Source organism: Rhizobium sp. LCM 4573 (assembly GCF_001854865.1).
In the GTDB taxonomy this organism is placed as follows: domain Bacteria; phylum Pseudomonadota; class Alphaproteobacteria; order Rhizobiales; family Rhizobiaceae; genus Neorhizobium.
In genome coordinates this window covers 403,581-460,694 of sequence record NZ_MDDW01000026.1, presented here as the reverse complement: position 1 = coordinate 460,694, position 57,114 = coordinate 403,581, and the positions used below count along the sequence as shown (strand labels likewise).

At 59.7% G+C, this 57,114-nt stretch carries 57 protein-coding genes and 5 pseudogenes (1 of these 62 cut by a window edge); 42 read left to right on the top strand and 20 right to left on the bottom strand.

Annotated elements, in window-relative coordinates; genetic code table 11:
• Positions 1–122: 122 nt before the first annotated feature.
• On the top strand, positions 123–350 hold the full coding sequence (locus tag LCM4573_RS21265; protein WP_131819003.1) for a hypothetical protein: 228 nt from the start codon (positions 123–125) through the stop codon (positions 348–350).
• 119 nt (positions 351–469) lie between these two features.
• On the opposite strand, the gene LCM4573_RS21260 is transcribed toward LCM4573_RS21265, so the two are convergent.
• Entirely contained in the window at positions 470–679 is a 210-nt protein-coding gene (locus LCM4573_RS21260; protein WP_071008369.1) for a hypothetical protein, read from the bottom strand.
• Between the two features lie 129 nt (positions 680–808).
• Here LCM4573_RS21260 and LCM4573_RS21255 point away from each other — a divergent pair, with 129 nt between their 5' ends.
• From LCM4573_RS21255 to LCM4573_RS21245, 3 genes are all read left to right on the top strand, one after another.
• On the top strand, positions 809–1,120 hold the full coding sequence (locus tag LCM4573_RS21255; RefSeq protein WP_071008367.1) for a PadR family transcriptional regulator: 312 nt from the start codon (positions 809–811) through the stop codon (positions 1,118–1,120).
• A complete protein-coding gene (gene chrA / locus LCM4573_RS21250; protein WP_071008365.1) occupies positions 1,092–2,324 on the top strand; it encodes a chromate efflux transporter in 1,233 nt (410 codons plus the stop codon). The genes LCM4573_RS21255 and chrA overlap by 29 nt, the downstream gene beginning before the upstream one ends.
• A 785-nt stretch (positions 2,325–3,109) precedes the next feature.
• On the top strand, positions 3,110–5,164 hold the full coding sequence (locus LCM4573_RS21245) for an autotransporter outer membrane beta-barrel domain-containing protein (protein ID WP_206744584.1): 2,055 nt from the start codon (positions 3,110–3,112) through the stop codon (positions 5,162–5,164).
• 646 nt (positions 5,165–5,810) lie between these two features.
• Here the strand turns inward: LCM4573_RS21245 and LCM4573_RS21240 are convergent.
• Positions 5,811–6,722, bottom strand: coding sequence for a nucleotidyltransferase and HEPN domain-containing protein (locus tag LCM4573_RS21240; protein WP_071008362.1), 912 nt, complete (start codon positions 6,720–6,722; stop codon positions 5,811–5,813).
• A gap of 146 nt (positions 6,723–6,868) precedes the next feature.
• Between LCM4573_RS21240 and LCM4573_RS21235 the strand changes: the two genes are divergently transcribed.
• Complete coding sequence (locus LCM4573_RS21235) at positions 6,869–7,828, top strand: LysR family transcriptional regulator (protein ID WP_071008360.1); 960 nt, start codon at positions 6,869–6,871, stop codon at positions 7,826–7,828.
• Positions 7,829–8,036: 208 nt separating this feature from the next.
• Entirely contained in the window at positions 8,037–8,741 is a 705-nt protein-coding gene (locus LCM4573_RS21230) for an autoinducer binding domain-containing protein (RefSeq protein ID WP_071008358.1), read from the top strand.
• 124 nt (positions 8,742–8,865) lie between these two features.
• Here LCM4573_RS21230 and LCM4573_RS21225 read toward each other — a convergent pair whose 3' ends face one another.
• The 5 genes from LCM4573_RS21225 to hemN all read right to left on the bottom strand — a co-directional run bounded on the left by LCM4573_RS21225 (position 8,866) and on the right by hemN (position 12,773).
• Positions 8,866–10,008 (bottom strand): site-specific integrase, encoded by a 1,143-nt coding sequence (locus LCM4573_RS21225; RefSeq protein ID WP_071008357.1) that lies wholly within the window; start codon positions 10,006–10,008, stop codon positions 8,866–8,868.
• Complete coding sequence (locus LCM4573_RS21220; RefSeq protein WP_071008356.1) at positions 10,005–10,253, bottom strand: prevent-host-death family protein; 249 nt, start codon at positions 10,251–10,253, stop codon at positions 10,005–10,007. Before LCM4573_RS21220 ends, LCM4573_RS21225 begins: the two co-directional genes overlap by 4 nt.
• A 12-nt stretch (positions 10,254–10,265) precedes the next feature.
• On the bottom strand, positions 10,266–10,643 hold the full coding sequence (locus LCM4573_RS21215) for a type II toxin-antitoxin system VapC family toxin (protein ID WP_071008354.1): 378 nt from the start codon (positions 10,641–10,643) through the stop codon (positions 10,266–10,268).
• Entirely contained in the window at positions 10,640–10,933 is a 294-nt protein-coding gene (locus LCM4573_RS21210; RefSeq protein ID WP_071008352.1) for a type II toxin-antitoxin system Phd/YefM family antitoxin, read from the bottom strand. Before LCM4573_RS21210 ends, LCM4573_RS21215 begins: the two co-directional genes overlap by 4 nt.
• Before the next feature lie 487 nt (positions 10,934–11,420).
• Positions 11,421–12,773: an oxygen-independent coproporphyrinogen III oxidase gene (gene hemN / locus LCM4573_RS21205; RefSeq protein WP_071008351.1), complete on the bottom strand. Its 1,353-nt coding sequence runs from the start codon at positions 12,771–12,773 to the stop codon at positions 11,421–11,423.
• Positions 12,774–13,044: 271 nt separating this feature from the next.
• On the opposite strand from hemN, the gene ccoN reads away from it, so the two are divergent.
• The 9 genes from ccoN to LCM4573_RS21160 all read left to right on the top strand — a co-directional run bounded on the left by ccoN (position 13,045) and on the right by LCM4573_RS21160 (position 21,944).
• The gene (gene ccoN / locus LCM4573_RS21200) at positions 13,045–14,664 is read left to right on the top strand and encodes a cytochrome-c oxidase, cbb3-type subunit I (protein WP_071008349.1); all 1,620 of its coding nucleotides are present in this window, start codon (positions 13,045–13,047) and stop codon (positions 14,662–14,664) included.
• 12 nt (positions 14,665–14,676) lie between these two features.
• Positions 14,677–15,408 carry a cytochrome-c oxidase, cbb3-type subunit II gene (gene ccoO, locus LCM4573_RS21195; RefSeq protein ID WP_071008347.1) on the top strand — a complete coding sequence of 244 codons (732 nt, stop codon included), beginning with the start codon at positions 14,677–14,679 and terminating at the stop codon, positions 15,406–15,408.
• 13 nt (positions 15,409–15,421) lie between these two features.
• On the top strand, positions 15,422–15,574 hold the full coding sequence (locus tag LCM4573_RS21190) for a CcoQ/FixQ family Cbb3-type cytochrome c oxidase assembly chaperone (protein WP_071008345.1): 153 nt from the start codon (positions 15,422–15,424) through the stop codon (positions 15,572–15,574).
• Positions 15,575–15,576: 2 nt separating this feature from the next.
• Positions 15,577–16,440, top strand: coding sequence for a cytochrome-c oxidase, cbb3-type subunit III (gene ccoP / locus LCM4573_RS21185; RefSeq protein WP_071008344.1), 864 nt, complete (start codon positions 15,577–15,579; stop codon positions 16,438–16,440).
• Between the two features lie 224 nt (positions 16,441–16,664).
• Positions 16,665–18,233 (top strand): cytochrome c oxidase accessory protein CcoG, encoded by a 1,569-nt coding sequence (ccoG, locus tag LCM4573_RS21180; RefSeq protein ID WP_071008343.1) that lies wholly within the window; start codon positions 16,665–16,667, stop codon positions 18,231–18,233.
• An 8-nt stretch (positions 18,234–18,241) separates the two neighbouring features.
• Positions 18,242–18,736, top strand: coding sequence for a FixH family protein (locus tag LCM4573_RS21175; RefSeq protein WP_071008342.1), 495 nt, complete (start codon positions 18,242–18,244; stop codon positions 18,734–18,736).
• Positions 18,733–21,012, top strand: coding sequence for a cation-translocating P-type ATPase (locus LCM4573_RS21170; RefSeq protein WP_071008340.1), 2,280 nt, complete (start codon positions 18,733–18,735; stop codon positions 21,010–21,012). The genes LCM4573_RS21175 and LCM4573_RS21170 overlap by 4 nt, the downstream gene beginning before the upstream one ends.
• Complete coding sequence (gene ccoS / locus LCM4573_RS21165) at positions 21,009–21,164, top strand: cbb3-type cytochrome oxidase assembly protein CcoS (RefSeq protein ID WP_071008339.1); 156 nt, start codon at positions 21,009–21,011, stop codon at positions 21,162–21,164. The genes LCM4573_RS21170 and ccoS overlap by 4 nt, the downstream gene beginning before the upstream one ends.
• A 99-nt stretch (positions 21,165–21,263) precedes the next feature.
• Entirely contained in the window at positions 21,264–21,944 is a 681-nt protein-coding gene (locus LCM4573_RS21160) for a Crp/Fnr family transcriptional regulator (RefSeq protein ID WP_071008337.1), read from the top strand.
• A 519-nt stretch (positions 21,945–22,463) separates the two neighbouring features.
• Here the strand turns inward: LCM4573_RS21160 and LCM4573_RS21155 are convergent.
• Positions 22,464–23,390 (bottom strand): AraC family transcriptional regulator, encoded by a 927-nt coding sequence (locus LCM4573_RS21155; protein WP_071008335.1) that lies wholly within the window; start codon positions 23,388–23,390, stop codon positions 22,464–22,466.
• Between the two features lie 240 nt (positions 23,391–23,630).
• Between LCM4573_RS21155 and LCM4573_RS21150 the strand changes: the two genes are divergently transcribed.
• From LCM4573_RS21150 to LCM4573_RS21105, 10 genes are all read left to right on the top strand, one after another.
• Entirely contained in the window at positions 23,631–25,061 is a 1,431-nt protein-coding gene (locus LCM4573_RS21150) for an extracellular solute-binding protein (RefSeq protein WP_071008334.1), read from the top strand.
• A 135-nt stretch (positions 25,062–25,196) separates the two neighbouring features.
• Positions 25,197–26,075: a carbohydrate ABC transporter permease gene (locus tag LCM4573_RS21145; protein ID WP_071008333.1), complete on the top strand. Its 879-nt coding sequence runs from the start codon at positions 25,197–25,199 to the stop codon at positions 26,073–26,075.
• Positions 26,072–26,905 carry a carbohydrate ABC transporter permease gene (locus LCM4573_RS21140; protein WP_071008332.1) on the top strand — a complete coding sequence of 278 codons (834 nt, stop codon included), beginning with the start codon at positions 26,072–26,074 and terminating at the stop codon, positions 26,903–26,905. The genes LCM4573_RS21145 and LCM4573_RS21140 overlap by 4 nt, the downstream gene beginning before the upstream one ends.
• Before the next feature lie 4 nt (positions 26,906–26,909).
• Positions 26,910–27,113: a DUF2160 family membrane protein gene (locus tag LCM4573_RS21135; protein WP_071008537.1), complete on the top strand. Its 204-nt coding sequence runs from the start codon at positions 26,910–26,912 to the stop codon at positions 27,111–27,113.
• Between the two features lie 4 nt (positions 27,114–27,117).
• Positions 27,118–28,158 carry an NAD(P)-dependent alcohol dehydrogenase gene (locus tag LCM4573_RS21130; protein WP_071008331.1) on the top strand — a complete coding sequence of 347 codons (1,041 nt, stop codon included), beginning with the start codon at positions 27,118–27,120 and terminating at the stop codon, positions 28,156–28,158.
• Position 28,159: 1 nt separating this feature from the next.
• Entirely contained in the window at positions 28,160–28,930 is a 771-nt protein-coding gene (locus LCM4573_RS21125; RefSeq protein WP_071008330.1) for an SDR family NAD(P)-dependent oxidoreductase, read from the top strand.
• Positions 28,931–28,996: 66 nt separating this feature from the next.
• Positions 28,997–30,067 carry an ABC transporter ATP-binding protein gene (locus LCM4573_RS21120; protein WP_071008329.1) on the top strand — a complete coding sequence of 357 codons (1,071 nt, stop codon included), beginning with the start codon at positions 28,997–28,999 and terminating at the stop codon, positions 30,065–30,067.
• 28 nt (positions 30,068–30,095) lie between these two features.
• The gene (locus LCM4573_RS21115; RefSeq protein ID WP_071008536.1) at positions 30,096–30,821 is read left to right on the top strand and encodes an SDR family oxidoreductase; all 726 of its coding nucleotides are present in this window, start codon (positions 30,096–30,098) and stop codon (positions 30,819–30,821) included.
• Positions 30,822–30,843: 22 nt separating this feature from the next.
• Complete coding sequence (locus tag LCM4573_RS21110; RefSeq protein ID WP_071008328.1) at positions 30,844–31,572, top strand: SDR family oxidoreductase; 729 nt, start codon at positions 30,844–30,846, stop codon at positions 31,570–31,572.
• Positions 31,573–32,201: 629 nt separating this feature from the next.
• Complete coding sequence (locus LCM4573_RS21105) at positions 32,202–37,691, top strand: autotransporter domain-containing protein (RefSeq protein WP_071008327.1); 5,490 nt, start codon at positions 32,202–32,204, stop codon at positions 37,689–37,691.
• Positions 37,692–37,904: 213 nt separating this feature from the next.
• Here LCM4573_RS21105 and LCM4573_RS21100 read toward each other — a convergent pair whose 3' ends face one another.
• A complete protein-coding gene (locus tag LCM4573_RS21100; protein ID WP_071008326.1) occupies positions 37,905–38,765 on the bottom strand; it encodes an NAD(P)H-binding protein in 861 nt (286 codons plus the stop codon).
• Positions 38,766–38,873: 108 nt separating this feature from the next.
• Here LCM4573_RS21100 and LCM4573_RS28715 point away from each other — a divergent pair.
• Positions 38,874–39,059, top strand: a pseudogene (locus LCM4573_RS28715) (LysR family transcriptional regulator); the annotation flags it as partial.
• Between the two features lie 39 nt (positions 39,060–39,098).
• Complete coding sequence (locus LCM4573_RS21095) at positions 39,099–39,779, top strand: LysR substrate-binding domain-containing protein (RefSeq protein ID WP_244505394.1); 681 nt, start codon at positions 39,099–39,101, stop codon at positions 39,777–39,779.
• A gap of 119 nt (positions 39,780–39,898) precedes the next feature.
• Here LCM4573_RS21095 and LCM4573_RS21090 read toward each other — a convergent pair whose 3' ends face one another.
• A complete protein-coding gene (locus LCM4573_RS21090) occupies positions 39,899–40,291 on the bottom strand; it encodes a helix-turn-helix domain-containing protein (protein WP_071008324.1) in 393 nt (130 codons plus the stop codon).
• An 81-nt stretch (positions 40,292–40,372) separates the two neighbouring features.
• On the opposite strand from LCM4573_RS21090, the gene LCM4573_RS21085 reads away from it, so the two are divergent.
• Positions 40,373–41,104, top strand: a complete 732-nt coding sequence (locus LCM4573_RS21085) for an SDR family NAD(P)-dependent oxidoreductase (RefSeq protein ID WP_071008323.1) — start codon at positions 40,373–40,375, stop codon at positions 41,102–41,104.
• A 124-nt stretch (positions 41,105–41,228) separates the two neighbouring features.
• Positions 41,229–41,570, top strand: a pseudogene (locus tag LCM4573_RS21080) (transposase); the annotation flags it as partial.
• Positions 41,571–41,613: 43 nt separating this feature from the next.
• On the opposite strand, the gene LCM4573_RS21075 reads toward LCM4573_RS21080, so the two are convergent.
• On the bottom strand, positions 41,614–42,579 hold the full coding sequence (locus tag LCM4573_RS21075; RefSeq protein ID WP_071008321.1) for an AraC family transcriptional regulator: 966 nt from the start codon (positions 42,577–42,579) through the stop codon (positions 41,614–41,616).
• A gap of 95 nt (positions 42,580–42,674) precedes the next feature.
• On the opposite strand from LCM4573_RS21075, the gene LCM4573_RS21070 reads away from it, so the two are divergent.
• Positions 42,675–43,424, top strand: a complete 750-nt coding sequence (locus LCM4573_RS21070) for an SDR family oxidoreductase (protein ID WP_071008320.1) — start codon at positions 42,675–42,677, stop codon at positions 43,422–43,424.
• Between the two features lie 240 nt (positions 43,425–43,664).
• On the opposite strand, the gene LCM4573_RS21065 is transcribed toward LCM4573_RS21070, so the two are convergent.
• Both LCM4573_RS21065 and LCM4573_RS21060 read right to left on the bottom strand, forming a co-directional pair.
• On the bottom strand, positions 43,665–43,955 hold the full coding sequence (locus LCM4573_RS21065) for a hypothetical protein (protein WP_071008319.1): 291 nt from the start codon (positions 43,953–43,955) through the stop codon (positions 43,665–43,667).
• A gap of 96 nt (positions 43,956–44,051) precedes the next feature.
• On the bottom strand, positions 44,052–44,324 hold the full coding sequence (locus LCM4573_RS21060) for an usg protein (protein ID WP_071008318.1): 273 nt from the start codon (positions 44,322–44,324) through the stop codon (positions 44,052–44,054).
• Between the two features lie 282 nt (positions 44,325–44,606).
• On the opposite strand from LCM4573_RS21060, the gene groES reads away from it, so the two are divergent.
• The 5 genes from groES (at position 44,607) to LCM4573_RS21035 (ending at position 50,534) form a co-directional block, all read left to right on the top strand.
• Complete coding sequence (groES, locus tag LCM4573_RS21055) at positions 44,607–44,921, top strand: co-chaperone GroES (RefSeq protein ID WP_071008317.1); 315 nt, start codon at positions 44,607–44,609, stop codon at positions 44,919–44,921.
• A 60-nt stretch (positions 44,922–44,981) separates the two neighbouring features.
• Positions 44,982–46,610 carry a chaperonin GroEL gene (gene groL, locus LCM4573_RS21050; protein ID WP_071008316.1) on the top strand — a complete coding sequence of 543 codons (1,629 nt, stop codon included), beginning with the start codon at positions 44,982–44,984 and terminating at the stop codon, positions 46,608–46,610.
• Positions 46,611–46,709: 99 nt separating this feature from the next.
• Positions 46,710–47,132, top strand: a complete 423-nt coding sequence (locus tag LCM4573_RS21045) for a hypothetical protein (protein WP_071008315.1) — start codon at positions 46,710–46,712, stop codon at positions 47,130–47,132.
• 89 nt (positions 47,133–47,221) lie between these two features.
• A complete protein-coding gene (locus LCM4573_RS21040; RefSeq protein WP_071008314.1) occupies positions 47,222–48,316 on the top strand; it encodes a glycosyltransferase family 4 protein in 1,095 nt (364 codons plus the stop codon).
• 16 nt (positions 48,317–48,332) lie between these two features.
• A complete protein-coding gene (locus tag LCM4573_RS21035; protein WP_071008313.1) occupies positions 48,333–50,534 on the top strand; it encodes an amylo-alpha-1,6-glucosidase in 2,202 nt (733 codons plus the stop codon).
• Between the two features lie 37 nt (positions 50,535–50,571).
• Here LCM4573_RS21035 and LCM4573_RS28710 read toward each other — a convergent pair.
• From LCM4573_RS28710 to LCM4573_RS28700, 4 genes and pseudogenes are all read right to left on the bottom strand, one after another.
• Positions 50,572–50,785, bottom strand: a pseudogene (locus LCM4573_RS28710) (hypothetical protein).
• Between the two features lie 48 nt (positions 50,786–50,833).
• Positions 50,834–50,995: pseudogene (locus LCM4573_RS28965) on the bottom strand (hypothetical protein); the annotation flags it as partial.
• A 278-nt stretch (positions 50,996–51,273) separates the two neighbouring features.
• Positions 51,274–51,651: a hypothetical protein gene (locus LCM4573_RS28705; RefSeq protein WP_244505379.1), complete on the bottom strand. Its 378-nt coding sequence runs from the start codon at positions 51,649–51,651 to the stop codon at positions 51,274–51,276.
• A 45-nt stretch (positions 51,652–51,696) separates the two neighbouring features.
• Positions 51,697–51,747, bottom strand: a pseudogene (locus tag LCM4573_RS28700) (hypothetical protein); the annotation flags it as partial.
• Between LCM4573_RS28700 and LCM4573_RS28695 the strand changes: the two are divergent.
• A complete protein-coding gene (locus LCM4573_RS28695) occupies positions 51,742–51,894 on the top strand; it encodes a hypothetical protein (protein ID WP_244505378.1) in 153 nt (50 codons plus the stop codon). The pseudogene LCM4573_RS28700 and the gene LCM4573_RS28695 overlap by 6 nt on opposite strands.
• Before the next feature lie 218 nt (positions 51,895–52,112).
• Complete coding sequence (locus LCM4573_RS21020) at positions 52,113–52,367, top strand: hypothetical protein (RefSeq protein WP_071008310.1); 255 nt, start codon at positions 52,113–52,115, stop codon at positions 52,365–52,367.
• A gap of 253 nt (positions 52,368–52,620) precedes the next feature.
• On the opposite strand, the gene LCM4573_RS28360 is transcribed toward LCM4573_RS21020, so the two are convergent.
• From LCM4573_RS28360 to LCM4573_RS21010, 3 genes are all read right to left on the bottom strand, one after another.
• Entirely contained in the window at positions 52,621–52,782 is a 162-nt protein-coding gene (locus tag LCM4573_RS28360; RefSeq protein WP_198539767.1) for a hypothetical protein, read from the bottom strand.
• 595 nt (positions 52,783–53,377) lie between these two features.
• Positions 53,378–53,866 (bottom strand): AAA family ATPase, encoded by a 489-nt coding sequence (locus LCM4573_RS21015; protein WP_071008309.1) that lies wholly within the window; start codon positions 53,864–53,866, stop codon positions 53,378–53,380.
• Positions 53,867–53,920: 54 nt separating this feature from the next.
• Positions 53,921–54,289 (bottom strand): MarR family transcriptional regulator, encoded by a 369-nt coding sequence (locus tag LCM4573_RS21010; RefSeq protein ID WP_071008308.1) that lies wholly within the window; start codon positions 54,287–54,289, stop codon positions 53,921–53,923.
• A gap of 96 nt (positions 54,290–54,385) precedes the next feature.
• On the opposite strand from LCM4573_RS21010, the gene LCM4573_RS27500 reads away from it, so the two are divergent.
• The 5 genes in view from LCM4573_RS27500 to LCM4573_RS20990 are tightly spaced (at most 4 nt apart) and all read left to right on the top strand, a layout consistent with a single transcriptional unit that may run on beyond the window.
• Positions 54,386–54,904 carry a hypothetical protein gene (locus LCM4573_RS27500; protein WP_083347596.1) on the top strand — a complete coding sequence of 173 codons (519 nt, stop codon included), beginning with the start codon at positions 54,386–54,388 and terminating at the stop codon, positions 54,902–54,904.
• A gap of 3 nt (positions 54,905–54,907) precedes the next feature.
• Positions 54,908–55,567: a transglycosylase SLT domain-containing protein gene (locus LCM4573_RS21005; protein WP_071008307.1), complete on the top strand. Its 660-nt coding sequence runs from the start codon at positions 54,908–54,910 to the stop codon at positions 55,565–55,567.
• Positions 55,564–55,863 (top strand): TrbC/VirB2 family protein, encoded by a 300-nt coding sequence (locus tag LCM4573_RS21000; RefSeq protein WP_071008306.1) that lies wholly within the window; start codon positions 55,564–55,566, stop codon positions 55,861–55,863. The genes LCM4573_RS21005 and LCM4573_RS21000 overlap by 4 nt, the downstream gene beginning before the upstream one ends.
• Before the next feature lie 4 nt (positions 55,864–55,867).
• Positions 55,868–56,209 (top strand): type IV secretion system protein VirB3, encoded by a 342-nt coding sequence (locus LCM4573_RS20995; RefSeq protein WP_071008305.1) that lies wholly within the window; start codon positions 55,868–55,870, stop codon positions 56,207–56,209.
• Positions 56,184–57,114, top strand: the 5' end (the start) of a protein-coding gene (locus tag LCM4573_RS20990; RefSeq protein WP_071008304.1) for a VirB4 family type IV secretion/conjugal transfer ATPase. 1,472 nt of this gene lie beyond the right edge of the window; only the first 931 of its 2,403 coding nucleotides appear in the window; the start codon lies at positions 56,184–56,186; the stop codon falls past the right edge of the window. The genes LCM4573_RS20995 and LCM4573_RS20990 overlap by 26 nt, the downstream gene beginning before the upstream one ends.

Genomic DNA, 57,114 nt, shown 5'->3' with positions numbered 1-57,114 from the left:
AAGCCGTTCAAGATATGTTCATCTCGCAAATGGTCAATTTGAGAATGTCGCGTCATTGCGGCGGAGGTCTGGGCGAGTGAACGAGGACGGTCGCCCGGACCTCGCTTAGATAGGAGCCAGGCGTGGGATTTGACAATTGGATAACCACACGGTTGCTGCGCCGGTTGAAGCGTCGGAACGACGACTTTGCGACCGACAGTGTTGATCCCTGGATCTCGGAAGCCATTTCGAATTTCGAACGGGAGATGGACAGGGTTCCGACCACAGAGAAGCGTGGCTATCGAAATCAGGATGCCGGTAACACCCGAACAGCTGGTGGCGACAATTCCCCGATCACCCATTGCATGTAGAAGGTCATCCACGGCTATGGACCGCGGCAACCGGTCCAAAAGGGTGCTGAGCAGGTTCGCCAGGTCCGTACATTAGCGTAATTGCTCATGCATGCCAGCACTCCTGCTGTCGAGGCGGATTATCGCCATGCCGCCTCGTTCTTCTTCTCGTAGTCGCCGAACGCCTTCTTCAAGCCGCCCAGCACCTCGGCTGCGGTTTCGAACATGGCCTTCAGTTGCGGCTCGTCGACCTTCTCGATGTCTTCTCGCAGGTGGTCCATGGTCTCCTGCAGGCGTGTCTGCATCTTTTGCGTATGATGGCGCGGATCACGATCGGCTTCACTGACCATCGGTATTCTCCTATGGTTCGTGCTTCGATGAACCGCCAATCCGTTTGACGGTTGCAAGCCAAACTCTTTGCCTCTAGTCTCGGTTCCCGATATCGTTTTTCGAGAGTGAGGTTTATTTTATGGTGATAAATGGAACACCAGGACCTTCTTTCCGGCTTTATCCGACTTCACGTCCTGCATCACGCGGCCGAAGGGGATCTCCACGGTCTCTGGATGATCGAGGAACTGGCGCACCATGGATACAGGGTCTCCGCCGGGACCCTGTATCCGATGCTGCACTCAATGGAGAAGAAGGGGTATCTCACCTCCCGAACAGAACGGGTAGGCCGCACACATCGCAGAATCTACAATGCCACGCCCTACGGCGTTGCCGCTCTAGAGTTGGCAAGGGAAAAGGCCAAGGAGCTGTTTCGTGAGGTCGTCGGCGGAAACGGTTCGTGAAGAAGCAATCGGTCATCCGCAGGGCACAGCCGGCGAAGTTTTTCTAGCCTTCCTGAAGCTTGGCCTGACATCCTTCGGCGGTCCGATCGCCCATCTTGGCTATTTTCGTGATGAACTTGTGGTCCGTCGCAAGTGGATCGATGAAGTAGGTTACGCCGATCTTATGGCGCTGTGCCAATTCCTTCCCGGTCCCGCCTCAAGCCAGGTCGGGTTTGCGCTCGGCCTGCTACGCGGCGGCCCGCTAGGAGCACTTGCAGCCTGGGTCGCGTTCACGTTGCCATCTGCGATCCTGCTGGTCGTCTTTGCGATGGCGGCAAGCGCATTCGGTGGCCCGATTGGCGCCGGCCTCTTGCATGGGTTGAAGATCGTGGCCGTTGCAGTCGTGGCTCAGGCGGTGTGGGGGATGGCGAAGACACTCACCCCCGACCGGGAGCGGGCGAGTATTGCACTCGCCGCGGTTCTTATTGTCGTGTTTGCAGCCGGTGCGATCGGGCAGGTCGCGGCGATCTTGGCCGGCGCACTCGCAGGCCTCGTGCTGTGCCGAAACGGTCCTGCCAGCGGGACGGCGCATTTGTCCTTCGGGATTTCTCCGATTATTGGAATGGTGAGCCTAATGGCATTTTTCCTGCTGCTGGCGGGATTGCCGATTATTGCTTCCTTGGTCGAATCCCAAGGTCTCAACCTGTTCGACTCCTTCTATCGTTCGGGTTCCCTGGTCTTCGGCGGCGGTCATGTCGTGTTGCCCTTGTTGCAGACCGAGGTGATCAATCCCGGCTGGCTGACGAATGATGCCTTCCTGGCCGGCTATGGAGCCGCACAGGCTGTTCCGGGACCACTGTTCACGTTCGCCGCCTATCTCGGTGCCGTCATGGGGCCTTACCCGAACGGCATTCTCGGCGCAGCCAWTTGCCTCGTCGCGATCTTTCTGCCGGGCTTCCTGTTGCTGATCGGAGCACTGCCCTTTTGGGACAGTTTTCGGAAACGACCAATGGCCCAAGCGGCTATGCGCGGCGCTAACGCAGCCGTCGTGGGAATCCTCGGGGCGGCTCTCTACAGTCCGGTCTGGACCAGCGCCGTCCTCAATCCATACGATTTCGTGCTTGCTCTGACAGGCTTCATCCTGTTGGTTGTCTGGAAAATGCCCCCATGGATTGTTGTCGTGCTAATGGCGGCAGGCGGGGCCTCAATGCTCAGTTTAACCTGACCTAGCTTGCGCCGTTGCTAGAGAACTTGCACGAGCGGCTTTGTTGGTGGTCGTCGAGAATCTCGACTGGGCGGCGTTCATTGATCGGTAGACGGATCAGAAACGCTCCTCTATCTCGATCCGCCCTATTCGGAATAGAAGCCGATTACGGGAAAGCAATGTTCAGTCGCGGTGAGTCTGCTTGCATCGCTGGTCGCTTGGCCCAGTTCCGAAGGCCGCTTCATCCTCCTATCAAAGATGTCCCTGAGATCAGAGAACCTTTGCGGCGGAAAGGAAGCTTTTGCTTCCGAATTGATTGATATCGATTCCCGAGTTTTGYTGAGAACTCCTCCTCACGGTTGTGTCCTTAAATTCAATCAGTTCCATTTTGGAACTAATTTTGGGTTACATCGGAAGGGCGAGGCTTTAAAGAGCAGTTCGMTAAAGTTGCATTCCGCAACGAATGATGTTTCCCTGCTCATGCTTGGCGTGAGCATACCRAATCATCGTCTTTCCAAATTATGGGGTTAGATCGAATGTATGCCTTCAGTGGCCGCGGCACAAAGCTGGCCGCACTTACGTCCGTGCTTATTGCAACAAGCAGTCAAATTGGGCTTGCAGGCGAGTTGGACGGCGCAGTTCACACAGTCCGCCCTGGCGATGCCGCCGAGGATTGGACACTGCGAAATCAATCAATGCTGACCGTAACCGAAGGCGCTGTAACCGGGCGAATTCAAAGTATTCACTCTATCGTCAGGCTTAACGGTGCGACGGTTAGCTCTGCACCTGGGAGTACTAGGCCCGCATTGGACCTAAGAAACGGCAGCACGGCGCTCGTCACTGAGTCCACCCTTGTAAGCCCGGAACATTACGCGCTGGTCATGAGCGATGTCGATAATAACCCCGGCATCGCTTTTCCGCAAAAAGCCGACATCTATGGTAGCGAACTCCTTGGGGGCATTGGCGGTGCTCTTGTAAGGCGGAATAGTGAGCTGAATCTTTATGGATCGTCGGTTACGGCGACCAGTGCTCTTTCAAATGGTATCAATCTTAATACAGGAACGGTGAGGCTTTACGGATCGCGCGTAACCGGCCAAGTAGCAGGCATCTCGATTATCAACGGCGACACCCCTGACTATCCGAGCTACGGCCGCCATCTGACTGTGGACGGGTCTCATCTCGCAGGAATAAATGGAGCGGCAATTTCGGTCAGTGGGACCCCTGCTCTGCCGACCGATGTAGATATCGCTATTGCCAATGGCTCGACGCTCATCGGTGGCAATGGCAACATTCTGGAAGTCGACCAGTTCAGCACTGTTGACTTCACGGTCGATAACTCCGCACTCGAAGGAAACATCGCGGTTGAAGGAGGCGGTGCTGCCGACATAACCCTTCAAAACAATGCAAGTCTGGAAGGGCAGATTACCGGCGTCGAAAATCTGGCGCTGAACTCTGGCGGCAGTTGGAAGATGATCGCCGATGGYGGCGTAACCAATCTCTTCATGGCTGGCGGTGGGGTTGAGATCAGCGATGGATCGGGCTCTTCATTCAACACGCTGACCGTTGACACTCTTTCGGGCAATGGCACTTTCGATATGGCAACCGATATCGCCGGCGGTGTTGGCGACAAACTGGTTGTCACCGAGACCGACGGCGCCCAGGGTGACCACGTGCTGCGTGTGAAGAACTCCGGTGTTGACCCGACAAGCGATAACGAACTGACGATCGTTGACACTAACGGGGGCAATGCGAGCTTCAGCCTTCTTGGTAGAGCGGTTGACCTGGGTGTTTACAAGTACCGCCTCTACAAGGTCGGTGACGATTGGAAGCTGATTGGTCCCGACACTCCACCGATCTGCACGCCAGGCGTTGATTGCCCTGTCGATCCCGATCCTGGTCCCGGCCCTGGTCCTGGTCCTGGTCCTGACCCCGTCGATCCGCCGAGAGATCTATCCGAAAGCGCCAAGACCGTCATCGGCCTGCATGCGGCATCCGCCAACGTCTGGTACGGCGAGACCGGAACCCTGCGGAGCCGCATGGACGATGTCCGCATGGGCAAGGGCGAGAACGGCATCTGGGGCCGTACCTATGGCCGCGATTTCAACGGCAACGGTGCTGCCGGCGTCGAATTCGACCAGTCGCTCTGGGGCCTGCAGGTGGGTGCGGAAACCGAAGTCAATCTCGGCGGCCTGCCGGTGATCCTCGGCGTCTTCGGCGGCTATTCGAACTCCGCCGTCAAGTTCGACGCCGGCTCCAGGGGCGATATCGACAGCGGCTATGGCGGCATCTACGCCACCTGGCTTGGCAATGACGGGCTCTATGTCGACGGTCTCTTCAAGGTGAACCGCTTCTCCAACGACGCCCGCGTGGTGATGAGCGACGGCAGCCCGGCGCGCGGCGATTACAGCGCCACCGGCATCGGCGGCCAGATCGAGGTCGGCAAGACCTACGATCTCGGCAACGGCTGGTATGCGGAGCCCTTCGCCCAGCTTGCGGCGTTGCGCGTCGGCTCGTTCGACTATGGCCTCGACAACGGCATGACCGCCCATGGCGATGCCTATGGCTCGGTACAGGGCCGTATCGGCGCCACGATCGGCATCAACCACAAGCTCGAGAACGGCGGCGTCTTCCAGCCCTATGTCCGCTTCGCGGTGGCGCAGGAATTCGTCGACAGCAACAAGCTGAGGATCAACACCGTCGAGTTCAACAACGCCTTCGACGGAACGCGCGGCGAAGTGGGCGCGGGCTTTGCCTACCAGATCAGCGACAAGCTCCAGGTCCATGCCGATATCGACTTCTCGGCCGGCAAGGACATAGACAGCAATTGGGGCGGAAATCTCGGATTGAGCTACAGGTTCTGAGGCGTCGGCATCAGGTTCGGCAATGGCCAGACCTGATGCATTCTCTCACACCCTTGGGATCACCGAGGAGCCTTATAGAGCCAGAATGCGCTTGTGCCCTTCTTCTCGCAACATGTGCAGAAGAGGCGCGGTGTGAGGCTTCTGATATAGGTAGTTTTCCCCAGCGTCTCGCCAGCTCGTAGCGGTCGACGTATCTCATGGCCTCGCAGGTGCAGCCGGCGTATAGCTCAAACCATTGTGGGAGACTTGCGAAGGTCTCCCATTCGAACTCGGGACACTCTAGGCGGATAAATCGCCGCTGAGCGGCGGCGGTTAGTCCTATGCCTCTTCGATGCTTCATAGTTATGCGCTCTCGCTATTACGAGACCGGCCGCATCGGTCGTGTGGTAGCTGTCACGTCCGCCGCTTTCAGACAGAGAGGATTTGGCTTAGCTATCAATTGCCGTCAAGAAGACAGTTCGTTTTGGTGTGCCATAGCTAGTGCTGATTTGTGCCAAAGGCAGCGCCGCGCCACATCAGGATAAATAAGCCGCGAACGGAGCACAGACGATTTTAAGGCCTCGATTTAAGATAAAAGGCAAAACAGCATTACGGGCGATAGGAAGGAGAACTGTCGATAGCATCGTCGTCAGATGCGCCGCAGACGTCAGCTCACGCCCGCTTTTCGCTCCAATTCCACCAACTGCTCCTTACAGATCGTCTCGACGAGGCGGTGGAGATGTTCCGTCCGCTCGAGAAGCCAGGCGAGGGCTTCCTCGGTGATCTCGAAGTGTTTCGAATAGCGGGCCTTCACATAGGCCTCGTTGAGGATGTTGTACCAGGCGGTGAAGCGGTGCTGGTCGCGCGGCCAAGCTTCGATGAGCCGGCGGTCGTGATCCTCGGCAAGACCACGCAGGAATTTGAGGTTATGAGATGGCGGGCTGTAATTGGTGAGCGTCAGAAGAAGGCAGGCATAGGCGGTCTCGACGGCCTGATGGAGGAGAAAAGCCGCCCTATTCCTCCAATCATTTTGAATGGCGTACTGAGCTAGCTGCCGAAACTCAGCAGCACTCTGGCTCTGCCTTTCGAAATGCTCCTTCGCCACCCTGAGCGCATCGGCGGGAGAAAGCCGCTTTGGTTCGGCCAGCGGCCGGTCATCGAGTTCGTAGAGCACGATGCCCTCGCGCAGGATGTCGACGAAGAAATATTGCCCGTCGGCCAGGAAGTTGTTCACCTCCCGGGCGCCATGCACGATCAGCCCCACCGGCGTTGAGACACCCTTGTCCCATAGCAGCCGGTCGGTTGTTTTGTCCCAGTACTGCGGCTCGGCCAGTTTCTTGGAGCTGACGATGACCAGGATATCGTAATCGGAGCGGTAGCCTTTCATCGTATGCGGCTCGTCGACAAAGGTGCCGCGGGCATAGGAGCCGAAGAGAATGATCTTCAGGATCCGCCCACGCGTCTTGAAGGCGGCCGAGCTTCCCGCGAGTGTATCGGCAAACTCCTCGTGGATGATCTCGACGACGCGGGCAAGCTCGCGCTGCTTCTTCTCGGGCAGATGTTCGAGGCTCGATTTCATATCCCATCGATAGGGCAAAGGCGATTCGCCGTCTACTATTGGAATTTATGGGTTCTGGTTTATCAAAAAATAACATATTGATCCAAGGTGGCGATTAATAGATGATCTGCACCTGGCGGAAAGGCCTAGGTAGATGGAGATAGAGAATGGAAGTCCGTCAGATGAGATGCTTTGCGGCGCTGGCCGAGGAACTTCATTTCGGCCGCGCTGCGGCGACGCTATCCATGGCGCAACCCGCCCTCAGCGTGCAGATCCAGACGCTGGAAAAGCAGCTCGGCGTGCAGCTTCTCACCCGCTCCACCCGTCGCGTTCAATTGACCAAGGCCGGCGAAGTTTTCTACGAACGGTGTATCCGTGTTCTCAAGGAGATCGAAAACAGCTCCGCTGTCGTACGTGCCGTTGCGGGCAAGAATGTCGACCGGATCACGATCGGAACCATATACCCGGCAACCTTCGGTGTCCTGCCGCTCTTTCTAAGCAAGCTAGGCAAGAGGTTTCCGGATATCCAGATTCACATCAGCAGCGGCTCCACCGATGCGATCATCCGCGATCTGGAAAAGGGCCGCATCAATCTCGGTTTCATCCGGCCGGTCGAAAACATCGGATCGCTGCGCTGGCAGAGCATCGCCAATGAACGCTATCTTCTGGCAGTGCCCACTGAAAGTCCGCTGGCGACGGCGCAAACAATTACGATGAGCGATCTGAAACGAGAGCGGATCATCTCCTTTTCCCGCTCAAACCTATCTTATACGGAAAAGTATTTCTTCGAGCAGTTTAGAAAACACGGCCTTGTCGATCACGTCGCCTACAGCTGCGATGACACCCTCTCTATGGTTTCGCTCGTTGCCGCCGGAATTGGCGTCGGTTTCGTTCCCGAATGGACGCAGGATCTGCCTCATCGATCGTTTCTCCTTCGGGACGTGGAGGRAGTGGATTTTACGATCGGCATGGGACTCGCCTGGAACAAGGAAGACCCCACCGCGAACCGCGACGAGATTGTGGAAATCGCTCGTTCGCTCGCATCTGCTTCACGACCGCGTAAGCTTGCCGGCGAGCATTCTGAAGGGACCAGCAAGAAGCGCCGCCGATCAGCGCATGGAGAGTAGGTCGTTGAAGTGGGAGGTGGAGAGATGAGCCTGGCGTTCTCGGCACGTTTCCTAGAATCGATGCCTGATGGTTCTGTCAGATTCGGGGGCTCGAGCCCTGCAGGGCCGTTGGCGCTGCCGCTCATTGAAAGGAGCCGCCGACTAGACGTCCTGGTCTTGTTTGGGACGGGCAACAGTGAGGTGGGATAGAACAAAAGGGGGATTACAGGTGAAGTTTTGGTTTCAGAAGCTAATCGATGTTACCACGGTCGCGCGCACCCGGGAGATGTTCAACGAAGCGCTCACCGAACTCACGGGGGAACTGGGCTTCGAATATTACGCCTACCTCCATATTCAGCCGGTCGGAACATTCGCTGTATCGAACTATCCTCCCGAATGGCAGGATCGGTATCTCTCCAAGAGCTTCGTCGAGATTGATCCCGTGGTCTTATTCGCCAGGTCGACGATGAGGGCGTTCACTTGGTCTTCGGAAATTACGCGGAAGGCCAAATCAAGACGTGTTCGGCAGTTCTATTTGGATGCTGCCGGTTTCGGCATCCGATCGGGCATCACAATTCCGGTGGCGACTGCATTCCGACGCACGGCGATGCTGACCATTGCCTCGAACAAGCCATCTCTTTCGCTGAAGCGAGATATCGACCCGGTCACAGCCGCGACGGCCGTCGCTCAGCTTCACGCGCGGGTTGAACAAGCGGAAGTGGAACCCACGGCAAAACCGAGCATCCGTATGACTGCCAAGCAGGCGCTTATGCTGAAGTGGTCCTCCGAAGGCAAATCCATGAGAGAGATCGCGATGATCGAGAACATGACTTACGCGAATGTGAATTTCCATATGAACAACGCCCGCAAAAAGCTCAATGCCGACACGCAGGCGCAGGCGACGGCATTGGCGACAAAGCTCAAGCTCATTTGAGGCGAACCGAAAATTCGTTGGCTAAGGATGATGCCGCGCCGTCGTGCAATGACGCTAGCTCAGGCTGCTGAATCATATCACCCTTCAGAGCGACTTCGTTCGCTGTGGTTGGAGTTCTGGCCAATCACACGATCAACCGCGCTGCCTCGCCGCGCTTCCGGTCTTGCTCGTTATAATAGGACGCAGCCTGCGCGACCGATTTGTGCTGCGACTGCTGCATCGCCTCCTGAAGAGGGATGCCGCGATTGGCGGCTTCGGTGAGATATCCGGAGCGTAGACCATGCGCGGAAAACTTCACCGGATCGAGCCCGGCTTTTGCGCAACGGGATTTCAGGATCAGGTTGATCGATTGCGGGGTGAGGGGGCGGTGATCGACATTGCCCCATTGGTCGATCGGCCGGAACACTGGCCCGCTGGTGATCTTTGCCTCCCCCAGCCATTGTTTCAGCGCAGTGACCGGGCGGCCGATGATCAGCGATTGCGCGTTGTCCTCGGCTACAGTCGTCTTGGTGCGGCCGAGCCGGATCGCAAGGCAGGGAAGGACAGGGGAGGCCGCGTCCTGCGGATCGGCCCGCACCGGTTCCTCGTCGACGAGATCTTCGACCCGCAGATTGGCGAGTTCCGAGCGGCGGCGGCCGCCGGAGGCGAAGGCGGTCAGCAGGATCGCGCGATCGCGGATCTCGGCCAGACCGGAACCAGCGCAGCTGGCCAGCAGCCTCGCCAGCACATCGCCGGTGACCGCCGCCTTGCTCTTGCGCTGCCGCGGCCGGCCGGTGGCCCGCACAGCCATCCGAAGCGCGCTTTTCAGGGCCGGTTCGGAAAAGAACCCGGCCAGGCCGCGCCAGCGGGTGAGGATCGACCAGGAGGTGAGGCGGCGCCGTACCGTGGACGGCGCATGCGGCCCGGCGGCCTTCAACAGGCCTTGCGATCGCAGGCTGCTCTCGACCTCGGGCGGCATGCCATGCGTCGGGTCGTCCTGCCGCTTGACCGGATCCCACAGATGATGAGCCACGAACTTCAGGAGCAGCGACACCGGCGCTGGCCAGGGGAGGGGGCTGCCGGTCGCCAACCGGCACCAGGCCTGCAGATAGGCGAGGTCGGAGGTCAGCGCCCGCAATGTATTGGCGCCCATGCCCTCATTGACAAGATGGCGCAGCGTCTCGATGTCCTGGTCGGTGAGGAGCTCGGCTAGTTCGTCCCGCCGCTCGATCGGCAGGACCGCAGCGATGGTGTCGAGCTCCTGGGCGCGGCGATCGACGACACTCATTTCGGCAGGCCGTGCTCGTCGTAAAGATCGTCGTGTGCGGAGGTGGTGCCGGCCGGTACGCTGACCCGGCCCTCAGCCGCGAGTTTCAGGAACTCCTCCATCGCTCCTGCCTTTTTTGCGATAAAGGTCAAGGTTGCTATCGGCCTCTCATCGCCACAGATGATGATTTGGTCGCCGCGAGCTGCGAACTCGATCAACTCCTCAAGCCGCTCCGCCGCCTCGGCTATCTCTACTAAAATCCTCATTTGCAGCGCCCTTCACCAGACACGCTCATGGAGGACCGCATCGAACACCACATCCGTCGAGATGAAGGTGCAATGCTCGAGCCGCGCTTGGGCTGCCAAAATCCGATCCCACGGATCCCGGTGCTCCCATTCGAAGGCGGCGGCCAGTTCGGCATGCAGATCGCTGATGGCGAGTGTCTGCAGCCCGCTGGCGGTCACCGCCGCGCGCAATTCCTGCGGTTTCAGGTCGAGCTTCTTCAGCCGCATCTTGTTATCCAGTTCGTAGAAGGACACGGCGCTGACCAGAATGGTGTTCGCCTTATCCTCGATCAGTGATCGGGCGGTCGCCGAARGCCGGTCGCTGCCGATCGTCCACCAGTAAACGGCGTGGCTGTCGAGCAGCAGCTTCATGCCTGGGGCTCGCGGCCTGCCGGCGCGCCCCGCCAGATGCCGGCGTCATCGTTCCAGTCGCCGGCGTCAATGGCGGCCTGCTCGGCGTCGACCGCATCGAACAGGTCGTCGGGTAGGCCGCGCTGCCGCAGCAGACCGAAGGGACGCTTGCCGCCGAGGTCGGCCGGGCCGATGCGAGCATAGATCTCATTGCCGCGCATGATGACGATCTCCTCGCCTTGGTGAGCCCGTTCGAGCACCTGCGCAAAATTCTTGCGGGCCTCGCTGATCTTGTAGCTGGTTTGCGGCATGATTGCCTCCGCTGTTGCCGTTGCGGCGAGAGTATCAGGCGATTTGCCCTGGTACAACCCATATGTACGCCTCACTATCGATACATGGTCCGTATCGATAGTTAATGGAGCATCATAGCATATGGTCCTCTACGAAACCGACGTGCACGATAGTTTTCATTTCGAAGTGTTCGCTGTGCTTTCAATGTGATTTACGAGCCCAACAACTCGTCCCTCTAGATCCTGTTGCGGTCGCTGCCCGCCGCTTTTCCTTTCCGTTTCAATTGAAGTGGAAAGCTGAAACTCAGTACCCGATTTTGATCCAACGGCTCCGTCAAAGCCCGGACGTCTGGTAAGATTCACGCGGAAGCGATCCCCTAGCGGCAGGACCATCGGGAGACGCCACGCTTCGGCTTCACCGTCTTCGAGATGCTGGTCGATCACGGGAAGGAAAGCCCGGCATATGTGCAGATGCCGGCTCTCTGTTCCTGGCTTTGAAAGCAGACCTTCACGCGGCCTTGCTGTGCATCCGCCCCGATTGCTCGATATAGGCATCGAAGGCGGCTGCGGCGGCACGAATGAGGAAGCGCTTTCCCTCGCGAAGCCGTATGACGCCGTCGGCATTTTCGAGGATGCCGTCGCTCTCAAGCATTGCGAGCTTGGCATTGCCGTAGAGCAACATCTCCGGATCGAAGCCGTGCGCCCTGGCAAGGGCAGGGATATCGACGCAAAAGTCGCACATCAGCCGCTCGATAACCGCTGCCCGGAAGCGGTCCTCTTCCGTCAGCCGATAACCCTTCGCGGTGGCGAGGCGACCGTCGGCGATCTTCTGCGCATAGCGGCCGTGCGGCACCTCGTTCTGCACATAACCCTCCGCCGTCCGCCCTATCGCGGACGCGCCGAGCCCGATCAGCGTCTCGCAGGCATCGGTGGTATAGCCCTGGAAATTGCGATGCACTCGCCCGGCACTTTGCGCGACGGCCAGGCTGTCGTCAGGACGGGCGAAATGATCGAGGCCGATCTGCCGATATCCGGCGGCGATGAGGGTCGCGGCGATCGCCTCCGCCTGCACGATGCGGTCCCCGGCATCTGCGAGCAAGGTCTCGTCGATCAGTTTCTGGTGCTTCTTGAAGGAAGGAACATGAGCGTAGCCGAAGACGGCGAGGCGATCAGGTCGCATGGCTACCGCTGTCTTGGCCGTTTCGATGCAGGACTCAACCGTCTGATGCGGCAGGCCGTATATGAGATCGAAATTGATGCCGGCAATGCCCGCCCGCCGTAGCCGGGAAACGGCCGCCATCGTCTGTGCCTCGCCCTGAACCCGGTTGATTGCCTTCTGCACGACCGGATCGAAGCTCTGGACGCCGAGGCTCGCGCGGCGCACGCCGGTTTCTCCAAGCATTGCCGCCATGTCCGGCGTGAGCGTTCTCGGATCGATCTCGATTGCTATCTCGGTCGTCCCGGTAAAATCGAAGCGATGACGCAGATGCGTCATCAGGTGCTGAAAGTCCTCGGGCCGGATGATCGTTGGCGTCCCGCCGCCGAAATGCACATGATCGACGCTCAGGCGTTTTCCGGCCGCCGCCGCGACCAGATCCGTTTCCACGCGAAGCGTTTCGAGATAGTCGAGGATCGGACCGTCCCGCCGGGTGATCGTCGTATGACAGCCGCAATACCAGCACATCGACCGGCAGAAGGGGATGTGTAGATAGAGCGAAACGGGCTTCCGTTCCTGTGCGGCGGTAAGCCAGTCGCCATAGGTGTCCGCGCCGAYGGCAGGCGAAAAGCGTGGCGCGGTCGGATAGCTCGTGTAGCGTGGAAGGCGTGCCTCGCCGTATTTGGCGAGAAGATCCTGCTGCATGGGTGAGGTCCTTCTAGTCCTGGGATCTATGCCATCCTACAGGGGTAGCGCGTGCCGCTCTTTGAGAAATGTCAAGAAACCCGCGACAAAGGCTTTCGCGAAGTCGACTGCCAGCCATATGGCAGGTCAGCGCCTTCCTCATAGGGGCCGTTCGCCTCCGATCTTGATCTAAATCAAGGTGCCGGGAACCCGGTTCTGCCAATCCCTGAATGACTTCGGCCGCATGTGTGCAGTGCCGGTCAGCGATCAGGGAAGCGTTGGGACCATACCCATGAAACAGACAGTCGAGATAGTCGTGCTTGCGGTGGGCGCCTTCCTGGCGCTCGTTGGAGCCGGCTTTGCCCAGGACCGCCTATTTGCCGCTCACATGTGGGTGCTTTTCTTCGTGCTGCTCGCCAGCACGCTCGTGCTCATGCGCCGTGTCGATTTTCAGCCGTCGGCCGCCGGTCGCGCGGCCCAACGGTCGGAATATTTCGACGAGGTGGTGAAATACGGTGTCATCGCCACGGTGTTCTGGGGCGTGGTCGGTTTCCTTGTGGGCGTGGTCGTCGCCCTGCAGCTCGCCTTTCCCGACCTCAATGTGGAACCATGGCTCAATTTCGGCCGCCTGCGGCCGCTGCACACCTCCGCAGTGATCTTCGCTTTCGGCGGCAATGCGCTCATCGCGACCTCGTTCTATGTCGTGCAGCGCACCAGCCGCGCGCGTCTCTTCGGCGGCGATCTCGGCTGGTTCGTCTTCTGGGGCTACCAGCTCTTCATCGTCATGGCTGCCACCGGCTATCTTCTCGGCATCACCCAGTCGCGCGAATACGCCGAGCCGGAATGGTATGTCGATCTCTGGCTGACGATCGTCTGGGTCGCCTACCTCGTCGCCTTCCTCGGCACGATCCTCATGCGCAAGGAACCGCACATCTACGTGGCGAATTGGTTCTATCTCGCCTTCATCGTCACTATCGCCATGCTGCACATCGTCAACAATCTGGCGGTGCCGGTCTCTTTCCTGGGTTCCAAAAGCTATTCGGCCTTTTCGGGTGTCCAGGATGCGCTGACGCAGTGGTGGTACGGACACAATGCCGTGGGCTTCTTCCTGACCGCCGGCTTCCTGGCCATGATGTACTACTTCATCCCCAAGCAGGTGAACCGACCCGTCTATTCCTACCGGCTGTCGATCATCCACTTCTGGGCGCTGWTCTTCATGTATATCTGGGCCGGCCCGCACCACCTGCACTACACCGCCCTGCCGGATTGGGCGCAGACCCTCGGCATGGTGTTCTCCATCATGCTCTGGATGCCCTCCTGGGGCGGCATGATCAACGGCCTGATGACCCTTTCGGGCGCATGGGACAAGATCCGCACCGATCCCGTCGTGCGCATGATGGTCATGGCCGTCGCCTTCTACGGCATGGCGACCTTCGAAGGTCCGATGATGTCGATCAAGACCGTCAACTCGCTGAGCCACTATACCGACTGGRCCATCGGCCACGTGCATTCCGGCGCGCTCGGCTGGRATGGGCTCATCACCTTCGGTGCCGTCTATTTCCTCGTGCCGAAGCTTTGGGGCAGGGAGCGTCTCTACAGCCTGCGGATGGTCAACTGGCACTTCTGGCTGGCCACTCTCGGCATCGTGATCTATGCCGCAACCATGTGGGTCGCCGGCATTCAGCAGGGTCTGATGTGGCGCGAATACGACGAGCAGGGCTTCCTGGTCTATTCCTTTGCGGAATCGGTGGCGGCGCTGTTTCCCTACCATGTCATGCGTGCCGCCGGCGGTGCCCTTTTTCTCTGCGGCGCACTCATCATGGCCTTCAACGTAACGATGACGATTCTCGGGCGCGTTCGCGACGAAGCCCCGATCCCGGGTGCGGCGCCGCTGCCGGCGCCCGCGCAATAAGGAGGGCAGACCATGTCCATTCTTGATAAACACGCGATCCTCGAACGTAACGCCACTCTGCTTCTCGTCGGTTCGCTGGTCGTCGTCTCCATTGGCGGCATCGTCGAGATCGCGCCGCTCTTCTATCTCGAGAACACGATCGAGAAGGTGGAAGGCATGCGGCCCTACTCGCCGCTGGAGCTTGCCGGGCGCGACATATATATCCGCGAGGGTTGCTATGTCTGCCATAGCCAGATGATCCGGCCGTTCCGGGACGAGGTGGAGCGCTACGGCCATTACTCGCTGGYGGCGGAGTCGATGTACGACCATCCGTTCCAATGGGGCTCGAAGCGCACAGGGCCGGATCTCGCCAGGGTCGGCGACCGCTACTCCAACGAATGGCATGTACAGCACATGAGCGATCCGCGCTCGGTCGTGCCGGAATCGATCATGCCGAGCTACTCGTTCCTCAAGGAAACGCCGCTCGAGGTGAAGAATGTCGCCATGAACCTGAAGGCGAACCGGGCGGTCGGCGTGCCTTATACAGACGAGATGATCGACAACGCGCTGTCGGACCTCAAGGCACAGGCCGATCCGGATGCCGATACATCCGGTGTCGAAGCACGTTACCCGAGGGCGAAGTTCGGCGATTTCGACGGGGATCCGAAGCGCCTGACAGAGATGGACGCGCTCATCGCCTATCTCCAGATGCTCGGTACGCTCGTGGATTTCTCCACCTACGACGACACGACCGGCTACCGCTGAGAAGGAGGGCCACATGGAAACCTACACGGCCATGCGCCACTTCGCCGATAGCTGGGGGCTGCTCGCCATGACGGTCTTCTTCCTCGGTGTCGTTCTTTTCACTTTACGGCCGGGCGCCAAAAAGGCCGCCGAACAAGCCGCCACCATCCCGCTCAAGGAGGATTGACCATGGCGGACAAGCATGTCGACGAGATCAGCGGGGTCGAAACCACCGGCCATGAATGGGACGGTATCCGCGAACTCAACAACCCTATGCCGCGCTGGTGGGTCTACTGCTTCTATGCCACCATCGTCTGGGCGATCGGCTACGCCATCGCCTATCCGTCCATCCCGATGCTGACGGATGCGACCAAGGGTCTGCTCGGTTTTTCCAGCCGCGCCGAAATGCGTGCGGAGCTTGCCGGCGCACAGGCCGCGCAGGCGGATTACAGGGAACGGATCACCTCGAGCTCGCTGGAGGAGATTATCGCCGATCCCCAATTGCGGCAGTTCGCCGTCTCGGCCGGCTCTTCCGCCTTCAAGGTGAATTGCGCGCAATGTCACGGTTCGGGTGCTGCCGGCGGGGCGGGCTTTCCGAACCTGAACGATGACGACTGGCTGTGGGGCGGCAAGCCCGAGGATATCTACCAGACGATTGCGCATGGCATCCGGTACAATAGCGACGAGGAAACACGCTTCTCGGAGATGCCGTCCTTCACGGACATGCTGAAGCCGGAAGAACTTCGCGCGACCGCGGCATATGTCGTGAGCCTCACCGGAACGCCTTCGAATCCCACCACCGTCGAGCAGGGCAGGCAGCTTTTCGCCGACAATTGCGCCTCTTGCCACGGCGCGGATGCGAAGGGCAATCGCGAACTCGGCGCGCCGGATCTCGCCGATGCAATCTGGCTGAAGGGCGAGGGCGAACAGGCAATCATCGATCAGATGAGGGCGCCCAAGCACGGCGCCATGCCTGGCTGGCGTCAGCGCCTCGGTGATACCGCCGTCAAGGAGCTCACCGTATTCGTGCATTCGCTCGGGGGTGGTGAATAAGGGTGCGAGGCGGTCGGCCGTCTTCCAGCGGCGGCCAATATGCTCGCGGGGGCGGGTAACTGAGCGTCTCTTCGGCGGGCTGGCCGGAGGGACGCTTCTTTTTATCGGGCATGGTCTTTCGCCATGCGAGATACCGAGGGCGACAAACTTGACGTAGATCAAGGTATGCGGCGCGCGCAGCGGGCAAGGTCACTGGAGAAGCGCGTTTGCCGGGACTTTCCCATATGCTCCACAAGCCCGATACCGAAACTGCCAGCGTCGAGCGGCTCGATGCCGAGCCGGTCAATGCCGCGCAAGTGCGCAACCCGCTCTATGAGAAGCGCCGCAAGATCTTCCCTAAGCGGGTGGAGGGGCGTTTTCGCAGGTTCAAGTGGCTGGTAATGCTGCTAACACTCGGTATCTACTATCTGATGCCGTGGGTTCGCTGGGATCGCGGTGCACATGCGCCGGACCAGGCCGTGCTGGTCGATCTCGCCGCTCGCCGCTTCTATTTCTTTTTCATCGAAATCTGGCCGCAGGAGTTTTTCTTCGTCGCCGGACTTCTGGTGATGGCGGGTCTCGGGCTTTTTCTGGTCACGTCGGCGGTCGGGCGCGCCTGGTGCGGCTATGCCTGCCCACAGACCGTATGGGTCGATCTCTTCCTGGCGGTCGAACGCTTCATCGAGGGCGATCGCAATGCCCGGATGCGGCTCGATGCCAGTCCCTGGACGCTGGACAAGCTCGCCAATCGCTTCGCCAAACATTCGATCTGGCTCCTTATCGGTCTCACGACCGGAGGCGCCTGGATCTTCTATTTCGCCGATGCTCCATCCCTGTTGAAAAGCTTTGTCATGCTCGATGCGCCGCCCGTCGCCTACATGACGGTCGCGATCCTGACGGCCACGACCTACGTCTTCGGCGGGCTGATGCGCGAGCAGGTCTGCACCTACATGTGTCCCTGGCCGCGCATCCAGGCGGCGATGCTGGACGAGAATTCGCTCGTCGTCACCTATAACGACTGGCGCGGCGAGCCGCGCTCCCGCCATGCCAAGAAGGCAGCGGCGGCGGGGGAGGTGGTCGGCGACTGCGTCGACTGCAACGCCTGCGTCGCGGTCTGCCCTATGGGTATCGACATACGCGACGGCCAGCAGCTCGAATGCATCACTTGCGCGCTGTGTATCGATGCCTGCGACGGCGTGATGGACAAGCTCGGCCGGGAGCGGGGGCTGATCTCCTACGCGACGCTCAGCGATTACGCCGCCAACATGGCGCTTGCGACCGATAACGGCACGGCGGCGGTCGATCCGAGGCGGGTGCGCGACTCCGACGGAGCCTTCACGGAGAAGGTGAGACAATTCGATTGGCGCATTGTCTTCCGGCCCCGCGTTCTCTTCTATTGCGCGGTATGGGCGCTGATCGGCATCGGCCTCCTTTACGCGCTCCTTTCACGCGACCGGCTTGAGCTCAACGTCCTGCACGATCGAAATCCGCAATATGTCCTGGAGTCGGACGGTTCGGTTCGCAACGGCTACATCGTCAAGCTCCTCAACATGATCCCTGAGCCGCGGACCATCACGCTGACGATCGAAGGCATGCCGGCTGCGCGCATGCGGATTGCCGGTCAGGCGCCCGGCGATGGCCGGAGCTTCGAGATCAGCGCCGATCCGGACAAGGTAACAGCGCTCAAGGTCTTCGTGACCCTGCCGAAAGAAAATCTCGGCGAGGCGGATGCGGGGTTTGTGTTGATCGCCGATGATCCGTCGAGCCACGAACAGGACCGCTACCGGGCGAACTTCAGCCGGCCAGCAAGATGAGGTCGCATATGATAGAGCAAGAGAGAAAAGCGGGCAGCTTTACCGGCTGGCACATGGCCGCGGTGATGGCCCTGTTCTTCGGTACAATCATCTCGGTCAATTTCGTCATGGCCTGGAACGCCAGCCGAAGCTGGAGCGGTCTTGTGGTCGAAAACACCTACATCGCCAGCCAGCAGTTCAACCGCAAAGTCGCCGAGGCTCGCGCCTTTCAGGCCGGCGGTGTTCAAGGGTCGCTGACGGTCGGGGCTGGGGAAATCCTCTATACCCTCACGCGAAACGGCGAACCGGAGCGGCAGGTCGACAAGGTAGTCGCGGTGTTCAAGCGCCCGGTCGAGGAGCATGAGGACCTTCATGCCGAGCTCGATCGCCGGGGTGACGGCACGTTCGTCTTTGCCGAGGAACTCAAGCCGGGCCAATGGATCGCCGATCTGACGGCAATGGCGGGGGATGCCGTGATCTACCGCCAGGCGACCCGCTTCGTAGCGCAGGGAGACGGCAGATGAGCTGTTGCGCGGGTACCGTTGCGACTGCCGTATTCCCTGCCGACAGGCAAGCGCTGCCCGTCTCCGAAGAGCTTTGGCTTTCCGCCAAAAACCTTGGTGGGGGATTGCGCCAGACCGACTTGAGCGTGCCGGGTGTTCATTGCGGCGCCTGCATCACCACGATTGAGGAGGCGTTGCGCAGAAGGCCGGAAGTCGAGCGCGCTCGCGTCAATCTCTCTACGCGGCGCGTTTCGATCGTCTGGAAGGAGGAGGCCGGTGGCCGCCGCAGCGATCCCCACGAACTCGTGCGCGCGGTTGCGGAACTTGGCTACGGGGTGCACCTCTTCTCGCCGGAAGAGGGGGCAGACGGGCAACTGCTCAAGCAGTTGATCCGGGCGGTTGCCGTTTCCGGGTTTGCTGCGGCCAATATCATGCTGCTTTCCGTTTCCGTCTGGTCGGGCGCGGATGCGGCCACCCGCGACCTCTTCCACTGGATATCGGCGATGATCGCCGCGCCAGCCCTCATCTATGCCGGGCGGTTCTTCTATCAATCCGCCTGGAATGCGCTTCGCCACGGCAGGACAAACATGGACGTGCCGATCGCGTTGGCTATCACGCTTTCCTATGGCATGTCGCTCTACGAAACCATCGGCCACGGCCAGCATGCCTGGTTCGATGCGACGGTAAGCCTGCTGTTCTTCCTGCTGATCGGCAGGACCCTCGACCACATGATGCGGGGGCGGGCACGATCGGCGATCAGCGGTTTGGCGCGTCTTTCGCCACGCGGTGCGACGATTATCCATCCGGACGGTTCCCGCGAGTACCGCCCTGTTGACGAGATCCGGGTGGGTGAGCGGCTGATGATCGCTGCCGGCGAACGGGTTCCCGTTGATGGTCGCATCATTTCGGGCACCAGCGATCTCGACCGCTCTGTCGTTAATGGCGAGAGCGCACCGATATCTGTGGGTACAGGCGATATGGTGCAGGCCGGTACGCTCAACCTCACGGGTCCGCTGACCCTGGAAGCGACAGCGGCGGCGCGCGACTCCTTTCTTGCCGAAATCGTCGGGCTGATGGAAGCCGTAGAGGGCGGGCGGGCCCGCTACCGGCGCATCGCCGACCGGGCAGCGCAATATTATTCGCCGGTCGTGCACCTGCTGGCCCTCCTGACATTCATAGGCTGGATGCTGGTGGAAGGCGACGTCCACCATGCCATGCTGATCTCGGTCGCGGTGCTCATCATCACCTGCCCATGCGCGCTGGGGCTTGCCGTGCCGGTCGTCCAGATCGTCGCGGCGGGTCGGCTTTTCCAGGGCGGCATCATGGTCAAGGATGGTTCGGCCATGGAGCGGCTTGCCGAAATCGACACCGTGCTTCTGGACAAGACGGGTACGTTGACGATCGGCAGGCCGCGGCTCGTCAACGCGCATGAAATCGCACCGGATGCGCTCGCAAGGGCGGCAGCTCTGGCGGCGCATTCGCGCCACCCGATCGCGATGGCGATCCAGGATGCCGCAGACGCGTCACCGCTTGCCGGAGAGATCCGGGAGATTCCTGGTGCCGGCATCGAGGCGAAAACCGAGGCCGGCGTCTATCGGCTGGGGAGCCGCAATTTCGCGGTTGGTAAACCCGGCGCCGGAAGCGGCCAATCGGAGGCAGTCCTGTCGCTCGAGTATCGGGAATTGGCTTGCTTCCGGTTCGAAGACCGGTTGCGGCCGGCGGCGCGCGAAACGATCGATGCGATCGGCCGTCTCGGCCTTTCGGCGGGCATTCTCTCGGGGGACCGCGAGGCCGTGGTTGAAGCGCTCGCAAAGGAACTCGGGATTACCGACTGGCACGCGGAACTCACACCGCATGGAAAGGTGGAAGCCTGCAGTGCTGCCGCAGAGGGTGGGCACAGGGTGCTGCTGGTCGGAGACGGCATCAATGACGCGCCAGCCCTTCGCGCGGCGCATGTTTCGATGGCGCCGGCGACGGCCGCCGATGTCGGGCGGCAGGCGGCCGATTTCGTCTTCATGCATCAGTCGCTTTCGGCTATCCCCTTCGCCATCGAGACCTCGAGGCGAGTCGGCCGCCTGATCCGCCAGAATTTCGTGCTGGCGATCGGCTATAACGCGATCGCGGTACCGATCGCCATTGTCGGCTATGCGACCCCGCTGGTGGCGGCGATCGCTATGTCCACCTCCTCGCTCGTTGTCGTCGTCAATGCCCTGCGATTGAAGGGTGCCGTCTTCGCCGACAGAGATGGTACGGCAGGGTCGGGCAGAGCGCTGCAATCGATTGGGGCAGGCGCATGAACACGCTGATCTATCTCATTCCGATCGCCCTCCTTCTCGGCGGCCTCGGGCTTGCGGCGTTCCTGTGGGCGCTCAGGAGCGGACAATACGAGGATCTCGATGGGGCTTCCTGGCGGGTGCTCGATGACGGTGACGGGAAACCGCAAAAGTAGCGGGCAGAATCTGCCTACAACAGCCGGCGGTATTGATCGAGGTCATGTACCGAAGTCCAAGGATGAGTAGATTCATGCGATCTTATTGGAGAGTATGCAATGAAGACCTTGCAGATGACTTCGATCGATCGGAACATCCTCACGGGCTGCCGCTTCTTCAAGCGATTGCCGCTTTCGACCGCCGAGGCCATTCTCCACGGAGCGGCGCTGGCAGAGCATGAGAAGTACGACAGCTTGTTCCGTCAAGGTGACAGAATCGACGATGTTTTCCTCGTGCTTTCGGGGCTTGTTCGTCTCTACCGCGTCGGCAAGGATGGACGCGAGGCCGATGTCGGAGTGTTCGCTAAAGGCGAGCTATTTGGTGAGGACACCATGTTCCTTGGATATCGTGCCACTGCCAACGCGGAAGTGGCCGAGAACTCGGTCATCGCACGAGTGGACAGTCGCAAGCTCCGCCAATTGGCCGCTTCGGACCCGGACGTAGCCCAAGCTTTCATCGAGCATCTATGCCATCGCGGCAAAATGAAGGAGGATCTGTTGGCGCAGGACCGCCTGCTCACTGCTCCCCAGCGAGTCGCGAACTATCTTCTCAGCCAATGCCCGAACGGCTCGACGAGTTTCTGCTTCCGACTGCCATTCCAAAAAAGCGTTCTTGCCGGCAAGCTTGGACTTGCTCCGGAAGCGCTTTCTCGTGCTTTTTCAGCCCTTCGTGAATCGGGCGTCAGCGTCAAAGGCCGGATGATCGAGATTCACGATCGACACGCGCTCGAGCGGTTCTGACATTCCATTCCGAACGGCGGCATTCGCGGCCCACCGGCATCACGTTCTGACCGCTGGCTGAGAGAGCGGAGGTATCGCCGTCCAACATCTCCTTCGCGTAGGAATCCCGCTCGATCTGTGCGGCTTGCCCTGCATCGTCTATGGCGAGACCCCGCGGCTGGTGCACGAGTTCCTCCAGCGCGTGCTCGACCCGACACCCGGAAATGTAGCCGCGGCGACCGCACCCGACCTGCGCCTGCTGCTGGAAGTGGCGAGGGTCCGCGTAAGGCTTTTGTCCTGCGCAGGGAGTTAGCGCGCCRCACTCCCCCCGTCGACGTCTCGCGGCGAATACCCACTGATCAAGGAGGAGGCGTATTGCCGAGTACTTATGTGCGTAGAATTTTACCCGACTGCGAAATGCGTAATCACTGAATGCGCCGTCGCGCCGGAAAGGAGTAGGTCTGAGTCCCGGCATTATGAAGTCGCAAGGAAAGAATACATCTTCCTGCCGCGCGAAGTATCGTCGACTAACCGCTAGGCTCACTCCACAGGCATATGGTCTGTCGCTGTCTGAGGTAACGGAACGGTTCTGCGGTTGGTGGACAGTTTCCGGTATTTTGTAGGCGTTAAGTTGTGGTGGCGGAGAAACACCCGGTTGAAATTTGACAGGTTGCGATAGCCCACCTCGAAGCAGATGTCGGTTATCGGCAGAGAGGTCTCGGTCAATAGCTGACCCGCCTTCCAGATACGAAGCTTGTTGACGTGATCGGTGAAGCTGTGACCGCTGTTTTTCTTGAAAAATCGCGAGAAAGCGCTGTCGCTCATGCCGACCATGCGAGCCATGTCCGGCAACCGGATATTTTCGGACAGATTGGCAAAGATATACGCGAAAACCTGTTGCAAGGCTTCGAGCGAGCCATAGCTCAGGTCCGGCACATAGGCCTCTGAAGACAGCGTATCGAACTCGTCCGTGTCTCGCAGCAGCGACAACAATGACAGGAAGGTTGAAAGCCGCACCGAGCCGGTCTGAAACTCCATGTCGAGTATCAGCGCCTCGGCCTGTTCCCGCGCCCGGCCTTTGAAGGAGAGCCCCCGCTGCGCGCGGGCGAGAAAATCACGCAGCCCCGCCAGTTCCGGCAGGAAGGCCGAAGCCTGCTCCAGCTTAGCCGGCAGAAACTGGATGACGATGTCGCGTCCTGGAATGCGCTCATCGGGTCCGAGCGGCGTCACCCAGTCGTGCGGCAGATTGCTACCGATGACGCAAATATGGCCCGGCGAAAACGCGCCGACATGATCGCCTGCAAGTAGGACACCGCTGGCGTTGGGAATGTAGTGGATCTCCACCTCCGGGTGGAAATTCCAGACGTTGCGTTCCCACGGATAGTCGTCGCGGCGCCAGAGGAACGACTCGTCCGCGCCGGTCAAGACATATTCAAATCTCGCGACCGTCGGCGAAACAACTGACATTGCGGACGTCCTCCCGTGTTTCCGGCATCTTCGTTACTGAAAAGTAATACTGGATTGTGCAACGCACACAAGAATTCATCAACATATTCGACATTTGGCGCATGAAAGTATCAGTATCGCGCAACGGCCGCGCTTGTGTCCACTCCTTCTTTCCACAAGTATTGAGGTCCGTTGAGCGTGTCGGAGGAGAGTTTAGCACGCACAACCGGACCGATCTTGCGATCCAAATGGAGGAGAACAATGAACAGTTTCGTCAAAGCCGCGGGCGTCGGCTTCATTTCGCTTGGCCTTTGGAACTCGACCGCTCTTGCTCAGGATTCCTGGTGGAAGACTGCCGCCCAGCCCTATCAGGGCACGACCATTCGGGGCATCTCGGAATCGACCCCAGCGTCGAAATATGTCGAGCAGGTACTCGGTCCGAAATTCACCGAAGAGACCGGCATAAAGGTCGAATTCGAGGCCACATCTTGGGACCAGATGTACGATAAGGCAATCAAGGACATGGAAGCCAATACCGGCATCTATGACTTCGTCTATATCGAGCAGGACATCGTATATACGTATCTGGCCCGCAACTTCCTGGTCGATATCACCAAGTCGCTCGCCGATAATGCAAAGATCGCTTCGCCGGACTTCAAGCCGGAGAATTTCACCACTTTCCTGAACTATTTCAAGGATCCGAAGTCGGGCAATGTCATGGGCGTCCCCATGGAAGCATTCATCAAGCCTTACCTCTACCGCAAGGATCTTTTCGAGGATCCGGCGATCCAGAAAGCCTACAAGGATTCCACCGGCGCGGACCTGAAGCCCGCGACGACACATGACGAATATACCCAGATTGCCAAATTCTTCACCGAATACGGCGCAGACAAGGAGCTCTGGGGAACCACCGTACAGGCCTCGTCGAGCCACCCCGCCGCCTTCTACGAATTTTTCGAGTCGATCGCGCCGACCTTCGGCGTGTACAACTGGGGCATCGATGRCACGACCTTCGCGGCCACCGAAGCTAACGGCGGCCAGATGAACTCGGCCGCGGCGAAGAAGGCACTGAACTACTGGGTCGGCCTGCTGAAATATGCGCCGCCGGAATCGACATCGTCCACTTGGGATGAGGTTGCTGGGACATTTGCCGCCGGCCGCGCAGCCCAAGGCCTCGTCTACGGTGAAAACGCTGCCTGGATCGCTACCGACGAAAGCAAATCGACCGTCGTCGGCAAGGTGGGAGTGGCATTGCCTCCGGTTGAGGCGGGTGTCATGGAAGCAGCCGAATCCGGCAAAGGATATATCGGCTACTACGATGGTGGCGCGTTCGGCATCCCGCATTCGTCCAAAAACAAGGACGCATCGCTGCTATTCCTGCAGTATATCGGTCAGGCTTCAGTGCAGACCGACTGGGCGCTGGCCGGCTCCCGCATCGTCATGAACGCGACCTACGATGATCCGAAGATCGTCGATCAGGACAAGAAGATGAACGGCTACTACACGCTAATGCGTGACGACGGAAAGTTGTTCGCCGGAGCTCCGCCGTTTCCGTTCCACTCGCAAGTTCTGCAGGTAGCCGCGCCGTTCATCTACAAAGCGATTGTCGGTGAGATCAAACCGGACGATGCGCTGGACCAGGCCGCCACCGCAGCCGAAGCTGAACTCGTGAAACTCGGCTACCGCAAATAAAAGACCGCACCTCCCAGCGGTCGGCGGCCGCCTTCAGCAAGGCGGCCGCCCCTTTCCTGACTACCGTTTGCGGGCCTGCCCGCGACGCTGGTAGTCGGGCGAATAGGACTTGAGCACGATCTGACGGAGCGCAGGATGAGACAATCCAACATCGGATGGCTATTTCTAGCACCGGCCACGCTAATCCTGTTTGTTGTCGGGTTCATTCCCTTCATCTACATTCTCTATGTCGGCTTCTTCGACTGGAACACCAACGCAGTCGATCCCACCCTGCGCTGGGCCGGCCTTCAGAATTATCGCAGCCTCGTTTTTGACACGACATTCCTGAACTCGCTTGCGCGCACGCTGGTTTTCGCCTTCTTCGTCGTTGTGAGCGAACTGTTGTTAGGTTATGTCCTGGCCCGCGCGCTGATGGCAGACCGCCTGTGGGGCCGGCAGTTCTTTCGCACTATCCACACATTGCCGATCGTTGTCGCGCCCATTGCAGTCGGCGCGACCTGGCGGCTGCTTTGCGTTCCGGGCTTCGGCATCGTGCCCTATTACCTGAAACTGTGGTTTGGCATCGACTACAATATCTCGACCAACGCCTATCACGCCTTCGCCACGGCGATCATCATGGACCTGTGGCACTGGACGCCGTTCGTCACACTGTCGCTCATGGCGGGACTGACCGCCTTGCCGAAAGAGCCGCTCGAACAGGCGCAGATCGACGGCGGCAACAAGCTGCAGATTTTCTGGTACGTGATCGTTCCGATGTTGAAGCCGGTGCTGCTGACAACCGTCTTCATCCGGCTGATGGACGCGCTGCGCTCGGTCGACGAAATCTGGATGCTGACCAAGGGTGGTCCGGCTGAGGCGACCCGGTTCATTGGCCTTCATATCTGGATCAACGTCTTTCCGAAGACTGATTACGGCTACGGCGCGGCCATGTCGCTACTGACACTTTACGTCACGATCGTTCTGAGCTGGCTGCTATTCGTCGCCATGACCGGCCGCAAGGGAGGCGCACAATGAGACGCTCCGGTATAGCCTCCTTCCTCCTTTGGATATGTCTGACCATTCTGACACTGCTTCCGGTCTGGTGGATGCTGGTAGTTTCGATGCGCCCCCGCGTGAAGCTTTATTCGAAGTCGTTCCTCATCGACGATCTTTACTGGGACAATTTCCTGGCGGTGCTGAATAGCTCGACCTTCCTGCAATATCTCTGGAATTCGTTGATCGTCGCGACATCGAACGCAGMGCTAGTGTGCGTGCTCGGCTTGCTCGCGGCGTTCGGGCTGTCGCGTTACAAAATCAGCGGCGGTGACAACGTGTTTTTCTGGCTGATCACCAACCGCATGGCGCCGCCAGCCGTGTTTTTGCTGCCGCTCTTCCTGCTGTTCACCAAGTGGTTCGTGTTCGGGGATTTCATGCTGTTCGACACGAAGATTGGCCTGATCCTGCTGTATTGCGTCTTCAACCTGCCCTTCGCCATCTGGCTCTTGAAGGGCATGCTCGATGGGATTCCGCTGGAGCTTGACGAAGCGGCGCGGGTCGATGGGGCGACAACCGGCCAAGTGTTATCCAACGTCATCCTGCCGCTGGCGCGGCCGGGGTTGGCCGTCACCTTCATCCTGACCTGGATTTTCGCCTGGAACGAGTACCTATTCGCAGCGACCCTAACATCGTCGGCTGATGCCAGAACCGTGACGACAGCACTCGCCGAATATGTCTCTGTCACCGGAACGAACTGGGGCGAGATGGCGGCGATGGCGTTCCTGACCACGCTCCCGGCGCTCATAGTACTGGGCTTCGTCCAGAAGCACATCGTGGCTGGCCTGACGTTCGGCGCATTGAAAGGGTAAGGTGATGAGTGGCTTTCAACCCCAGAAAACCGAACGTGACGGATTCTTGCCGATCCGAACCAATGGCTTCGACAGGGGCTTCATCTCGGTCGTGATCCTGATCCTGGTGCATCTTCTATGGATGCGCTTCCTGGAAGGTGTGTTGCCCCTAGGGGTGGCCACGGTGCTCTGCCTAGCGCTGGCCGTATTCATTATCCGAAAGGGCTGAAGACATGAGATCGCTCGTCCTCGAACGCAAAGACGAACTGCGCATTCGCGACCTGGACCCGAAGGAGGTGCTCGGCCCCACCGACGTGCGCATCGCCATCAAGACCGTTGGCGTCTGCGGATCGGACGTTCACTATTACACTCACGGCGCGATAGGCCCTTTCGTTGTGCGCGAGCCGATGATCCTCGGCCACGAGGCCGCCGGCATCATCGAAGAAGTCGGCAGCGCGGTCCAGAACCTGAAAGTGGGCGACCGCGTTTGCATGGAGCCCGGCATCCCCGACCCTCAAAGTCGCGCGTCGCGGCTGGGTCTCTACAATCTCGATCCCGCAGTGCGCTTCTGGGCGACGCCGCCGGTACATGGGGTACTGAGACCGAGCGTGGTTCACCCCGCGGCCTTCACCTTTAAGCTTCCGGACAATGTTTCCTACGCCGCTGGCGCTATGGTCGAGCCGCTGGCTGTAGGCTTTCAGGCAGTCTCCAAGGCGAGGCTGACGCCCGGTGCGATCGCGCTGGTGACGGGTGCCGGACCGATCGGCATGGTGACAGCGATCGCGGCGCTATCGGCTGGCTGCGCCAGAGTTATCGTTACCGACGTCGTCGACGAAAAGCTTGCCGTGGCGGACAAGCTCGGTCGTGCCATTATCACCGTCAACGTCCGCTCGCAGGACCTGAAGAGTGTCGTAGCCCGCGAAACCGACGGCTGGGGCGTCGATGTGGTCTTCGAATGCTCCGGCGCGGCCGAAGTGATCGCAGACACGGTACACCATGGCTGCCCCGGCGGCGCCATCGTTTTTGTCGGCATGCCCCTGAAGCCGGTCCCGCTCGATGTTGTCATCGCCCAGACCAAGGAACTGCGCATCGAACACGTGTTCCGCTACGCCCATGTCTACCCGCGCATCGTCGCGCTATTGGGATCGAACCAGATCAACGTCGATGCGCTGGTCACCGATACCTACGCCTTCGAGGATTCTGTCGAAGCGTTCGATTACGCCGTGCGACCGAAGCCGTCCTCCGTGAAGATCCAGATCGAGCTTGGGAGGTAGCATGTACCTGCGGAAGTTGGATCTCAGTGGAAGAGTGGCGGTCGTCACCGGTGCGGGGCGCAACATCGGCTATGCCTGCGCTGATGCCCTATCGGAAGCCGGCGCGCATGTCGTGCTGACTGACCTTGATGAAGAGCTCGGTCAGTCAGCCGTCTTGAAGCTCGCCGCGATCGGGCGGAAGGCCGAATTCATTCGTCTCGACGTGACCGATTCCGACGAAACTGACCGTGTCGCCGCGGCGATCGCGACAAAGCTAGGCCGCGTGGACATTCTGGTCGCCAATGCCGGTATCGCTTCGCACAGCCCGGCGGAGGCGATGTCCGATGTGGATTGGCTGAGAGTCGCAAATGTGAATCTCAACGGCGTGTTCTGGAGCAATCGCGCCTTCGGAAACCTGATGCTGAAGGCGGGCAAGGGCTCGATCGTCAATATCGGTTCGATGTCAGGGATCATTGCCAACCGGCCGCAGCCGCAAGCAGGTTACAACGCCTCGAAGGGCGCCGTTCACATGCTGACGAAGTCGCTTGCAGCCGAATGGGCCGAACGGGGCGTCCGCGTCAACGCCGTCGCGCCGACCTATATCGCGACCGACATGACGAAGACCGCCATCGAGAGGACCGGGTGGGACAAGGACTGGATGTACATGACGCCGATGAAGCGCATGGGCGAAGTCGACGAAATTGCATCTGTCGTCCTGTTCCTGGCCTCTGACGCCGCCAGCCTGATGACCGGCAGCATCGTCGTTGCGGATGCAGGATACACCTCATGGTGAAGCTGCCCGTGCACTCGTCCCGAAGGATCGGCGGCCATGCCGCCACAACTGACTAAGGATTGATACATGGCGACGATCGAGCTCGACCAGGTCGACAAGCATTACGGCTCCTATCACGCACTGCGCAAGATCTCGTTCGATATAGCCGACGGTGAGTTCGTCGTACTGGTCGGTCCCTCCGGTTGCGGCAAATCCACGCTGCTGCGATCGCTTGCCGGCCTTGAGGAGATCACCGGCGGCACGATCAAGCTTGGCGGTCATCGCGTCGACAACATCGCCGCCAAGGACCGCGACGTGGCAATGGTGTTCCAGAACTATGCGCTCTATCCGCATATGACCGTTCGGGAGAACATGGCCTTCGCACTGAAGTTGCGCGGCGAAAATCTTGCGGATCGCAACGCCAAGGTCGACAAGGCTGCCGAGATGTTGCGGCTTACGCCCTATCTCGATCGATATCCGAAGGCGCTCTCTGGAGGCCAGCGGCAGCGTGTTGCCATGGGGCGCGCGATGGTTCGCCGCCCAAAGGCTTTCTTTTTCGACGAGCCGCTGTCAAATCTGGACGCCGCGTTGCGCGTAGATATGCGGTCGGAAATCAAAGCTCTTCACCAGCGCCTCGGCGCTACTTCCGTGTACGTCACGCATGACCAGATTGAAGCCATGACAATGGCGGACCGCATTGTAGTGCTTCGTGACGGCAAGGTGGAGCAGATCGGTGCGCCACTAGAGCTTTACGACAGGCCGGCAAATACCTTCGTCGCCGGCTTCATCGGATCGCCGGCGATGAACATGCTACCAGCCACAATCGATCTCTCTTTGAACTCAGCGCGGCTCGCTGATGGGTCGGCCCTTCCCCTTCCACAAGGCACGCGGGCGAGTAACGGCCAGGAGGTGATTTACGGGGTACGTCCTGACCAGTGGATACTGTCGAATGGCGATACGGGCGTACCGGCAACTGTCGAGTTGATCGAGCCGACGGGAGCCGAAATTCTCGTGGCAGTCGAATTGGCGGGCAAGCGGGTCTTGTGCGCCTTTCGCGAGCGCCATGCGCTGAAGCAGGGCGACAGGATACGGCTCGACGTCGATCCTGCCGCGGCTCATGTGTTCGACAAACAAACCGAGCAAAGACTCCCGTTCTGAGCAACAGGCATCGGAAGGATCAACCATGTTGAGCTTTACAGGAAAAACGGTAATCATCACGGGTGCTGGCAAGGGTATCGGTCGCGCCTGCGTTGAACTGCTCACCCACCGTGGCGCGCGAATCGTAGCCTTATCGCGTTCGCAGGCCGATCTTGATGATCTTGCGGCAAAGTTCAGCGCCACCGTAATATCAGTCAATCTCGCCGACAACGCAGCAGCACGCGCCGCCATGAAGAAAGCGGGACTGGCAGACGCGCTGATCAATTGCGCGGGAACCAACGTGCTTGAAAGCGTTATCGATATGACGGAGGAGGGCTATGAGCAGGTCCTCGGCATCAACCTGCGGGCCGCACTGATTTGTGCGCAGGAGTTCGCGCGCGCTCGCATTTCAAACGGCGGCGGCGGTACGATCGTGAATGTGACCTCGATCGCCGGACATCGTGGTTTCGTGGATCACGTGGCTTACGCCGCTTCGAAGGCGGGACTGGAAGGCGCGACACGTGTCATGGCCAAGGAACTCGGCCCCTACGGGATCCGGGTCAATGCCGTGGCGCCTACGGTTACCATGACGGAGCTTGCCGCGAAGGCGTGGTCCGAGCCTTCCAAGCGTGACCCCATGATTGTTCGCCACCCCATGGCGCGCTTTGCAGAGGTCGAGGATGTCGCGCGCTCGATCGCACTGCTTATTTCGGAGGACGCGCCCATGATCAGTGGCGCAGTACTGCCAGTCGATGGCGGCTTCCTTGCTGTCTAAAATCAAGAGGCGAGACAAGACGATGACTAAACTACTCGAAGGAAAGATCGCTGCAGTAACCGGCGCAGCTTCCGGTATCGGTCTGGCCACCACCCGTGCCCTGATCGATGTCGGCGCCAAGGTCGTGATGGTCGACTACAACAGACAGGCGCTGGAAACGTACGCTGCCGAGTTCGGCGATGCCGTAGTCATGCAGGTCACCGATCTTCTGGACGCCGCAAGTTGTGCGGCCATGGTGCCGGAAATCCTGGCAAAGGTCGATCATCTCGACATCCTGCACTGCAATGCAGGGTCCTATATTGGCGGGGATCTTATCGATACCGATACCGCGACAATGGATCGGATGCTGAATCTCAACGTGAACGCCGTCATGAAGAACGTCCGCGACATTGCTCCACATATGATCGAGCGCGGGACCGGAGACATTTTGGTGACTTGCTCCGTCGCTGGCCATGCGCCTATTCAGTGGGAGCCAGTCTATTCCAGCTCCAAATGGGCGATTACCAGTTTCGTCCAGATCATGCGCCGGCAGTTGAAAAACCATGGCATCAGGGTCAGCCAGGTCTCGCCCGGCCCGGTCGTTTCCGCTCTGCTTGCCGATTGGCCCCCGGAAAACCTTGAAAAGGCAAAAGCCAATGGAAGTCTGATCGAGCCCTCAGAAGTCTCCGATGCCATCATCTTCATGCTGACCCGCCCGCGAAACGTCACGATCCGGGACATGATTGTCTTGCCGACGAACTTCGACGTGTAGATAAGGAATATCAAGTGGGTGAAGACCGCAGACGTGTGTATCCGGCGGGCCAGGAGCACCGTGCTGGGGTCAAGCTTTCGATGGGGAGACGCGATGATATTCTCCGAGGAGCAGTTTGAGCTCCTCGATGCGTTGTCGTTCCTTTCGCAACTCTGATCTTGGGACCTATTTACGCAGCGATATGCGTGATCACCCTGCATCAATTGCGTCGGCGAGAGAATGGGATTGCTCCAAATGGACCCGCATGATTGCCTCTTGGATCGTCGCAGTGGGCGGAATTGTTGCCGCAGCGGTGGCGCGGCATGCAAAATTGATTACCAGAGTCGATAGCTCGCGGAAATAGCGCAGGGGCGCTCCTCACCCTTAAGGGTGGGACCCTGCGCGGCACATCTTGCTTTCAACGCGCGATAGACAGTGCGCGAGATCATTGTTTAGGCTGGAGCGGGCCAAGAAGACCAGGGGCGCAACTGCTTTGTCGCCCTAGATGGGAGCTTGATGCCCAGAGATCAGTCCATTTTTGTCATCTTAAGACTTCGCACCACTTCTAATTATGGCAGAAGTGGTCTATGTCACAATGAGGTGTCTCGTGGCAGGGTGGGGATGACCGAAGCGGGTTCTGGAAAAGCATCTTGGCTTTGCAAGAGGCCTTGCTCGCCACGGTCTCACTGCTTGTTTTGAGCCTGAGCATTGGAACGGCCCCAGCGCAGCAAATCATCGATAATGGCGAGCTCGTCCGGGTTCCAGGGGACCGGCCGAACCCCTGGGATATGATAGGGGAACTCCATATCGGCGAGACCGGTGCCGGTACGCTCCAGATCGAGAATGGTGGGCAGGTTTCTAACTCAATCGGGAGAATCGGGATCGACGCAACCGGCGAAGGCACCGTCGCGGTTACCGGGAGCGGCTCGACCTGGACCAACAGAAACAGCCTTTATGTCGGAGAAGCCGGCTCCGGCAATCTGACGATTGCAAATGGCGGCAGCGTCAGCAGCAGCGTTGTTAGCCAGATCGGCGCTCTCGCAGGATCATCCGGCACTGTTACGGTAAGCGGTTCCGGCTCGACATGGACTAATCACGGGACCCTTTTCGTTGGCGTTTCGGGCAACGGCATCGTCACGGTTGAGAACGGCGGCAGCGCTGTCGTCGGCGATGAGACCGTCATCGGTGTCGCGGCCGGCTCGTCCGGCACAGTGACGGTACGCGGGGCTGGATCGCAATTGATCGCCGGCTCCGTGCTCACGGTAGGCAATGGAGGCGAGAGCACCCTGACAATCGCCGACGGCGGCAGCGTTGTCGTCGGCGATGGGACCCTCATCGGCTCAGGGAACGGCTCGTCCGGTACGGTGACGGTGCGCGGGGCTGGATCGCAATTGGCCGCCGGCTCCGTGCTTTGGGTCGGCAATGTCGGCGAAGGTACCCTGACGATCGCGGACGGCGGCAGCGTCATCAACGGCGCGGGTTACGTGGGCTATGGCAGCAACAGCGACGTTACAGTGAGCGGTGCGAATTCTAGCTGGACCAACACCGACGTCCTCAACGTCGGCATGCTAGCCACCGGGCACGGGCACCTTACCATCGAGAACGGCGGCATCGTGAGCAGTCCAACCACGCGTTTGGGGACCAACGGTGGGCAAGGCACGTTGATTCTCCGCGGCACGAATGGTGCGCGCGGCGTCCTGGAGACCGGTTACGTTTTTGACCAGTCGAACGATCCCAGCTTGATCTTCGACGGCGGCATGCTTCGTGCCACCGGAACCATCGCCAACTTCCTTCCCGGGTTCGCGGATGGCGACGTAGTCATTAACGGGAGCGGAGCTTTCATCGACACGAACGGCTTCGACATCGGCTTCGCTACCGGGCTGCAGGGTGCGGGCGGTCTCACCAAGGTGGGCAACGGCACGTTGACGCTCTCCGGCGCCAACGCCCAAACGGGCGGCACGACGATCAACGCCGGCGTATTGACATTTGGCGTCGGGGGCACGCTCGGCGCCGCCACAGGTACGACCACGGTGATCGGCGGAACGCTCGACTTTTCCGGAACAACCCAAACGCAGGGGATGCTGGACCATTCCGGCGGCACGGTGCGCAACGGCACGATGAATGCCGGGACATACCAGCTCACGGGCGGAACGCTCGCCGAGACCGCCACCATCAATGCCGGCGCCTTCGATTTTCGGGCTGGGGCCGTGAACGGCGTGCTGGTCGGAGGCGGCGCGCTGACCAAGACGAGTTCCGRCACGGTGACGCTCGGCGCCGCCAACACTTACACGGGCGGCACAACGATTTCCGACGGCGTACTGAACGTCCGAAACAATACAGCGCTCGGATTAGGCGCGGTCACGGTAAACGGCGGCGCGCTCGAACTGCAAGGCGGCGTTACGGTGGGCAATGGGCTGACGCTCAACGGAACTGGCGTGTCAAATGGCGGCGCGCTGCGCAGCGTATCTGGAAGCAACACCTATGGTGGCCCGATTACTCTGGTTGGGGACGCCAGCATCGTCTCCGCCACGGGAACACTGGCATTCAACGCCGGCGGCGTGATCAGTGGCGGCCCGTTCGCACTGACGCTGGGCGGCGACGGAGACGGCGCCGCCACGGCAGCCCCGATCTCTGCGGGGACCCTCATCAAGGAGGGCGCCGGCATGTGGACGGTCGGAAACGCCGGCAATACCATCAGCTTGACCACCGTCAACGCGGGGATCCTGCAACTTACGACCCAGTATTCGAACGCCAATTCAGCTGCTGTCGTCGTCAACGCACCCGGAACGCTGCAGGTTACCAACTCGATGATGATCGGCTCGCTCGCAGGCGGCGGCAGGGTCACTYTGCAGGGTCCCGCTGAAACGCTGACGACGGGCGGCGACAATAGCTCGACAATCTTTTCGGGTGAGATCTCGGAGGTCGGAGGCGTCGGCAGCCTCGTCAAGACGGGAACCGGCACGTTCACCCTGTCAGGCAGCAGCACCTACAGCGGCGACACGACTGTCTCTGGCGGCGCGCTCGTTTTGGACGGCGGCTCGATTTCCCATCCTGTCGGATCAGTGTTCGTCGGCGACGCGGGCGATTCCGGCACCCTGACCATTTTGAACGGCGGCGTGTTGTCCGCCAGCGGGGTCACCCTGGCGGATGGGGCGGACGCGACCGGCACCTTTAACATCGGTGCGGCGGCAGGCGATGTGGCAGCAGCGGCGGGCAGACTCGATGCCGCGACGGTTGCGTTTGGCGCCGGCACTGGCACGATCAACTTCAACCACACGGGAACCGGTTACGAATTCGCATCGGCAATCAGCGGCAACGGCACGATCAACCAAGTGGCCGGGACTACCGTCCTGACAGGCACCAGCAGCAATACCGGCGCAACCAACGTGCGGGGCGGCAGGCTACTGGTGAATGGCACGCTCGGCGTCACCGCAACGACGGTTGTTGACGGCGCCAGRCTGGGCGGCTCTGGTTCAATTGGTGGTGACGTGACCATTGCCGATGGCGGCATCCTGGCGCCGGGGTCGAGCGCCGGCACGCTGACACTGGGCTCGCTTTCCCTCAACGGTGGCTCGATCCTGGATTATGAGCTGGGACAGGCCGGCGTAGTTGGCGGCGGCGTCAACGACCTGATCGTGGTCACCGGCGACCTTACCCTGGACGGGACGCTGAACATCACCGACATCGGCGGCTTCGGGCCGGGCGTTTACCGGCTGATGAACTATGGCGGCGCGCTGACCGACAACGGGCTGGAGTTTGGCGGGCTGCCCGCCGGCGTCGATGCCGGCGATCTGTTCGTACAGACACGGATTGCCGGTCAGGTGAACCTGAACAACAGCGTCGGCGCGGAGCTGGGCTTCTGGGATGGCGGCAATGCCGCACTGCACGACAATGGCATCAATGAAGGTGGTAGCGGTGTGTGGGATGCGACCAACCGCAACTGGACTGAGGCGGACGGCATTCCAAATGGACAGTGGAACCAGGATTTTGCCATCTTCGGCGGCGCAGCAGGAACCGTGACCGTCGACGATGCTGCAGGCGACGTCTTCTTTACCGGCATGCAGTTCATGACGAATGGCTACGTCGTAGAGGGCGATGCTCTGACCGCCAAAACTGGCGAGACAATCATCCGCACCGATGCCGGTGTGACCGCCACGATCGCTGCCGCAATCGACGGCAGCGATGGCTTGGTCAAGCAGGATACCGGCACACTCATTCTATCGGGCACCAACAGCTACACAGGTGGCACGTCCATCCGAAACGGCACGCTGCAGGTTTCAGCCGACGCCAATCTCGGCGCCGCCTCGGGCGGGCTCACCCTGGATGGCGGCACGCTACGTCTGGCCGGCGGGGCGGCGCCGCTCGTCACTGGTCGCAATATCACGCTAGGAGCGGGCGGCGGAACGTTCGACACTGTCGATCTCGATATGAGGATTGCGGGCGATATTACCGGCCCCGGTGCGCTCGCCAAAGTTGGAACCGGCACCCTCACGCTGACCGGCAATTCCAATGCTTTTGCGGGAACGACAATCGTCAATGCCGGCACACTCGCCGTCAACGGCACGCTCGGTGGCACGCTCGAAGTCTTGTCGGGTGCGCGGCTGCAAGGCACCGGCACTGTCGGCACGACCACTGTCGCCGCGGGCGGCACCATCGCACCGGGAAGTTCGATCGGCACGCTCCGCATCGCCGGCGACTACACACAGCATGCCGGTTCCACCTACGAGGTTGAAATAGCAGCAGACGGCGAGTCTGACCTGATCGACGTGACGGGTGCCGCCACCATTGAGGGAGGCACTGTTTTTGCTTTCAAGGCACCAGGAGGATACGATGTCGGCACCCGCTACACCATCCTCACCGCTGACAGCGTTACCGGCACTTATAACACGCTTGACCAGAACGCACCCTTCGTCGATCTGGCGCTCGCCTACAATCCGAACGCCATCTATCTCGACGTGACCCGCAACGATGTTTCGTTCTGCGATGTCGCAATCACCGCAAACCAATGTGCGATCGGCGATGGAGTCGACAGCCAGGGCCCGGGCACGCCAATCTATGACGCGATCGTCGGTCTGCCCGACGATGAAACGGCCAGGGATGCCTTTGATCTGCTTTCTGGCGAAATGCATGCTTCGATCAAGGGCGCAATGCTGGAAGACAGCCGCTTTTTGCGCGAAGCCGCAACAGCCCGGGTGCGCGCTGCCTTTGCAGGGACCACAGCCCGGCCGCTGCCAGTGATGGGGTATGTTCCCGAGGAAGCTCTGACGCGGGAAGGCAAGAGCGCCAACGTCTTCGCCCCAACCTCTTCGGACACCGACCGTTTTGCCGTATGGATGCAGGGACTCGGCTCCTGGGCGGAATGGGACGGTGATGGCAATGCCGCGGCGTTGGATCGGTCAACCGGCGGTCTGCTGATCGGCGCGGATGGCTTGGTCACGGAAACCTGGCGACTTGGCGTAGTGGCCGGCTACAGCCATTCGTCCTTCGATTTGGATAAGCGCGCCTCCTCGGGCGACAGCGACGATTATCACCTTGGGCTCTATGGCGGCACCCAATGGGGTGCTCTCGGCTTCAGGGCAGGTGCCGCCTACAGTTGGCATAGCATCGAGACCCTGCGATCCGTCGCCTTTCCTGGCGTTAGTGACCAACTGTCGGCCGATTACGACGCCGGAACGACCCAGGTGTTTGGCGAACTTGGCTATAAGGTCGAACATGGCAGCTTTGCCTTTGAGCCGTTTGGCAATCTTGCCTATGTCAACGTCCATACTGACGGCTTCAATGAGAACGGCGGTGCTGCCGCACTTGCAGCCTCCGGTTCCGACACGGACGTGACCTTCACCACGCTTGGGTTGCGCGCCTCGACAGGCTTTAGTATCGGAGCGATCGAGGCAACAGCAAGCGGCATGGTCGGCTGGCGTCATGCCTTTGGTGACGTAACGCCGTTGTCCAGTTTCGCATTTGCTGGCAGTAACGCATTCACGATTGCCGGAGCGCCCATCGCCGAGGACGCCGTGCTGCTTGAGGCTGGACTTGATTTCAGTCTTTCAGCCAAGGCCTCTCTGGGCGCCTCCTACTTCGGCCAGATCGCCGGCAATGCCGGCGACCATGCCTTCCGGGCGGATTTTTCCGTGAAGTTCTGACCCTTGGCGAAACTTTTGGAAACCTGCTCTTGCCAATGAAGCTATCACCGACCTCTAACTCGAAAGCCTCATTAAATAGCTATGGCAGGCCACACGGGAACCGTCCCAAGTCTTCTTTGAGTATACTCTATTTGGCTTTGAGAAACTGAATGCGCATCGCCCCAGTATATTTACGTGCCAGCACGCAAGTGCACGTAACGAGCGGTCGGTGCGCTAAAGGTTTGCCTTCAGGAACTCCCTCATGGTCTCGGGTGACCGTCCCAGTATCCTGGCAAGTGCCGGATCGGTGGCTGCAAATTCTCCCGCACGGGCCGCGCGGTAATATCCCAGCATTACGGCGACTGTCCCGTGATGGGCGCCTGCGGCACACGCTCTGGCTTTCACGGTCTCTTCGCTCACAATCGTTCTTGAGACAGGCCTGCCCAGAAGCTCTCCGGCTACTTCCGCAAGACCGGCAAGGTCCAGGGTCTCGCTTCCCGTCAGGGGCGGCGTGGGGCCATCGATATCCTCCCTCCCGACCAGCAGCGCGGCGTCTGCAGCAGCGAGGTCATCGTGGGTCACCCATGCGACCGGGCCATCTTCCGGTCCTTCCAGAGAGCCGGCGTCGAAGCCGCGCTTGTTCATCATCAGCGCACTTTCGGCATAAAAGCCGTGCCGCATGGCAGTCCAGGCCAATCCTGACCGTGCTAGCATCTCTTCCGTCGCTGCGTGGCATCTGCCGGGTGGAAATTGAGAACTCGCCGCGCTTGATACCTGGCTGGTGTAGAATACGCGCTCGACGCCGATTTCTCGCGCAACGCGGATGGCAGTCGCGTGCTGCTCCAACGGGTCGCCACCTGTTGCGGCGGCATTGGAGGAAATCAGGAGTAGTCGCCTGGCACCTGCCCAGGCGTGGCGCAGGCCCTCGGCATCGCTGAAATCGCCTTGCCGCACACGCACGCCCCTTGCCTCGATATCTGTCACTTTCGACGGGTCACGGACGCTGGCTCCAATGCTTGTGGCAGGCACGTGAAGCAAAAGGTTTTCAATAATCTTGCGGCCGAGTTTGCCGGAAGCGCCCGTGACGATGAACATGGCATATTTCCCTTTGTCGACGTACCCGCCGGATAGCGAGTATCGGAGAAACGTTAATTGGTACTCCTTTCGTTGATAATCTGCTCCATTTCGAATAGCCTGTTCTGTATGAAGAACAATGTGTCGCCGAACGATCTCCAGGTATTTCTCACTGTGCTGAACGAGGGCGGCTTCCGTGCAGCGGCGAAGCGGCTGGGCATTGCGCCTTCGAAAGTCAGCACCACGGTTTCGCGGATCGAGAAGCAACTCGGCGTGCCGCTTCTCTTGCGTACCACCCGAAGTCTCCGGGCCACGGACCAGGGTCACGCGCTGGCGGAACGCATTCAGCCCCTGATGACCGAAATGGACGCAGCCTGTTTCGAGGCGGCGAATTCGGCGGACCTCATACAGGGCCACCTCAGACTTAATGTTCCGGGTGCGGTTGTTCCGGACATCCTCCCGCCGCTGATCGTTGAATTGCAGCGAAGGCACCCGAAGGTACAGGTGGAGATCGTGGTGGAGAACAACCTCGTCGACATCATCGCGGCGGGATGTGATGCAGGCATCCGTTATGGCGATTCCATTCAAAAGGACATGATTTCCATCCCGATCGGTCCTCGCCTGCAGCAGATTGCGCTTGCCGCGTCGCCCTCCTATGTGAAGCAGCACGGACTGCCTGGAAACCCGCTGGAGCTGGCCGATCATTGCGCGATCAGATATCGACTGTCCGACGGAACGCTCATTCCCTGGTCGTTGCGACGTGGGGACGAAACGGCAAACATAGAGCCGACGACCTGCCTTGTTCTAAGCGTCAACGCGTTGAACACGGGTTTGAGCTATGTGCGAGCAGGACTGGGCATCATCGGCACTTTCCGCAACTGGCTTGAAAGCGACTTCCGGGCAGGAACACTCATTCCTGTACTTCCTGACTGGTGGGCTGAGCTGGAGGGGCCTCGGCTATATTATCCGAGCCGTTTCACTTCCTCGGCGCTACGCGCGTTTATCGATGTCTGCCGCAGCGAAGCCACGGTTTGAATCGCGACGCCGCGTCCGCTTCGGGTCATAGAGGCTGGCACGCGCCTGCCTGAAAGCAGACATCGTCTTGCAAGCGGCATCACGTCGCCTGAGCGCCAGAAGCGGTCATAGCGACATCGTCAGCGGCGATTTCTCGCGTTGTCATAGCGCAGCGTGGCTGCCTCGACCTTGTCGCCATTGGCGGCTGCCCATGAACACAGCGCTTCAAACGGCTCCCGCAGCGAATGACCGAGTGGCGTGATGGCATATTCTACGCCGATCGGCTGCGTCGGCAGGACGGTTCTCGTCACAAGRCCGTTCCGCTCAAGCCTCTTCAAAGCGTCGGCCAGAGCCTTGTGCGTAACCCCATTGAGACGCCGCTTGATCTCATTGAAGCGCGAGGGTTTGGGACAGATCACTGTCAGTATCAGGATCGTCCATTTGTCCGCGATCTTGTCGAGCACGGGGCGAACCTGCGCCATGTCGCACAAGGCGCGGTGAGAAAGTGCTTCCAGGTCGGTATACTCGTTCATATCTAGGCTACTTAGGGTGCGTAATTGATACCAGATATAGGACGTATATCATGGCGAGACCATCAATTGAAAGGATTCACGATGGCTCGAATGAGTAACAAGGTTGCCCTGGTCGTCGGGGGCGCCAAGGGTATCGGCTTGGCAATTGCAGAGCGGCTTTCGGCCGAAGGGGCAAGGGTCTTCCTGACCAGTCGCAGAGGTGAAGATGCCGAAAAGGCGGCAAGGGACATCGGCAATGACGCGGTGGGCATTGCCGCCRATGCCGCTGTCCCCGAAGATATGCTGGAGGTTGTCGAAAAAGTGCGAAGAGCATGCGGCCGCATTGACGCGCTCGTATTGAATGCAGGCCTCTCCGAGCCTGCGCAAATCACAGAAATAACGCCAGACCACTTCGACCGCCACTTCGGCGTTAACGTCCGCGGGATGGTTTTTGGCCTGCAGGCGGCGTTGCCCGTGATCACAGGAGGTGGGTCGGTTGTCCTCATCGGATCCATCGCCGACAACGCGGGCTACTCTTCGTACGGGACCTATGCCGCCACCAAAGCAGCCGTCCGTTCTTATGCCCGAACCTGGACGGCAGAACTCGCGCCCAAAGGTATACGCGTCAACGTTGTTGCGCCCGGCCCCACGGATACGGACATGATGGCCGCGGTTCCGGAAGACACTCGTGCGGCAATTGTCGCTCCGATCCCGATGGGGCGAATGGCGCGGCCTTCAGAAGTGGCTGCGGCCGCCTTGTTCTTGCTGAGCGATGAAGCGAGCTACATCGCCGGTGCCGAACTGTGCGTCGACGGCGGCTTGCGGCAGATCTAAGGTTACGTCGAAACGGTGTACCCGATCTGAGCAGGTCGGGTACAGCAAAACGCGCTCGATGACAGACGGGCTTAAAATTGAAGCCGTTCGACATCGAAAAGGTCTGAACTGCTGTCATCCGCCTTCTCCTGTCGCAGAGGCGATCGATTACATGCTCAAACGATGGAATGGCTTCACGTCCTTCTTGGAAGACGGCAAGATTTGCCTGACGAACAATGCGGCCGAGCGAGCCTTGCACGGCTTCGCGCTCGGCAGAAAATCGTGGCTCTTCGCCGGATCGGATCGTGTGGCTGAACATGCCGCCTTCATGGCMACGCTGATCATGGCGGCAAAGCTCAACGACATCGATCGGCAGGYATACCTCGCCGACGTTCTTGCCCGCATCGCGGACACGCCGATTACCAGGCTGGAGCAACTGCTTCCGTGGAACTGGATACCGTCGACTGTCGAYGCTCAAGCGGCCTGACCTGCTTCCTAACTCAAGCGGTCAACAGATCTACCAATCTCAGCTAACGCGTGAAGGCGTTTTGCAGGAGTGCCGGCGGCAGCATGCCGGAGCTATGTTGTCCATTCAGGTGCATTAACCGACCGTAGCGAGTTGGAGACATGCCCGCGTATCGGGTAAAGGCGACGCTGAAAGTACTGGACGAACTGTAACCAACGCGTTCAGCGACTTGATCCAAGCCAAGCTCTTGTCCGCGAAGGAGACGTCCGGCCAAAGCCATACGCCACGCCAAAAGGTATGCCATCGGCGGCATACCCACTGTCCGGTTGAAACGGGCGAAGAACGCCGAGCGCGACAAAGACGCTTCGAAAGCCAATCCAGCAACCGTCCAGGGATATTCCGGGCGCGCATGGAGGGCGCGCAGCGCGGCCGCAACGCGATCATCGGCAAGACCGCGCGCCAAGCCCGGCGGCGCATTCTGTATCTCACTACCGCATCGCAATGCCTCGATCAGCAGTACCTCCAGCAGCCGTTCAAGCACAAGTTCGCGAGCCGGTCGATGCGCAAGCGTCTCGTCGCCAACCAATTGCGTCAGCGTCGCGAGCCGCGACTCTCCGCGCGCAAGGACGACATGTGGAAGCAGCGGCACGAGCAGAGCCACATCCGGCGAACCGAACGAACAATGCCCGATCCGGATGCGGAGGTTTGGCGGCTCGTCTTCCCCGCCGACACGAAAACAGCCCTTGCCTACCTCGATCGGTTCTCTTGATGTCTCGTCCTGCGGCAAGTCCAGGCTTTCCTTGATCAAGTCGCGCATGGCCGGAACCAGCAGGAAATCCCCGGCCTGCAAGATCAGGGGCGGTTGCCCGTCGACCGTCACACGGCAATGCCCTTCCAGCACCGCGCAGTAAAAAGGATCTCCCGTTCCCTTGCGGTGGAACCTCCAGGAGCCGGCGCACTCAATAAGCTTGGAAAAGCGGGCCGTTGGTTGGAGCAGCGTTACGACTTCGGCGAGCGGATCGGCGGTCATTCAGGACTAATTCAAAAGAAATCGATATCTCCAGCCATATCACGTCCTGGATGGCCCAGCTAGATTGTCGTCAACATCAACACGTGGAGATTCTTATGCCGGCAATCCTCATCACGGGCTGCTCTTCTGGCTTCGGTCTGGAGACCGCCCGGCTGTTTCTCGATCGTGGCTGGGATGTGGCGGCCACGATGCGAACACCCGACCCCAAGATAATTCCGGCGTCCGAGAGGCTGCGCATCCTACAACTCGACGTCACCGATCCGGCCAGTATCGCCCGTTCCGTCGCCGAGGCTGGTCCGATCGACGTCCTTGTCAACAATGCCGGCTTCGGCGTGCCGTCGCCGGTCGAACTGACCGAACCCAACATGGCGCGCGCCATGTTCGAGACCAACACGCTGGGCACGCTCGCAACGATCCAGGCGGTACTCCCATCGTTTCGTGAGCGCCGGTCGGGTGTCATCATCAACGTCTCGTCGTCGACCACGCTCAAGTCGCAGTCAATGGTCGGCGTATACAGGGCCAGCAAGGCGGCGGTGAACTCCATAACCGAGACGCTGGCCGTAGAAGTGCGGGAGTTTGGTGTGCGCGCCCATCTGGTCATACCGGGGAGCGCACCCGAGACGCGGTTCGGCGACAACGGCATGCCGCATCTGCGGGGCCGCGACAACGCCGACTATGCGCCGATGATCGAGCGCATCGTTGCACATATGCGCAACCAGTCGGGACCTATAACCCACCCGTCGGACGTCGCTGCGGCGATCTGGCGATGTGCCACGGATCCAGCATCGCCATTCCGCCTCGCCGCAGGACGCGATGCAGAAGCCTTGATGGCGGAGGCGGAGTAAGCTGCTTGCGTCAACTTAGCTCGCCATTCGCAGATTGATTTCGGACAGGAATGTGGCGGGCGCCTCCGCCCCGACCCCCGCCCGGTTTGTTCGGGGCGAGGCAAGCGACAGTCGAGCTATGGCGCTGGGTCAGCCAGATTCATCACCACAATCTTCAGTAAGCGCACCAAATTTCCTTGCTTGGGGATTGTAGGGCGGGCTTGCAGCATCGTAGCGAAGGCGATTAAGCGCGCGGCCTCATCAGTGCAGGGACTTGCTCACCAGCGGGTAGGGATGCGCAGCCTTGAACTGTGCGATCATCGCTGTAGCCTGTTGCAGTACGCGCTCGGCATTGCGCAGATCATCACGGGCAAGCTCGTCGGCGTTGATACGGATCGCCTCGGCCATGTTGGTCGACATCGCGGCAAAATGTCTGTGGCCTTCGATGAAGGCGTCGCGTGCTGTATTCTCGAGGACGCGGGCGATGTCGACGAAAACCTCCTCGCGATCCTCGACATTGAGATCTTTGATTGTATTGATTTTCTCTTCCATGTTGGCCTCACTCCGAACAGACGTGGGGATAGTGACCGAGCTCACTGAGCCTCGACCGTGAAAGAGCTAGRAACAGGGAAATTTCGTTTCAAGATCTCAGTGAAGTTTGAATTCTCCTTCGACGCGGCGCCACTCGTTCGGCCCGATCAGATGCTGATGGGTGTAACGGACGGAATGGAGAGGACCATCGAGCCTGGCCTGCCAGAAATCGAGGAACTTGTGCATTTCGGGAAAATCGGGAGCCAGATCGTAGTCCTGCCAGACATAGGTTTGAAGGACGGATTCGAAATCAGGAATGCGGTAGAGGATATGCGCGGTGGTGAGGCCGTAACCATTCAGCTGGCGTTCCAGATCCGATGAGAATTGCATGCTTCATCTCCGTTTCATGACACTCCAAAGGTGGCCCAAAATCCTGCGGCCATCAACGGATTTCTCAAACGCAGGAATCTTTTTGTTGTTCCTTTCCAGCGCGTTAGCAGCAAAACCAGCTGAGTGCTAATTTTTTCGTTTTGTCCTCTTGAAATCGCAAAATCGCAAAATCAAATTTTTTCGCGCAAAAAGCTCGACAAGAGATTTTGCACCCGCCCGGACTGGTCATCCGGTTCGGTCAGGGGGAACAACGTCATCATTGTTTGTCCATCGGAGGAAAACATGTCGTTCCGACCGCTTCATGATCGCATTCTCGTCCGCCGGGTCGAATCTGAAGAAAAGACCAAAGGCGGCATCATCATTCCCGACACCGCCAAGGAAAAGCCGCAGGAGGGCGAGGTCATCGCCGTCGGCCCCGGCGCGCGCAATGAGTCCGGCCAGATCCAGGCGCTCGACGTCAAGGCCGGTGATCGCATCCTGTTCGGCAAATGGTCCGGCACAGAGATCAAGATCAACGGCGAAGACCTGCTGATCATGAAGGAAAGCGATGTCATGGGCATTATCGAAGCCCAGGCCGAGCAGAAGAAAGCTGCCTGAGGCGATCACCTGTCAATCCAACCCATCAGTCAGATAGCTGCCTATTGAGGAGTTAGAAAAATGGCTGCAAAGGAAGTCAAGTTCCACAGCGATGCCCGTGAACGCATGCTGCGTGGGGTCGATGTTCTTGCCAATGCTGTAAAGGTGACGCTCGGTCCGAAGGGCCGCAACGTGGTGATCGACAAGTCGTTCGGCGCGCCGCGCATCACCAAGGACGGCGTATCGGTCGCCAAGGAGATCGAGCTTGAAGACAAGTTCGAGAACATGGGCGCGCAGATGCTGCGCGAAGTTGCCTCCAAGACCAACGATCTGGCTGGCGACGGCACCACGACCGCAACCGTCCTCGCCCAGGCGATCGTCAAGGAAGGTGCCAAGGCGGTTGCCTCCGGTATGAACCCGATGGACCTGAAGCGCGGCATCGACCTAGCCGTTGACGCAGTCGTCAAGGAGCTGAAGAACAACGCCCGCAAGATCACCAGCAATTCGGAAATCGCCCAAGTGGGCACCATCTCCGCCAATGGCGATTCCGAGATTGGCCGCTATCTTGCCGAGGCGATGGAGAAGGTCGGCAACGAAGGCGTCATCACCGTTGAGGAAGCCAAGACGGCGGAAACCGAGCTCGAAGTCGTCGAAGGCATGCAGTTCGATCGTGGCTATCTCAGTCCCTACTTCGTGACCAACCAGGACAAGATGCGGGTCGAACTGGATGATCCTTACATCCTGATCCATGAAAAGAAGCTGTCGAACCTGCAGGCGATGCTCCCGGTTCTGGAAGCCGTCGTACAATCCGGCAAGCCGCTCCTGATCATCGCCGAAGACGTCGAGGGCGAAGCTCTTGCGACACTCGTTGTCAACAAACTGCGGGGTGGCCTCAAGATTGCTGCGGTGAAGGCTCCAGGCTTCGGCGACCGCCGCAAGGCCATGCTGGAAGACATCGCCATCCTGACGGGCGGCACGGTTATCTCTGAGGATCTCGGCATCAAGCTTGAGAACGTTACGCTCAACATGCTCGGTCGGGCCAAGAAGGTCGCGATCGAAAAGGAGAACACGACCATCATCGACGGCGTCGGCTCCAAGACGGAGATCGACGGCCGAGTTGCCCAGATCCGCGCGCAGATCGAGGAGACCACCTCCGACTACGACCGGGAAAAGCTGCAGGAGCGTCTTGCCAAGCTCGCCGGCGGTGTTGCCGTCATCCGCGTCGGCGGCTCGACGGAAGTCGAGGTGAAAGAGAAGAAGGATCGCGTAGACGATGCGCTGCATGCGACCCGTGCAGCCGTCGAGGAAGGCATTCTCCCAGGGGGCGGTGTCGCCCTGCTGCGTGCGGTCAGGGCTCTCGATAACCTCGCCGCAGCAAATCAGGATCAGCGTGTCGGCATCGAGATCGTCCGTCGCGCTATCGAAGCGCCGGTTCGCCAGATCGCCGAGAATGCCGGCGCCGAGGGTTCCGTCATCGTCGGCAAGCTGCGGGAGAAGGCTGAATTCTCCTACGGCTGGAATGCCCAGACCGGCGAATACGGCGACCTTTATGCTCAGGGTGTCATCGATCCGGCCAAGGTCGTCCRCACCGCGCTCCAGGATGCCGCTTCGGTGGCCGGACTTCTGGTGACAACGGAAGCCATGATCGCCGAGAAGCCCAAAAAGGAAGCCGCTCCGGCCATGCCCGCCGGCGCCGGCATGGACTTCTAAGGTGATCGAAACAGGCCTGCCCTGCCCTCGAGGGCAGGCCTCCCCCTCCGAACAACCATCGGACCAGTTCCATCGGGCAGGATCAATGGAGTCAAGCTCATGAGAAAGGAGAACACAAGCAAACCGATACCAGAAGAAGCCACGGCAGCGATCAGCGCCGCACATCTGCTTCACCCGGCCAAACATTTCGACCACCCGCGTGACGTGCTTGCCGCCGTCGACATCGGCAATGACGAGAAGCGCGCCATTCTCGCGTCGTGGGCATCCGATATCTTCGCCATCGAGTCCATCCCGGCCCTTCGCCTTCATCCCGGCACGGATAAAGCCGTCCCCTATGACGAAATCATTGAAGCGCTGAAAGCGTTGGACAAGGACGATGAGCAAAGTGGGAAACGAGGCTCGTCTCCTCCCTTCAATGTCCCCAGGGCCCATCACCGGAGACCGAAAGTGCGCCGGTTTGGCAGCCTTGGCCTGTGTAGCCACCGGAAAGGAGAGCGTCGCCGACAGCCATTCGAGATATAGCCGTTCCATCTGACCTGCCGCGTGCCTCTTTGAGGATGCGGACCTGATTTTTACCGACGACTCTTTGCTCAACTGAGGAGGTTTTGCCGATGAAGATCGCTCAGATCGCACCGCTCGCCGAAAGCGTTCCGCCCAAGCTTTATGGGGGAACCGAGCGCATTGTTTCCTATCTCACTGAAGAACTTGTCGCCCAAGGCCATGACGTCACGCTTTTTGCGAGCGGCGATTCTGTCACCAACGCCCGGCTGGTGGCGTRCTCGGACGTCGCGCTACGGCTCAACCCGGCCGTCAGGGACCATCTGCCGCATCAGGTCGTGATGCTGGAGGAGATCCGCCGGCGGGCGCACGAATTCGATGTGCTGCACTTCCATATCGATCTCCTGCATTTTCCGCTGATCCGGGATTTCGCGGACCGCACGGTCACGACCCTGCACGGGCGCCTTGACCTGCCGGACCTCAAGCCATTCTACAAGGCTTTTCCCGATATTCCGCTGGTCTCGATCTCCAGCGATCAGCRCCGCCCGATGCCGCCAGTCAACTGGTCCAGAACGGTCTACCATGGCCTGCCGGCCGATCTCCTTCCCTTCACGGCAAAGCCTAAAGGCAGCTACCTCGCCTTCCTTGGACGCATCTCGCCCGAGAAGCGTCCGGATCGGGCGATCGAGATCGCCGCGAAGGCTGGCCTGCAGCTGAAGATTGCCGCCAAGATCGACAATGCCGACAAAGCCTATTGGGAAACCGTGATCGAGCCGATGGTCAAGAGCCATCCGAATGTCGAATTCGTCGGCGAGATCAACGAGCATCAGAAGGCAGCCTTCCTCGGCAATGCCGGCGCGCTGCTCTTCCCGATAGACTGGCCGGAGCCTTTCGGACTGGTGATGATCGAGGCCATGGCTTGTGGAACTCCTGTGATCGCCTTCCGCTGCGGTTCCGTACCGGAGGTGATCGACAACGGTATTTCCGGCATTCTGGTCGACAGCGTGACAGAGGCGGCGGAGAACGTTGAATGGGCGCTTCGGCTTGACCGGCGAAAGGTGCGCGCCACTTTCGAAAAGCGCTTTACCGCGGAACGGATGGCACGAGACTATCTCGACATCTATCGCAACCTGCCGGGCGTCCGCACTAAGGCGGCACGCATCCGCCGGTCGAACGGCCAGGCCCTCGACCTCCAGGTGGTCGCCTGAACCTTGAGGAGCAGCCATGTCGATCGCCTCTGCGGGAAGCAATCCGACGCCGGTCCCGGCCACCCCGATCGCGCAGTTTTTCATCCCGGCCGCCGCATCGCTGCAGGAGCGGCGRCCGCGCACGCTCAAACACGGCGACACCTTCGCCGTGTTTGATCACAACGGCGACGTGCTTTCCGGGCCGGGCAGCCCGGAAGGCCTTTTTCATCGCGATACGCGATATCTTTCCCACCTTTACCTGACGATCAACAACAAGCGGCCGATGCTGTTGTCGTCGACGCTACGTGACGACAATGCGACACTGACTTGCGATCTCACCAACCCCGATCTCCTCGATGACAAGGGAAAGCTCGTTCTGGAGCATGACCTGATCCACCTGCGTAGATCCCGCTTTCTCTGGAACGCGCGCTGTTGCGAGCGGTTGACCGTGAGAAACTATGACGAGCGCCCGCAGCAGATCCGTATTGAGATCATATTCGCAGCCGATTTCGCCGATCTCTTCGAAGTGCGGGGAACCTCAAGAGCGAGGAGAGGGCGGCATTTGCCTGCCGTCATGGAACAGGATTCGATTCTGCTCTCCTATGTCGGCCTGGACGATCGGAAGCGGTCCACGCGGCTTTCCTTCGATCCACGACCGGACGAACTCGGCAGCGATCATGTCGTTTATGAGCTCCATCTGGCACCGCACGAAACCCAATCGCTGTTTATCGAAATAGGCTGCGATCAGACCGCCGCCGAGCGGCCAAGCCACCGGTCGTTTTTTCTTGCCCTGCGCGATGCCCGCCGCGCCCTGCGCGCCTCGTCTTCACGCGCCGCTTCGATCGTCACATCCAACGAGATCTTWAACGAGATGGCGCGACGCAGCATATCCGACCTTTACATGTTGATGACCGACAAGCCGGAGGGACCTTACCCCTATGCCGGCATTCCGTGGTTCAGCACGGTCTTCGGCCGGGACGCCCTTATCACTGCGCTGGAAACGCTCTGGCTCGATCCGGAGATCGCACGCGGTGTTCTAGGGCATCTGGCGGTGAACCAGGCCACGGAAGTCGACCCCGCCTCGGACGCCGAGCCGGGAAAAATCCTGCACGAGGTACGCGCCGGAGAAATGGCGGAACTCGGCGAAGTTCCTTTCCGGCGTTATTACGGCAGCATCGATTCCACGCCTTTATTCGTGATGCTGGCCGGCCAATATCTCGAACGGACAGGCGATCTTGCGACCATCGACCGTCTTCTGCCGCATATCGAGGCGGCGCTGACATGGATCGACGAGCATGGCGACCGCGACGGCGACGGTTTCGTCGAGTATGGACGCCTAACGGAAGAAGGATTGATCAACCAGGCATGGAAAGACAGCCACGATTCCGTCTTCCATGCGGATGGAACGCTCGCCAGGGGGCCAATCGCGATTGCCGAGGTGCAGGCCTATGTCTACGGCGCTTGGCAGGCGGCGGCAGAGATTTTCCGCGTGCTCGATCGGCCGGAACGGGCCGCACACTTTCTCGCAAGAGCTGAAGGCATGCGCCGCACTTTCGACACGAGCTTCTTCGACGAGGAACTCGGCACTTATGTGCTTGCTTTGGACGGAGATAAACGCCCCTGCCGGGTCCGATCATCAAATGCCGGCCACGCGCTCTTCACCGGCATTGCCTATCCCGAGCGTGCCAGACAAGTTGTCCGTACGCTTATGAGCGCTTCGTCCTTTTGCGGCTGGGGCATCCGCACGATCGCATCCACGGAGGCGCGCTACAATCCGATGAGCTACCATAACGGCTCGGTCTGGCCGCATGACAATGCCTTGATCGCCAGCGGTCTTGCCCGCTACGGCTTTCGGGCTGAAGCTGCGCGGATATTCGAGRGGTTGTTTTCCGCCTCGACCTATATCGACCTGCGCCGGCTTCCCGAACTCTTCTGCGGCCTGCCGCGGCAGCGGGCACAAGGGCCGACCTTCTATCCGGTCGCATGCTCACCGCAGGCCTGGGCCGCGGCTGCTTCACTATCGCTGCTGCAATCCTGCATCGGCCTCGACTTCGATCCGAGCGCATTGCAGATCAGCTTCAACGAGCCGCAGCTTCCCGCCTTCCTCGACGAGGTTACCTTGCGGCATCTGCTGATCGGCAATGGCATGGCGGATGTTACCCTCCGCCGCTCGGGGCGCCATGTGGTAGTCGACGTCATCGACCGCCGCGGCGATATCCGGGTGCTGACGACGGCATAGGCGAGGCAGCATCTCAAGGGGGCAGGATTTTACTCGCCTATTCCGGCTCATCTTCGTCCGAAGCCAGCAGGTCGACCAGCGTGGCAACCCTGCCGCTCGCCAAAGGCCGTCCCTTCACCTATCAAGGCTTCGTCATTGCTGACCCACGCGAATGCCTTGGCAAGTTCAGCCTGCGTTGCGCCCGTCGCGATGACATCGGCCGCGAGAGTTTCGTCACAGGGGCCAAGTATGGCGATGACAAGAATGATCATGTCGGCAGCAATTTTCTGGTCGGCAGTCCTCACGCCGAAAACCTTGCCATTCTCGGTTTCGATGGCACGGACGGCCGCCCCAAAGCTTACTTTTGCTGCAGCGCTGTATGCGGCCGCCAGAAAGTCTTGAGCAAGTCGCCACGGATCAAGCGCGAGATCGTCTGGAGCGAAAGCGGCAAGATCAGGAACCCGGCGAAGATGAGGCGCCAAAACGTGCAACGCGTCTCGTTCCAGCAATTCGACCGCTCACCAGCTTTCTGGTGAAGCTGTGCGAACTGCTCGGTTTTTCGCGCCGTCCCTTTCCATAGTAAAGAGCCCCGACGTGCAGATACGAATGCCGACGGCAGTGCATCAGACAATTTGCGATATTCAGCGGTTGCGTCGCGCCGAAGGGCATAATTTCTCTCACTGGGCGTTCCATTGATGACATTGATCCACCCAAACGCCTTACCCGTCACCCCGGTGCCAGCGGTCTGCCCAATCTGCCCCTAGCCAGAGTCATCGGGATTGTCGACCAGGCATCCTACCCCGTGGCACCCCTGGTAATTGCCATGGGTGTCGAAGTTCGGATTGCCATCCTTGTCGAATTGAGGGGTGGTATCGACGTTGTCGTTGCTACTGGTGTCGGGATCGTCCACCGTGCAACCAATACCGTGGCAACCGTTAAAGCCGTCATCATCAGTGAAATTGCTGGTGGTATGGTGGTGCTTGTGTTTGCTTTCTTCGGCAATTCCCTCAATGATCGATCCAAGCACTGCGCCCGCGACGACGCCACCGATATCATGACCACGATGATCGTACATGCGCGCCCCCGGATCGAAGCCATCACCGCGGCCATAGTGATAGCCTCCAACGTCGGCAAACACGCCTGCGCATCCCTGAGCGACCCAGACATATTGGCTATTTGGATTGTATCCCCAGGTATGGTTCAAAATGCAGGGGGCGCTTGAGGTCTGATGGATGAGCTGTGGGCGGGAAAGTGGCCCTGTATAGCATTCATCATGGCGATGATCTTCGGCCTGATTGTCCAGGCCGAAACATCTGAAACAGCGATCGCGGCTTTCGGCCAGATGGGGGCGTTTGCGGAAGGGGGCGAAATCCTACCCTAAGAACACCTAGCGGGACAAATGCGTTCGCAGAAAGGCCCTCTATGGGCCAGAAAGACCATTTTGACTACCCCAATTGAATTGGCGGCGATTTTCATACAGAAAGCCCTTGTTTCTCAAGGCACTTGATCCGTCCCAATCAGACTATTGTCTTCTTGATACGCCATAAAACTATCGGTCGCAGGGACAGCGCACCACCAACCTAAGAGCAGCAAAATACTATGAATAGCAGCATATTCGCCAATAAACGCGCCATTGGGATGGGCGTCATTGCAGGCATGGCTTTTTTCGCAGCAGCGCAAGGATTCTTCGTCCTGCGAGGTCCACAATATGCCGAATCGCAGGATGGATCGGTGATGGTTCGTCCGATTGTGAAAGACGATTCAACCCGCAACATGACCATGAGTGTTATCGTTGCTCTGGTCGGCGGTCTTTATGTCGCTCGGGCGCTTCATAAGCGTTCAGACAAAGCTTGATTTTTCGCAGAGTCTGCCTTGTTCAAAGGAAACAAGCGGACTTGAGGCGCAAGAGCGACATTTCGTCCTCAACCCAAACCGACCCAGATTGCGGTGGGCGTATGGGCGCCCACCCGTATCGGGAAGCAGTCAACCGCTCCGGTGCCCTTGACTTATAAGGTGTCTTTGAAGAAGGGCACCACCTTTGCCATGGCGCTACGGGCTCAGGCTTGTCGTAGAGGTCATAGTGTGACCAGCCCTCGGCGACGACGATCTACTTGTTCATCGAGGCGGTACGGCCGTAGATTTCCCAACCGTCGCGATAGGCACCAAAGCCGTCCGGCTTGTCGCCAATCACGATGAGCAGCGGCTGCGTCAGCAGCACTTCGGCGTTCAGGAAGGCATCCCAGCCCATGGCGGCGCTGCTGAATGACATAAGTTGCTTGGTGTAGCCATGCGGCTGCTGACCGGGAGGAGTTTTGTAATAGGCCCAGTTGATGGGGTGGACGTCTCCTCAACTATAGCAACGTTTCGACACTGCTGTATTGGCACATTGCGATGCCGTTAGGAGGCGTCCACCCCATAGACCGGGCCTGTTACCGTCAGGGGGCGTTGCGAGACAGGTCTTCAACCAGGGCTGTACTTCCAGCTCTGCAAGCTCGGCCTGTGACGCGGGAACAGCTTCGTAGTCTGCGAAACAGGCTCCGTCTGCTTCCACCATGTCGCTGAGCTTGCTGTCGAAAAGTTCCAGGGGCTTGTGAATTTGTTGCCAGCCTTCCGCGCAGTCGGTGTCGGTCTCCGAGCCCGGTCGGCCGCAAACTTGCGTGCGCCGCGCTTGGTCTCAGAGCTCGCATGCGCTACCACCCTGCCTTCAAACGCTTGGCTGGAGGCGAAGTATGACCAGGTTCCGCAGAAGAAGGATTGATCGGCTCCGGCCGCGAACCTTTCGAACGACACGCTGGTCTTTTGCCTGGGGCTTGCCTTCAAAGGCAAGCCCTTTCGCCTTTCAGGCAATCCCAGCACTGAACCGGCTATGCCACTCGAAGGATCTCGTCGACCGTGGCCGAGACCGGCCCCCTCGTGTCGATCTCGTGATGGGCGGCCTCCCTCAGGAGAGGCTCGATCGTCGAAATGAGTTCCGCAACCTTCCGGCGCTCCTCGGCGGTGCTGCCGTAACCATCAGCAGATCGCCCCGAAATCCGCTCCATGATGGTTTCCACGGGAGCCGAGAGAAGGATCACGGTATCGAGCAAGGGGTAGACGCCCTCCATGTTCTCGGCGCAGCCGCTGATGAACAACGTCCCGCTTCCAGGCGTTTCAAGGAGCTGGCGAACGCGATCCACCTGCCAGACCCAATCCTTTCCCTCGGCGGGAGTGAGAGCATCCGAAGGGGCGGTATCGATCCATTCGGACCATTCCGGCGTATCGAGATCGTAGGCCCGATATCCGCGCTTGGTCAGTTCCTGAATGGCCGAAGACTTTCCGGTGCCGGACATGCCTGTGATCAGCACACGCTTCATGTGTTTCCCTGAGAGACTCCAGTCACATCGAATTTTACTATGAATTACATGATACTATGTGTTTGACCTTCTCTCCTCAGCGCGCATCCTTAGTCGGTCGAACACCTCCGGGCGAAACTCAAACTGCCTCGCAGTTCCGCGGCCCATGGAATTCTTTACAATTGTTTCCGCAAGTATGCCTCGCTCAACGAGTGGATCGATCGATTCCGCTACGGCATTGCGCGTCAATCCAGTGATTTTGACAATATTGGAGAGCGTTAGCTTTTCATGGCTCTGATGCATCATGTAGAGCACCGTCATCATCCCAAGCTGCTTTAGCCGCGATTGAGGCGTCTCTCCCTCGATCGGCTTGTCTAGAATTTCCTGCAAAGCGTAGGCTGCAAATAGCTGGCTCTGCCAGTGGACATTGAGTGCACTTGTCATATTTTATACTGTCATATATATGATTGTAAAACGAGTCGCGGATTCGCAAGGCTTGGAGGGCTTTGCGCGCGGTCGCGTCGGTGAAGGATGGTGGTCATGAACAAGTCTCTCATGCAGGCAGCCGTCGCTGCAGCCAGCTTAGCGTCATTCTATCTTGTTTTCGATGGTAAAGCGCGGGCGGGACAGTGGGGATGCCAGGTTATCCTGTGTCTTTCCAATCCTGGCGGTCCGACACAATATGCAGAGTGCCGGCCTCCGATCGAAAAGCTCTGGCGCGAGCTTGCAAAGGGACACGCTTTTCCGACTTGCAGCGGGGTTGGGTTCCGAGCCTCGCGCCCCGGATATGAGCCGTATTACTGCAACGATGGCTATCGCCTGACGACACGGCATGGAGATCGTGGGCGCGAGGTGAGCTGCATCTCGACCACGCCACAAACCGTCTCCGGTTATGAATGCTATCCCGACAATGATCGGGCCACCTCGGCGATGTGGTCCCGGAGCGAGGGCCGCATAAGATGCCAACGCTATGTGACGACGCGGCCGAACGTCCGCACGCAACCCCGTTATGTCGACGTGACCATCGACGGCGTTGGCAAGCAAAGGGTGTGGTATTGAGCCATGCCTGTTGCGTTCCTCGATCTGGCACAAGCGTGCGCATCCATAGTTGCGACCGAGATACTCGCCGGTGTTGTCAGTCTTGAAAGCAGGTTCGAGCCGCTTGCCATCCRGATCGACGGCGCCCCGCTCTCGGAGCGGCCGACGAACAAGGAGGAGGCGATCAAGATCGCGTCCTCGCTGACGGCCGAGCGCCAGGATATCCAGCTCGGTCTCGGTGGTGTCGGCATGGAAGAGCTCGGGAAGCTGAAGCTCTCGATCTCCGACGCTTTCGATCCGTGCCTCAACCTTCAGGCCACCGCGGCGCTGCTCGACGGATATTACCGGCTCGCACTGAGAGCCGGCGCGGATCCGACGCAAGCCGAACAAGTGATGTTGCAATCCTACTATGGACGGAACGATCCCTCAGTCGGCGCCATGGTCCAGTACAATGACCAGGTCCGCGAGGAGGTGAGGCGCATCGGCGGGACGCTTGCGACTCTCGTGATCAGCGATGGCGGGCGGGAGAGGGCGGTTGTCGAGCAAAGCCATGCCGATGTGGCGATCGAGACAGCGCGGGATGACCGGCCTGCCGAGGAAACGGCCTCCTGGGATGTTTTTAATTCGCGGCGGAAGTCTTCCGTCCTCGTGTTTCCGAGCAGTGAAATGGAGCAGAGTGAATGACCTTCAGTTCCCTTATCCGCCCACTTGCCACCTCCGGTTTGAGGGCCGCCGCCATTGTTGCCATCCTCGTCGAGCCGGCCTTTGCGCAGGCAGCCGGCATCGAGAACGTGCTGCAAAACATCGTGGATCTCTTGACCGGCAACATCTTCCGGCTGCTGGCCATCATCTCCGTAGTCGTGATCTCCTTCGCCTGCATGTTTGGCTATGTGGATCTCAGAAAGGCCGGGTACTGGATCGTCGGTGTCGGCGTCATCACCGGTGCCACTGAATTGGTTAATGCCGTGGTCGGGGGCTAACAGCATGTCTACCGCGAGGCAGGCCTTCGAGGAAGACACGCTGTTCATTGCCTGCACCCGGYCGGCAATGATCGCCGGCGTGACGATGGAAGCGATGGGCATGAACGTCATGCTCACGACCATCCTTTACATCGCAGCCGGTTCGATTGCTTACGCGCTTGTCGGCGTGGTCTTCCATCTGGTGTTCCGCGCGCTCGTCAAACACGACCACAACATGTTTCGCATTCTGGTGGCCTGGCTGGAAACCCGCGGCCGGTCCCGCAACAGTGCCTATTGGGGCGGGACGACGCTTAGCCCCCTGAGGATCGCCCGCAAATACGATGAAAGGGATCTCGGATTTGCTTAAGCGTACCACACTCAGATTTCGTGAACTTGGTCCGGAGACCTTCATCCCCTATGTCCGCCACGTCGACGAATCCACGATCGCGCTCGATGCGCGAGAGCTGATGGTGATGATCGCGCTCGAGGGAGTCTCCTTCGAGACCGCGGATGTTCTCGATCTGAATGCTCTCCATCGCGACCTCAACACCCTCTACCGAAATATCGCAGACGAGCGGCTTGCCTTGTGGACGCATCTCATCCGTCGTCGCGACAACAGCTATCCGGAAGGCGCGTTCACCACGCTGTTCTCGGCAGTGCTCAACGATAGGTATCGCGCGCGAATGGTGAGCGAGGACCTGTTTCGCAACGACCTCTATCTGACGATCCTCTGGTCACCAGCTCGCGATCCGGCAGACAAGGCGGTAAGGCTGCTGTCGCGCCTGCGTCAGACCCGCCGGGCTGGGGTGGAACTCGACCACGAGGCCCTAAAGCAGCTTCACGACAAGGTCGTCGATGTCACGGCGGCGTTAAAACGCTTCGAGCCCCGAGTGCTGTCTCTCTATGAACATGAGGGCCTGCTATTCTCAGAGCCGAGCGAAGTGGTGCACCAGATCGTTGGCGGCCGGCGGGAGCCGATCCCGCTGACCGAGGGGCGTATCGCGTCAGCGATCTATTCCGATCGTGTCATCGTTGGCCGCGAGACGATCGAAATTCGCCACGAAGCTGAAAGTCGCTTTGCCGGCATGCTGAGTTTCAAGGAATATCCGGCCCGCACCAGGTCCGGCATGCTCGACGGCGTCCTCACCAGTCCTTTCGAGCTTATTTTGGCGCAATCCTTCTCCTTCATTCCCAAAACAGACGCTCGCACCATCATGGGCCGCAAGCAAAACCAGATGGTGAGCAGTGGCGACAAAGCGGCCTCGCAAATCG

Coding starts and splice junctions, on each gene's coding strand:
- LCM4573_RS21070 (WP_071008320.1), top strand. CDS start 42,675: ATGCCGGCAATCCTCATCACGGGCTGCTCTTCTGGCTTCGGTCTGGAG.
- LCM4573_RS21060 (WP_071008318.1), bottom strand. CDS start 44,324: ATGCAATTCTCATCGGATCTGGAACGCCAGCTGAATGGTTACGGCCTC.
- LCM4573_RS21015 (WP_071008309.1), bottom strand. CDS start 53,866: ATGAAGCGTGTGCTGATCACAGGCATGTCCGGCACCGGAAAGTCTTCG.
- LCM4573_RS21155 (WP_071008335.1), bottom strand. CDS start 23,390: ATGTCAGTTGTTTCGCCGACGGTCGCGAGATTTGAATATGTCTTGACC.
- LCM4573_RS21065 (WP_071008319.1), bottom strand. CDS start 43,955: ATGGAAGAGAAAATCAATACAATCAAAGATCTCAATGTCGAGGATCGC.
- ccoS (WP_071008339.1), top strand. CDS start 21,009: ATGAACACGCTGATCTATCTCATTCCGATCGCCCTCCTTCTCGGCGGC.
- LCM4573_RS21260 (WP_071008369.1), bottom strand. CDS start 679: ATGGTCAGTGAAGCCGATCGTGATCCGCGCCATCATACGCAAAAGATG.
- LCM4573_RS21045 (WP_071008315.1), top strand. CDS start 46,710: ATGAGAAAGGAGAACACAAGCAAACCGATACCAGAAGAAGCCACGGCA.
- ccoG (WP_071008343.1), top strand. CDS start 16,665: ATGCTCCACAAGCCCGATACCGAAACTGCCAGCGTCGAGCGGCTCGAT.
- LCM4573_RS21020 (WP_071008310.1), top strand. CDS start 52,113: ATGAATAGCAGCATATTCGCCAATAAACGCGCCATTGGGATGGGCGTC.
- LCM4573_RS21010 (WP_071008308.1), bottom strand. CDS start 54,289: ATGACAAGTGCACTCAATGTCCACTGGCAGAGCCAGCTATTTGCAGCC.
- LCM4573_RS21075 (WP_071008321.1), bottom strand. CDS start 42,579: ATGACCGCCGATCCGCTCGCCGAAGTCGTAACGCTGCTCCAACCAACG.
- ccoP (WP_071008344.1), top strand. CDS start 15,577: ATGGCGGACAAGCATGTCGACGAGATCAGCGGGGTCGAAACCACCGGC.
- LCM4573_RS21095 (WP_244505394.1), top strand. CDS start 39,099: ATGACCGAAATGGACGCAGCCTGTTTCGAGGCGGCGAATTCGGCGGAC.
- LCM4573_RS21225 (WP_071008357.1), bottom strand. CDS start 10,008: ATGAGTGTCGTCGATCGCCGCGCCCAGGAGCTCGACACCATCGCTGCG.
- LCM4573_RS21220 (WP_071008356.1), bottom strand. CDS start 10,253: ATGAGGATTTTAGTAGAGATAGCCGAGGCGGCGGAGCGGCTTGAGGAG.
- LCM4573_RS21145 (WP_071008333.1), top strand. CDS start 25,197: ATGAGACAATCCAACATCGGATGGCTATTTCTAGCACCGGCCACGCTA.
- groES (WP_071008317.1), top strand. CDS start 44,607: ATGTCGTTCCGACCGCTTCATGATCGCATTCTCGTCCGCCGGGTCGAA.
- LCM4573_RS27500 (WP_083347596.1), top strand. CDS start 54,386: ATGAACAAGTCTCTCATGCAGGCAGCCGTCGCTGCAGCCAGCTTAGCG.
- LCM4573_RS21125 (WP_071008330.1), top strand. CDS start 28,160: ATGTACCTGCGGAAGTTGGATCTCAGTGGAAGAGTGGCGGTCGTCACC.
- LCM4573_RS21170 (WP_071008340.1), top strand. CDS start 18,733: ATGAGCTGTTGCGCGGGTACCGTTGCGACTGCCGTATTCCCTGCCGAC.
- LCM4573_RS21160 (WP_071008337.1), top strand. CDS start 21,264: ATGAAGACCTTGCAGATGACTTCGATCGATCGGAACATCCTCACGGGC.
- LCM4573_RS28695 (WP_244505378.1), top strand. CDS start 51,742: ATGGATGAGCTGTGGGCGGGAAAGTGGCCCTGTATAGCATTCATCATG.
- LCM4573_RS21175 (WP_071008342.1), top strand. CDS start 18,242: ATGATAGAGCAAGAGAGAAAAGCGGGCAGCTTTACCGGCTGGCACATG.
- LCM4573_RS21255 (WP_071008367.1), top strand. CDS start 809: ATGGAACACCAGGACCTTCTTTCCGGCTTTATCCGACTTCACGTCCTG.
- LCM4573_RS21135 (WP_071008537.1), top strand. CDS start 26,910: ATGAGTGGCTTTCAACCCCAGAAAACCGAACGTGACGGATTCTTGCCG.
- LCM4573_RS21190 (WP_071008345.1), top strand. CDS start 15,422: ATGGAAACCTACACGGCCATGCGCCACTTCGCCGATAGCTGGGGGCTG.
- LCM4573_RS21110 (WP_071008328.1), top strand. CDS start 30,844: ATGACTAAACTACTCGAAGGAAAGATCGCTGCAGTAACCGGCGCAGCT.
- LCM4573_RS28360 (WP_198539767.1), bottom strand. CDS start 52,782: ATGTCATTCAGCAGCGCCGCCATGGGCTGGGATGCCTTCCTGAACGCC.
- LCM4573_RS21000 (WP_071008306.1), top strand. CDS start 55,564: ATGACCTTCAGTTCCCTTATCCGCCCACTTGCCACCTCCGGTTTGAGG.
- LCM4573_RS21240 (WP_071008362.1), bottom strand. CDS start 6,722: ATGAAATCGAGCCTCGAACATCTGCCCGAGAAGAAGCAGCGCGAGCTT.
- LCM4573_RS21130 (WP_071008331.1), top strand. CDS start 27,118: ATGAGATCGCTCGTCCTCGAACGCAAAGACGAACTGCGCATTCGCGAC.
- LCM4573_RS21100 (WP_071008326.1), bottom strand. CDS start 38,765: ATGTTCATCGTCACGGGCGCTTCCGGCAAACTCGGCCGCAAGATTATT.
- LCM4573_RS21120 (WP_071008329.1), top strand. CDS start 28,997: ATGGCGACGATCGAGCTCGACCAGGTCGACAAGCATTACGGCTCCTAT.
- LCM4573_RS21210 (WP_071008352.1), bottom strand. CDS start 10,933: ATGCCGCAAACCAGCTACAAGATCAGCGAGGCCCGCAAGAATTTTGCG.